Here is a 56,593-nt window from a genome sequence, read left to right as displayed (position 1 = left end):
GCTCGGTCATCGCCGCCGCCTATGAAAACCTCGCCGGCACCAACCAGGTGCACCGCGCCATCCTGCGCATGCTCGACCCGGTCGAGTTCGAGGATTTCCTCAAGGATCTCGGGGGCGACGTCGCCACCATCCTGCGGGTCGACTGCGTCAAGCTGGTGCTGGAATCCGTCCAGAATGACGACGACCCCGCCGTCAAGCGACTGGGCGACGTACTGTCCGTGGCCGAACCCGGCTTCATCGAACACTATCTCGGCGCCCGCCACTCCGGACCCGTGCGTCAGGTCACCCTGCGCCAGGTTCACGAGGGCGACGACCGCATTTATGGCCGCGAGGCCGAGTTCATGCGCTCCGAGGCGTGCCTGCTGCTCGATTTCGGCGAAAACCGCCTGCCCGGCCTGCTGGTCCTGGGCTCCGAGGACCCGCACCAGTTCAGCCCGCAACAGGGCACCGACCTCCTGTCCTTCTTCGCGGGTATCTTCGAACGGGCGATGCGCCGCTGGCTGTCATGATCTCGGCCGCGGCCCGCGACGCGCTTCAGGCCTGGCTCGATCATCACAAATCCCTGCGCGGCGCCTCCCCCCATACGCTCGACGCCTATTCCCGTGACGTCGCGGATTTCCTCGCCTTCATGACCGAGCACAAGGGCGCGTCCCAGGGCCTCGGCGCGCTGGCCAAGCTCACCGTGTCGGACATGCGCGCCTGGATGGCCTTCACACGGGGCCGCGACGTGGGCGCCCGCAGCCTCGCGCGCAAGCTTTCTGCGGTCAAAAGCTTCTTTCGCTGGCTGGCCGAGCGCGAAGGGGTTGACCCGGCGGCGGTCCTCGCCGCCCGCGCGCCCAAGTTCCAGCGCAAACTGCCCCGGCCCCTGTCGCCCGACGCCGCGCGCGACGTGATCGAGACCACCGAGACCCAGCACCCCACCACCTGGATCGGCGCCCGCGACCAGGCGGTCGTGACCCTGCTCTACGGCTGCGGGCTGCGCATCTCCGAGGCGCTTGGCCTGACGGGCCGCGCCCTGCCCGTGGGCGACAGCCTGCGGATCGTCGGCAAGGGCGGCAAGGAACGCATCGTGCCGGTCATCGCCCCCGCTCGCACGGCCCTCGCCCGCTACCTCGACCTCTGCCCCTACCCAACCGAGCCCGACACGCCGCTTTTCCGTGGCGCGCGCGGCGGGGCGCTCTCGCCCCGTGCGGTGCAGAAACTCATGGCCAGCGTCCGGATGCAGCTTGGCCTGCCCGCCACCGCCACGCCCCACGCCATGCGCCACAGCTTTGCCACGCACCTGCTGAACGCCGGCGGCGACCTGCGCGCGATCCAGGAACTCCTGGGACACGCCTCCCTCTCGACCACCCAGGCCTACACGGCGGTCGACACCGCCCGCCTGATGGAAGTCTACAACCAGACCCACCCCAAGGCGCGCACGCCCGGCAAGGCCTGACCCTGTCAGCCCAAAGCCACAAAGCCTCCACCAGACGCCGCACGCATGTATTTGCAATTGCATCCCTGCGCCCGATCCCCCATCACGGGTGCCATGAGCCTGCGTATGAAAGCCCTTCTCGTGCACCTGCTGACCGCCACGGGTGCGGTCTTTGCCATGCTGGCGATGCTGGCCGCCATCCAGGAGAAATGGTCGCTGATGTTCCTCTGGCTGGTGGTGGCCTTCGCGGTGGACGGCATCGACGGGCCTCTGGCGCGCAAATACGATGTAAAGACCAACTTCCCGCTCTTCGACGGCGTGCTCCTGGATCTCATCATCGACTACCTGACCTACGTGTTCATCCCCGCCTTCGCGCTCTTTGAATTCGGCCTGCTGCCCGGCTGGACCGGCTGGGTCGCGATCATCATCATCACCTACTCCTCGGCGCTCTATTTCGCCGACACGCGGATGAAGACCAAGGACAACTCGTTTTCGGGCTTCCCCGGCTGCTGGAACATGCTGGCGCTCGTGCTCTTCGCGATCGAGCCCAACTTCTGGGTCTCTCTCACCATCGTGACGCTGCTGGCGGTCTCGATGTTCCTGCCGCTCAAATTCGTCCACCCGGTGCGCACCAAGCGCTGGCGCTGGATTTCCCTGCCGATGATCGTCGCCTGGACCTTCTTCGCCGGATGGGCCGCCTGGGTCGATTTCCATCCCGAAAGCTGGGCGCATTGGGGTCTCGTGGTGACCTCGGTCTACCTGACACTCGCAGGCGTCGCGCAACAGCTGATCCCCGAGCGCAACGGCTAGAGCAACAGCCCCGCCGCCCCCTCATGGCGCAGCAGCCAGACCTTGGTCTCGATCCCGCCCGCCCCGGAATAGCCGCCCAGCCCTCCGGCGCCCAAGACCCTGTGGCAGGGAATGATCACCGGGATCGAATTGCCCCCGCACGCCCCGCCCACCGCTTGCGCCGGCACGCCCAGCACCTTGGCGATATCGCCGTACTCGCGGGTCTCGCCCCACGGGATCGCCAGCATCGCCGCGCAGACCTCGCGCTGGAAGTCCGACCCTGCGGGGGCCAGCGGCAAATCGAACGTCTTCAAGCGGCCCTCGAAATAGGCCTCCAGCTGCGCGCAGGCCGCTTCCAGTTCAGGCCGCGCCTCCGACGCCCCGGCCTGCCCCCAGCCCAAACCGACAATCGACTCCCCGTCGCTCGTCACCCGTAAAGGTCCCACCGGGCTCTCCATCCCGGCCTCGAAGACCGCTCCCGGCTTTTTCTTGCCAAAAATACTCAAATCCCGCCCTCTCGGCCCCTTGCCTCACTCGGTATTGAGCAGCACCGCCTCCACCCGCCGGTTGGCCTCACGCCCCGCATCCGTCAGGTTCGAGGCGACGGGCGCAAGATATCCCATCCCCTCTGCCTCCAGCTGGATACGCGGGATGTCATACTCCGACACCAGCCGCTCCAGCACCGCCGCCGCCCTTCGCCGCGACAACGCGGTATTGTTCTCCAGCGTGCCGACCGTGTCGGTATGGCCCACCAGCGCCACGCGCCGCTCGGGGTCTTCTCGCAGAAACGCCGCCAGCGCCTGCAAGGACGGGTGCGGGCCGGGCCCCAAGGACACCGTGCCGGTCTCGAAATCGAGGTCCGACAAAACCGCGTGCCCGGCCTGCGTCAGCCGCTCCGCCAGGGGCCCTGTGGCCGCGTCCGGCACGGCGCCGGTTGTCACCGTCTCCGGCCCTGCCGCACCGTCCTCGGCAGACAGGTTCCCGGTCGCGGCCTCGGACTGCGCCAGCCGGATCACCTGGATATAGCCGCTGCCCGACACCTGGCTGACCACCACGGTCACGTAGTCCGACACGCCGTCATCGCCCTCCTTGCGGGCCGACAGGAAGCGATAGTCGCGCAGGTCCACGAACATGTCCGGCGCGGGCAGAACAGGCGTGTTGAACCGGAAATCGAAGCCGCCGCATTCCCGCGCGGCACAGTCCAGCATGATGGAATATCCCGCCTCGACGATCTGACGCCGCAAGGGCCGCTGCAATTGCAGGCTGGTCAGCCCCGGCGCATCCAGCCGCCACGCCTGCTGCAGGAAAAACCCTTCGGCGTCGATCGCCGGGATCTGCCCGTCGGCATAGACATCCGTCGGCACAAGATAGGCTTCGGCGGCGCGGCGCACCTCCCGGGTCATCGTGGCGCCCTGCGGCAAGGTCAGCTCCAGCGCCCCGGCGCCACCAGCAGCCCAAAGGCCCAGCGCAATTCCCAAAGTTGTCGCCCGCGGCCCCACTGTCTAGCGGGCCTGTCCGTGATAGTCGGGATTGGGCTTCATGCCCACCGCGCTGGCCATCCGGTTCGACATGCTGAAGAACCCCACGACGGCGGCAATGTCCCAGATATCGCGCTCGGAAAAGCCCGCATCGCGCAACGCCTGCCGGTCCGCCTCCACCGTCTCGGCACTGGCCTTGGTAACCTTCTCGGCGAACTCCAGCATCGCCGTCTGCCGCGCGTCCAGATCGGCAGCCCGCCAGTTCATCACCATCGCCTCGCCCAAGCTCGGGTCGCCGGAGAGCGCGCGCACCGCGGCCCCATGCGCCACCTGGCAATACCAGCAGCGGTTGATCGAACTGACCACCACCGCGATCATCTCCCGCTCCAGCTTGCTCAGGCCACTGTCACCCAGCATCAGCTCGTTATACATCGCCGTGAAGGCGTTCAGCTTCTCGATATCGAACGCATAGGCCCGCAGCACGTTCGGGATCATGCCCAGCTTGTCCTGGCAGACATCGAAATACTTCCGCGTGTCCTCGGGCAGCGGGTCCGCCATCGGCAGGTTCAGGGCGGTGGGCAGATCATCCTGGCTCATGTGGTGCGGGCATCCTTCTTGATACGGTAATGGTACTGTCCCACAAGCGTCATCCCTAGGGAAGAGTAGAGCGCGTTGGCCGCATCGTTGGCGATGGTGCACAGCACGCTCACATGCGTGGCCCCCTGCCCGGCGGCCCAATGCGCCGCATGATGCGTCAGGTGCCGCCCCAGCCCGCCACGCCGCTCGCCCTTGCGCACTTCCAGCGCGTGGATCATCGCCACCCCGTCCGAGATCGCGACAAACCCGGTGGCGGCGGGCCGGTTCTCGGTCCGCCCGAAAAGCGAGGTCTTGGGCCCCTCCACCCGGCGCATCACGTCAACCCGCGCCGGCCCGATGCCGCCTTCCTTCCAGATATCCTTCTGGATCGCCATCGGCTCCCACAGGTCAAAGGTCGTCACCGGCGGCGGGTCCTCGGCGGTCAGCGTGGCGACCGGGCAGACATACATGTTCACCGGGTCGATCACGTCGTACCCGGCGGCCCGCAGCATCGCATCCAGCGACTCGTCGCCATGCCGGATCATGAACAGCAGGTCCTGCCCCATCTCGCGCATCTTCGCCTCGGCCTCGGGCAGCGCGTCGCGCGTCACTGGCGTGCCCGGCTCGCGCAACGTCGATGCCGAGACACGTTTGCCGCCGCCCCTGCCCTCGCGCAGGGTCCACGGCCCCGCGTCAAACATCTCGGCGGCGGGCCAGGTGGCCTCCGTCACGGCATACAGCGTCCTGGCATCGGGCAGCCCGCTCATGCCGGAAACGCCTTTTCCAACTCTTGCATCGCGCGTGTCACCTCCGCCTCGTCCTGTCCCCGGATCACCACGTTCACCCCGAACCTGCCGTTCACGATAAACGGGTACGACCCGAAGGACAGTGCGTCATACCGCTCCGCCAATGCGCCCAGCGGCCCCGCGATGTCGCCTTCGCCGCGTTCGACGCGCAAGGTCTGCGACACCACCGGCTGCCCGCCCGTCAGCGTCGGCAACAGCCCCTCGACCATCGCCTCGAAGATCTTGGGCACGCCTGCCATCACATGCACGTTCTCGAGGGTGAATCCCGGCGCCCCGCTCACCGGGTTGTCGATCAGCGTGGCACCCTCCGGCACCCGCGCCATGCGCAGCCGCGCCTCGTTGATCTCCAGCCCCTGCTTCTCGTAATGCGTCTCCAGGATGGCCCGCGCATCGTCACGCACCCCGATGGGCAGGCCAAAGGCCGCCGCCACGTTCTCGGCGGTGATGTCGTCATGGGTGGGCCCGATCCCGCCCGAGGTGAACAGGTGGTCATACGCCCCCGCCAACGCCTTGACCGCCGCCTGGATGGCGCCCGGGTCATCCGCCACCACGCGCACCTCCAACAGGTCGATCCCATGCTCGGTCAGACGGCCCGCGAGGTGATGCATGTTGGCATCGCGCGTGCGGCCCGACAGGATCTCGTCACCGATCACCAGCATCGCGGCGGTTGGGTTGGGCATGGCGGCTCTCCTTGCGGCAGGTCTTGCTCCGGTATAGGCATGGCCGATGCGCTTTCAAACCCCTCTTGAACCGGCCACGCTGATCCGCCGCTACAAACGCTTCCTCGCCGATATCCGGCTGGCGGACGGGCGCGAGGTCACGGCCCATTGCGCCAATCCCGGCTCGATGATGGGACTGGCGGACGAAGGAATGCGCATCTGGGTCGAACCCAACGACGACCCGAAGAAGAAGCTGAATTACGGCTGGCGGCTGGTCGATCATGGGCACGGGCATTTCACCGGCGTCGACACCAGCCTGCCGAACAAGGCCCTCAAGGCCGCGTTGATGGCCGGCGACATCCCCGAACTGGCGGCCTACGACACCGTCCTGCCCGAGCAGAAATACGGGGAAAACAGCCGGATCGACTTCCTTTTGCGCGGCGCGGACCTGCCCGACGCCTATGTCGAGGTCAAATCCGTCACCCTGTCGCGCGAACAGGGGCTTGCCGAGTTTCCCGACAGCGTCACCGCCCGCGGCGCCAAGCACCTGCACGAACTGGCGGAAATGGCCCGCGCAGGCCACCGCGCCATGCTCTTCTACCTCGTCCAGCGCACCGACTGCACGCGCCTGACCGTGGCCGCCGACATAGACCCCACCTATGCCGAGGCGCTGGTCATGGCCCGCCTCGCCGGGGTCGAGGTTCTGGCCTATGATTGTGCAATCACGCCCGAAGAGGTCGAAATTCGGCGCACATTGCCCCTGCGATGACCTGCCCCTCTGGTTCTCGGGCCGAATTCAGCCTACATACACCTCAAAGAATCGACTCGCATGGACCCAGACGTGAACGAACAACACCGAGGCAGACTGACCCGCGACGGCATCCGCATCCACGAGAGGGCGGATTTCGCTGGCATGCACAAGGCCGGTGCGCTGGCCGCCGAGATATTGGACCAGGTCGCCGACCTTGTCGAAGTGGGCCAGACCACCGCCGTTCTGGACAAGTTCATCGAGGACAAGGTGACCGAGGCCGGCGCGAAATCCGCCACCATCGGCTACAAGGGGTATCAGCACGCCAGTTGCATCAGCGTCAACCACGTGGTCTGCCACGGCATCCCCGGCGACAAGAAGCTGAAGGATGGCGATATCCTGAACATCGACGTCACCGTCATCGTCGACGGCTGGTACGGCGATACCTCGCGGATGTATGTCGCGGGAAAACGCAACCGCAAGATCGAACGCCTGATCCAGATCACCCATGACAGCCTGTTGAAGGGGATCGAGGCGGTGAAGCCCGGCAACACCTTCGGCGATATCGGCCACGCCATCCAGAACTTCGTCGAAGGCCAACGCATGAGCGTGGTGCGCGACTTCTGCGGCCACGGCCTGGGCCGGGTGTTCCACGCGCCCCCCAACGTCCTGCACTATGGTCGCGCCGGGACAGGTCCCACGCTCGAGGAAGGCATGTTCTTCACGATCGAGCCGATGGTGAACCTCGGCCGCCCCGAAACCAAAGTACTGTCCGACGACTGGACCGCCGTCACCCGCGACCGCTCACTCTCGGCCCAGTTCGAGCATTCCATCGGCGTAACTGCCGACGGGTGCGAGATCTTTACCCTGTCCCCCGGCAACCGCTTCCACCCGACCTGGAAGGACTAGGCGAGGCCGACGCCGCGACGGCGGGAATGGACTTCCGCGGCAAGTGCCGCGGCTACCTATCTTGAATCGTGCTTGTGCACCCGGACTTCCCCGAGAAGGTGCACCGCTTGTTTCGCGAGATCGGCCCGATCCTGTATGCGCAGGACCGGCAATACTGAACTCTTTGCACCATTCCAAAAGGCGGGCTGGCCTACTTATCAATGTAAGTTTCGCAAAACAGGCTTGTGATCTTCTCTACCAGCGCCAGCTTCACATGGCGCCTGTCGTTTTGCCAGGCGGTTTTGGGATGGGACAGCGTCACGAACTCGTAGGAAGGGAAATAGTCGACATCGTCGTGTGCGTCTGAAAACTTCGACGCCGCCACTCGAAGCTGCGCCTTCGACAACGTGTTCGCCACGACGACATCCTGTCCGGTAAAGCTGCGTTGCAGCCCCACGGGTGAGACAGTGACAATAATCTTGAGCTGATCCCCGGCAGTCGCCTTTGCTTTGGTACGGATGGCCTCCAGCCCTTCAAGCGCTTCTTCCATGGACACCCAGACGCCCGAGAACCTGTTTGACTTCCGGGCGTACCGCGCAGGTGGAGCGCTGTTCAGCGGAAGCGATGTCTCGTTGTCAAACAAGGCTTCTGAGAGGCCAAGGGTGATGATCATGCAACCCGCTTGCGACAAAGATTCACGCATCAAATGCCGCAGATGCGCCCGATCCTCGACGATTTTTTCAAAAGGCCGCGGCATCTGGTTGTTGGCATAGTTGCTGTCCCAGAACATGCCTTCCTCCGGCAGAGGAAAAATCAGATGCTCACCAAGCCTTTCATCCCCACCCGAGTAGTTGTCGATCTCCAGCTTCATTGACGGCACGTTGAAGCGGTGAAGTAACGCGGCATCTCCATATTTGTTTTCACGCTGCGCAAAATCCTTGGAATTGTAGAGCGCATTGTTGACCTGCAACCCACGATCGATCAGCGCCATCTCGATATTGCGCGCAAAACAGGATCCGATTGTGAAAAAGCTGGTGTCCGACGGCACGGTGAATTTCGGGCGCACGGTAATCTTCGCTTCGCCGTCGAAAATGCGGTTGCATGCGAAGGCAGGGTTCTCGTCCTGCTTGCTCTTGTTCCATATTGCATGAGGCAACCTGAAGTTCTTGGCGACTTCATCCCAGCTAAACAATTGGTGGTTTCCTTTTTCGTTTGATATCCGAGCGTTTCGGGCGCGATATCGAGTGGCATGCCGACGCGCAAGAATCCAGCGGACAGACTTGAACACAGCCATAAAAAGATACTGGTTGCGAAAAACTCCTATCGGCGGTTCTCAATCCGGAACGTCTTGTTTTCTGACGTCAGGTTTGATCGTGCCTGCATCAGGCTACTTTGACACTCCGCGATTGCCATTGCTCGCGTGCCTGACCACCTGCACCAACCCCCCGGCCAAAAGCCCCCAGACGGCGCCCCCCAGCCCGAACACCGTCACGCCCGAGGCCGTGACGACAAAGGTGATCACCGCCGCCTCGCGATAGTCCGCATCGCCCAGCGCGGCAGCCGTCGAATTGGCAAACACGCTCAACAGCGCCACACCGGCCACGCTGGCCATCACCATTGGCGGCGCCAGCCCCGCAAACGCCGTGATGACCCCGGCAAACACCCCGAGCACGCAGTAAAAGATCCCCGCCATCACCGCCGACCAATAGCGCATCCCGGCATCCGGGTGGCTGTCCTCGTCCGCGCACATCGCCGCCGTGATCGCCGCGAGGCAGGTCTGCGGCGCGCCGCCCGGGGCCGACAGCACGCTGAAGCCGCCGACCACACTCAACAGCGGCCCCGGCTCCGGCGCATACCCATGCGCCCGCATCACTGCCAGCCCCGGCACGTTCTGCGTCGCCATCGTCACCACGTAAAGCGGCAGGCCGATCCCCACCACGGTGGCCAGCGAGAACTCCGGCATCACGAAGACCGGAGCCGTCACCCAGCCCCCGGCGTCGAATGCGCCAAGATCGCCATAGGCCAGCACCGTGATCCCCGCCGCCACGACCGCCCCCGGCACCGCCAACAGCTTGTTGATCCGGCCCAGCACGAACCACGCCGCCAGGATCGGGCCAATCACCACCGGCGTCTCGGCCACCGCCAGAACCGGCCTGATCACCAGCGGCAAAAGCACCCCGCCCAGCATCGCCTGCGCCAGCGGTGCCGGTATCGCCGCCGCCAGCCGTCCAAGGGGTCGCCAAAGGCCCGAAATCACCGTCAAGGCCCCCGCCACCAGGAACCCGGCCACCGCACCGGCGAAGCCGGCCTCCACGGGCGCTGTCACCGCCAACAGCGCCGCCCCCGGCGTCGACCACGCGACCGAGGCGGGCATCTTCGTCCACAGGCTCAGCACGATCCCCGCCAGCCCCATCGCCAGCGCCGCCGCCATCAGGCCCGACGCGGCCTGCGCGTCGCTCGCCCCCACGGCGGCCAGCCCTTGCAACACGATGGGAAAGGAACTGAAAAACCCGACCATGGCCACCACGAACCCGGTCGAAATTGTCTGCATGGGCGGCATCACGTCTCTCCTTCGGCCAAACCCAACCGGATCGGTCCCTTGGCCGCAACCGGATCGACCGCCACGCCTTTCTGTGTCGCCACCAGCGGCAGCCCTGCCGCCACCTCGCGCACACGCGGCATCAAATCCCGCCAATCTTCGGACAACGCCCGCGCCGCCTCGGACGGGCAAAAGGTCCTGCCCGCCCCCCGCGCCCGCGCCAGCCGCATCAGCCCATCGGAAATCTCGTCATCCGTCATGTCGTAGGGTGGAGTTTCACCCCACCGTCACCCCAACGCCGCATCACACCGCGCACAGGTCCCCGGATGCTTGTGCGTGCCCACGTCCGGCAGGATCTTCCAGCACCGCTGGCACTTCTCGCCCGCCGCACGCTCGAAGACCACGGTTACACCGTCCACCTCGGGCAGCCGGTACGCCTCCGCCGGGCTGGGATCGTCGGTCAGCCGGATATCGGACGTGATGCAGATATCGTCGAAATTGACCGATTTCAGCACCTCCAGCGCCTCGGCATCGCGCACATGCACCACCGGCGCGGCTTCCAGGCTCGCCCCGATCACCTTGTCGGTCCGCTGCACCTCCAGCGCCGCCGTCACCACGCGCCGCGCCTGCCGCACCGTGGCCCATTTCGCCGCCAGGGGCTCGTTCAGCCATTCCTTCGGCGTCTCCGGGATATCCGTCAGATGCACCGAACTGTCGTCCCCCGGGAACCGCTCCAGCCAGACCTCTTCCATGGTGAACACCAGCACGGGCGCAAGCCACGTGGTCAGGCGATGGAACAGGATATCCATCACCGTCCGCGCCGCCCGCCGCCGGGGCGTGTCGCCGTCGCAATACAGTGCATCCTTGCGGATATCGAAGTAGAACGCGGAGAGCTCCACCGTGGCGAAGTTGAAGAGCGCCTGGAAAACCCCCTGGAAATCATAGGCGGCATAGCCCGTCCGCACCCGGTGATCCAGCTCCGCCAGCCGGTGCAGCACCCAGCGCTCCAGCTCCGGCATATCCTCCGGCTCAACCCGGTCGTCCTCGCTGAAATGGCTCAGCGCGCCCAGCAGGAACCGCATCGTGTTGCGCAGCCGGCGATAGCTGTCGGCGGTCCCTTTCAGGATCTCCGGCCCGATCCGCTGATCGTTGGTGTAATCCGTCTGCGCCACCCAAAGCCGCAGGATATCCGCGCCATACTGCTTGACCACTTCCTCGGGCACGATCGTGTTGCCGAGCGACTTGGACATCTTGTTGCCCTTCTCGTCCAGCGTGAACCCGTGGGTCAGCACGCCCCGGTACGGCGCATGCCCCGTGGTGCCGCAGGATTGCAGCATCGAGGAATGGAACCACCCCCGGTGCTGGTCCGTGCCTTCCAGGTACAGATCCGCCATCCCGTCCTCGGACCCGTCCTCGCGGTCGCGCAGAACGAACGCATGGGTCGAGCCACTGTCAAACCAGACGTCGAGAATGTCGTCGACCTTCTCCCACTCGTTCGGGTCATAGTCGTTCCCCAGGAACCGCTCCTTGGCACCATCCTTGTACCACGCATCCGCGCCTTCGGCCTCGAACGCCTCAAGGATCCGCGCATTGACCTTTTCATCCCGCAGCAGAAAGCCCTCATCCGTGGGCATCGCCCCCGTCTTGACGAAACAGGTCAGCGGCACGCCCCACGCCCTCTGCCGCGACAGAACCCAGTCCGGCCGCGATTCCATCATGGAATACAGACGGTTGCGCCCGGTCTTCGGCGTCCACTGCACCTTGTCGATCTCGGTCAGCGCCCGCTGGCGGATCGTGGTGCCGCTCTCGTCCTGCCCGTCGCCGACCTCGCGATCGATCGCGGCGAACCACTGCGGCGTGTTGCGATAGATCACCGGCGCTTTCGAGCGCCAGCTATGGGGATAGCTGTGCTTGATCTTGCCCCGCGCCAGCAACCCGCCGACCTCGACCAGCTTGTCGATGATCGTCTTGTTGGCGTTGCCCTCCTTGCCCTTGCGATCAAGGATATAGGTCCCGCCAAAGAACGGCAGGTCGGCGCGGAAACCGCCATCGTCCATCACGTTATAGGTGATGACCTGGTCCAGCATCCCGAGGCCACGATAAAGCTCGTATTCCTCCATCCCGTGGGACGGCGCGCAATGCACGAACCCGGTGCCTTCCTCGTCGGTCACGAAATCGGCCGCCCGGAAATCCCGCAGATCGTCCCACTCGCCGTTCGACCCTTCCGCGCCATGCAGCGGGTGCTTGAGGCTCAGGCCAGCCAACTCGTCGGCGGTCACGTCCCGCACACGGCTCCATTGGTCGTCATTCAGCCGCGCCCGGCCCATCACATCTCCGGCCAGCTTGTCTGCCAGGAGGAACCTGTCGCCCACATTGGCCCAGCACTCGTCCGGCGTGCCCGTGACCTCGTAAAGGCCATAGGCAATGTCCTCGCCGTAAACGACCGCCTTGTTCGACGGCATGGTCCAAGGCGTGGTGGTCCAGATCACCACATGCGCACCTTCCAGGTCGCCTTCGGCAACCTCGAACTTCACCCACACGGTAAAGCTCTCCTTGTCGTGGTACTCCACCTCCGCCTCGGCCAGCGCCGTCTTCTCCACCGGCGACCACATCACAGGCTTGGAACCCTGATAGAGCGTCCCGTTCATCAGGAACTTCTGGAATTCCTCCGCGATGATCCGCTCTGCGCGGAAATCCATCGTCAGATAGGGCTTCTCCCACTTGCCGGTCACGCCCAGCCGCTTGAACTCGTCGCGCTGGATGTCGATCCAGCCTTCCGCGAACTTGCGGCACTCGGCGCGGAAATCGACGATATCCACCGCGTCCTTGTTCTGGCCCTTCTTGCGGTACTGCTCCTCGATCTTCCACTCGATCGGCAGGCCATGACAGTCCCAGCCGGGGATGTACCGCGCATCGCGCCCCATCATCTGCTGGCTGCGAACAACCATGTCCTTCAGGATCTTATTCAGCGCGTGGCCGATATGCAGGTGCCCGTTGGCATAGGGCGGTCCGTCATGCAGCGTAAACGGCTGCCGCGTCTCGGCTGTCGCCTTCTCGCGCAGGCGGTCATAGACCTTCAGTCCGTTCCACCGTTCCAGCCACTCGGGCTCGCGCTTGGGCAGGCCCGCGCGCATCGGGAAATCGGTCTGGGGCAGGTTCAGCGTGTCTTTGTAATCGGGTGTGTCAGAACACATCTGTGACGTCCTTTGTCACTGGCATTTCAATCTCTGGGTGGGGGCGGCGCGGTGGTCCATACGCCTTTTCCCGGCGGCTCGTCTGTTTCAGAGCGCCGGGCATGTAATTCGAATGATGATCGCAAAGCGGGTCATGATGGGGGGCGTTATAGGTGCGCGCGTTCCAAGGAGCAAGCCGTAGAACCCGGGCTCACCGCCAGCGCCCAAGACTTTTCAGAAAAGTCTTGGCAAAAGCCTTCTCAAGGCTTTTGCAACGCCCGCCCTGTTAACGCGCCTGATCGCGAAATTTTGCACCGTCGGCGCACCACCCGGATACCGACGCAATACCGACGTTCCGATTTCCCACGATCCGACGGCGTTAACCATGTTTCCCGAATCGCGTTTCCCATTGCATCCGGCCCATCCAACGGCCAGATTCGAGGCCATGACACCGGCCCTGCCCCCCCGTTTCGACATCACCCGCGCCGAGATCGAGCGCGTCGTGGCAGCCTTCTATGCATCCTGCCGCGCGCATCCCGGCCTGGCGCCGGTCTTTGCCGCGCATGTCACCGACTGGCCCGCGCACGAGGCCCGCGTCAGCGATTTCTGGGCCAACACGATCCTGCACGAGCGGTGTTACGTGGGCAATGCCATGCAGGCCCATGTGCAGGCGGGCAATGTCAAACCGGGCATGTTCTCGATGTGGCTCGACCTCTTCGACAGCACCCTTCAGTCCGAGCTTCCCCCGGCCAAGGCGGCCGCCTGGTCCGCCCTTGCCCACCGCATCGGCCAGACCCTGCGCGCGGGCGTCGTGAACCGCGAGACACATCCCGGCGGCGTGCCGAAACTGGGCAACCCGTTCTGACGCACGCAAGGGCGACCGGACGTTAAGGTTTTGCTGTCAGGTTGGGCAAAGTCGCGGGGCCGAACTGGCCTTGCGGCAAAAATACCGACCCACCGACCGAAAAACGTTGGTCGTTTACGCTTTGTTAACCCCGCCAAAGAGGCCGGTCAGCGCGCGCTGGACCATCCGCGTCACCGAGGGGCGCTTGCCCGCCCGGAACGGCAAGGGCCGACACACTTCCATCGCCGCCACGCCCACCCGCGCGGTCAGCGCGCCATTGACGATCCCCTCGCCGAACCGGCGGGAAACCTTGGACAAAAGGCTCCCCCCGGCGACCGAGCCAATCAGGTCGTCACCCACCGCCACGGCCCCCGTGGCGACCAGATGCGTCATCACCGCCCGCGCCAGCCGCCAGCTGCCCAGCGTACCCGACCGACCGCCATAGATCTCCGCGATGCGGCGGATCATCCGCAGGTTCGACGTCAGCGCCGCGATCACGTCGGCAAAGGCCAGCGGCACCACCGCCGTCACCGTCGCCACCTGCCGTGCGGCCGCCTCGATCTCCTTCGCCGCAACCCGGTCCAGCGGCGTCAGCAGCTCGGTTTCCGCCAGCCCCAGCAGGCTGCCCGCATCCATCTGCTCGGGGCCATAGTCCCGCAAACGATCCCGCCCCCAGCTCGTATCCTCGCGCCCCGCATACAGCTGCGTCAGATCCTGCACCACACCCCGCGCCTGTTTCAGGTCCGCCCCCGCCAAAGCCGCATCCGCTGCCCGGTGCAGCTTGTCGATCCGCGCCAGCCGGGAAAACGCCGCCATCTCGCGGATGACAATGATCAGGCAAACAAGGGCAAACGCCGCGATCAACGCGGTGACGGCGTAACCCAACACCACGTTGCGGGCCAGCAGCGCCATCACGAAATCCCACGCGGCAAAGGAAATCACCGCCCCCAGGATCGACAGCAGCAACCCCCAGAACCACCGCGCCAGGCGCGACGGTTTCTTCGCCGCCAACGTCGCCACGGTCTGCATCGCCCTGCCCTCTGGGTGCCCCTCCACCACGGGATCCGGCACCGGCGGCGCCGTGTCCGGGCGGGGGCTGTCATCGCCCTCTTCGATGTCGATCAGAACCGGTCGCTTGCTCATGAGTCTACCCTGGGCTCCACCCTGCGTTCCGGCGGCCAGACCATCAGGATCTCGGGCCGCCCCTCGTCATTTTCCGCACCGTCAGCACGTGTCTTTTCGGCAAAGCCATGCCGGTAATAGAACCGCCGTCCTCCGGTGTTTTCCTCGGCAACCCAGAGGTTTAGCCGATCCCGCTCTCGCTTGGCATCCTGCAACAACAGGCGGCCCACCCCTTGGCCCTGCGCCCTTGGGTGCACGTAAAGCGCGTGCAGTTCGGGCCCGGTGCAAAGGATGAAACCGGCCAGTCGCGTATCGTCACACACCGCCCGGACACAGCCGCGCCGAGTCATCCGGACCATGATTTTCAGGTCATCCCACCAATGCCCGCTTCGATGCTGCCACAAGACGCCCAAAAGGCCCGGCACATGCTTCAGACGTGCGTCAAAAGGGGTCATAACCGATCCCCGATCAGAAACTGCGCCGCCCGATCCAGCCGGATATGCGGCGGCCCCTCCCCGCGCTTCAGCGTCAAACGCGCGGGGGCGAAATTCATCACCTCGTACTCGGCGTCCAGCCACGCCTCGGCCCCGTCCCGTGCAGGCCCCAGCAGGTGCGCCGGGTCCTCCGGCAACGCCCCGGGATAGAACGCCGCCTGCTTGCCGCGCCCGCCCTCTGGCCCCATCAGCGTGCCGCGCACACAGTCCAGGGTTTGCCCGCCATGCTCACGCGTTTCCTCGGTCGTGGCCCTTAACGCGGCAATCGCCATCCCCGCCGTCTCGGCCCCGGCGAAATCCGCCCGGTTTCGCGCATCCCGCATCAGCGCCTCGATGATGCCGGTCAGACGTCCATGCTGCGTATGGTGCAAATGGTCCGCCTTGGTGGCCGCGAACAGGATTTTCTCCACCCGCTGCCCGATCAGAAGCCTGGACAGAAAGGCGTTCCGTCCCGGCCGGAACGCCCCGAGGATATCGGCCATCGCGCGGCGCATGTCCTCGACCGCCTGCGGGCCGTTGTGAATGGCACCCAACGCATCGACCAGAACGACCTGCCGGTCGATCCTCGAGAAGTGATCGCGGAAGAAGGGTTTGACGACCTTGGATTTATACGCCTCGAACCGCCGCTCCATCTCGCGCCACAGCGACCGGCGCGGCGGGCTGTCGGGCGCAGGCAGTGGCGCGAATGTCAGCACCGGAGAGCCGGCCAGATCCCCCGGCAGAAGGAACCGCCCCGGCGTGCAATCCGACAACCCCGCCGCGCGCGCCGCGTTCAGGTACGCGGTGAACGCCTCGGCCAGCGACTGCGCCACAGGCTCCTCCAGCTTGGCCGTCGCATCGACCTCGCGGGCCTTTGCCAGAAAATCCTGCGCCTGCTCACGCGGCGCCAACCGGCCCAACGTTTCCGCGGACCATTCGGCATAGCTCTTGTCCATCAGGCCCAAGTCCAACAACCATTCGCCGGGGTAATCCACGATATCCAGATGCACGGTCCGCGGCCCCTGCAACCCCGCCAGCAACCCCGACGGGCGCACCCTCAGCGACAGGCGCAGCTCCGAAACCGAGCGCGTGCTTTCGGGCCAATTCGGCGTCTCGGCGGTCAGCGCCCCAAGGTGTTTTTCATACTCGAACCGGGGCAGCGTATCGTCTGGCTGCGGCTGCAAGTAGGCGGCCGAAATGCGCCCCTCGGCGGCGGCGACCAGCCCCGGCATCCGCCCGCGATCCATCAGGTTGGCGACCAGTGACGTGATGAACACCGTCTTGCCCGCGCGGCTCAGCCCCGTGACGCCCAGCCGGATCACCGGCTCCATGAACGCGCCCGACAGCGTGTCGCCCACGCGCTCCACGCCGCGTGTCAGCCCATCTGCGATATCCGAAAGCACCAAACTGCCCCTTCTCTTTGCCCTCAAGATAGGCCGCACACCCGGCATGTGCCAGAGGGGAGCGTTGGGGGATTGTTCCCCGCCGCCGGTCACGCTAAGGGCTTTTCATGCCCCGCTATGCATTGAAAGTCGAATATCACGGCGCGCCCTTCGCCGGCTGGCAGCGACAGGCCGATCAGCCTTCGGTTCAAGGCGCGATCGAGGACGCGCTGGCGCGGCTGGAACCGGGCCCGCACACGATTGCGGCGGCGGGCCGGACGGATGCGGGCGTGCACGGGTTGGCGCAGGTCGCCCAGTGCGACATGGTCAAGGACTGGGACCCCTTTCGCCTGTCAGAGGCATTGAATTATCACCTGAAACCCCTGCCCGTCGCGATCCTCGATTGCGCGCAGGTCACCGACGACTGGCACGCCCGGTTCTCGGCGGTCGAGCGCCGCTACCTCTTTCGTCTGCTGATCCGCCGCGCCCCGGCCACCCATGACAAGGGGCTGGTCTGGCGGGTGCAGAACCCTCTGGATGTCGAGGCCATGCGCGAAGGCGCGGCGCATCTTGTGGGGCATCACGACTTCACCACCTTCCGCTCGACCATCTGCCAGGCGAAAAGCCCGGTGAAAACACTGGATGACATCGTCATTTCGCAGGTCGACGGCCTCTCCGGTCCGGAAATCCAGTTCCGCCTGCGCGCCCGGTCATTCCTGCACAATCAAGTGCGCAGCATCGTCGGTACTTTGGAACGCGTCGGCGCCGGAGCCTGGCCACCGCATCAGGTCAAAACCGCGCTCGACTCCCGCGACCGCACCGCCTGCGGCCCGGTATGTCCGCCGCAGGGGCTATATCTTGCCGGCGTGGGGTATCCCGACGACCCTTTCGCGTCATTTCGCCTTTGAATTCGCATGCGCGCTTGGGTAAGGCTTTTTGCCAAGCGGTCCCGTAGCTCAACTGGATAGAGCAGCTGACTTCTAATCAGCAGGTTCGGGGTTCGAGTCCTCGCGGGATCGCCACTTAGACCAAATGTCAGTGAATGGGCAAAACGCGCTCGATACTGCGCGCACCCTCATCCGGTTTGCCGCACAGTGGATGGAACTCATGAAGTTCCGGGCACACGCCTCGGCTCCGACTTTGTCGCCAAGCATGTCACACTACCACGATAAGCTCGATCCTGCGGCAACCGACCCGGCTCGAGTGGCCGCATGCAGGATAATGCGCAAGTGCGTTCTGCGTCAGGCCCATATTGAGGACCTTGATGCGGTAGCCTAACACGTCGGCTGTCGTCCCATGGATCCATATAGGCTTCGTTGGCGTACCACGTACAAAAGCGCCACTCTCTGGATAATCGGGCAACTTCTCATAACAGCGGTCAAGTCCCTCTAAACCATACAAGGCAATCGGGGCCGCAACATGGGGCCCGATACGCATTTCAAAGGCACAGGCCATCATAAGCTGTGCACCTAAATCTGATCACCTTTCAGCGTTTCTGGTTTCGGCAAAAATGCCTCTCAATCAGTGTCTGCTTCGTCCTGACAAAGCGTTTTGAGTTCTGAAGGGCGGAAAGAGGTCGTTCGCTGGGGACATTTCGAATGACCGCTTTTTGCTCTGAACGACGATTCGAGCCATGACCAAGCATTCAACCCCTTGTGTTTCCCGAAATGCTATAAGATAACATTGTTATGTTATATAGTATCATTCTAGATATTACTCCAGAAACGAGTTGGTCGATTGGCGCTGGCCGGGTCGCCGGAGCGCGGGTTTCTCCGCCTGGGTCTGTCCGGGTGCCAGCACAGCATTCCCAACCGACCAGCAATTCCAATCCCAAACAGGAGCCTACATGAACGCAGATCCACACCCCCGCCTCCCCGTCACCGTGCTTTCCGGCTTTCTTGGCGCCGGGAAGACGACGCTCCTGAACCGCGTCCTCAACAATCGCGAGGGCCGACGTGTTGCGGTCATCGTCAACGACATGTCCGAGGTGAACATCGACGCCGACCTTGTGCGCGAAGGCGGCGCCAACCTCAGCCACATCGACGAGACGCTGGTCGAGATGTCCAACGGTTGCATCTGCTGCACTCTGCGCGACGACCTTCTGGACGAGGTTCGCAGGCTCGCCGGCGAAGGACGCTTCGACTATCTGCTGATCGAATCGACCGGCATTTCAGAGCCGCTGCCCGTGGCCGCGACCTTTGACTTCCGCGACGAGGCGGGCGAAAGCCTGTCGGACGTCTCGCGCCTCGATACGATGGTCACGGTGGTCGACGCGGTAAACCTGCTGAACGACTATTCCAGCCACGATTTCCTCAGCGACCGTGGCGAGACGATGGGCGAGGAGGACGAGCGCACGCTGGTCCACCTGCTGACCGACCAGATCGAGTTCGCCGATGTCGTGGTGCTCAACAAAGTCTCCGACGCAGGGCCCGAGCGCACCGATGCAGCACGCAAGATCATCCGCAGCCTGAACGCCGACGCCCGGATCATCGAGACCGATCATTCCGACGTTGCCGCGGACGCCATCCTCGACACCGGACTTTTCGATTTCGAGAAAGCGCATGAGCACCCGATGTGGGCCAAGGAGCTTTACGGCTTTGCCGACCACGTGCCGGAGACCGAGGAATACGGCGTCGCCTCCTTCGTCTATCGCGCGCGGCAGCCCTTCCACCCCGAAAAGGTTCTTGAAATCCTCAATGGCAATTTGCCCGGCGTGATTCGGGCCAAGGGGCATTTCTGGATCGCCACCCGGCCCGACTGGGTGGCGGAGTTCTCACTCGCCGGGGCGCTGTCATCGGTCACGCCGCTGGGCCAATGGTGGGCTACGGTCCCGAAGGAGCGGCACCCCGATCACGCCGGCGCGCAGGAGTACCTGCGGGCGCACTGGCAAGCGCCATGGGGCGACCGCCGGCAGGAAATCGTGTTCATCGGCGCAGGTATCGACTGGCCCGCGCTGAAGGCACGGCTGGATTCGGCACTGGTGCCCGCGAACGTGGCACCGGGGCCGGACAGCCTGCCCGATCTGCCTGATCCGTTCCCCGCGTGGCGGAGGGCGTCATGACCCTGCATCCGATTGTTCCAAAAGGCGCCGGGTCGGGCGTGCTGAGCGTCAACGGCCCCGAGGACATGGGCGCGATCAGGCTGCCGGGTGTCGGTGGCGTGATCTGCCAGCGCAGGCTTCCCGAAACCGTGCTGCATTGGCTGGAGACCCTTCCCGCCGAAATGCTTCCCGCAGCCCGCGTCCTCGTGCGACCGGGCGAAATTGCCTCGGCCGTCACTCTGGCCTGCGACGAGACGGGGCTGCCCGACGCGCCCGAGCGCCGGATCCTTATCGACGATATCGCGGCGCTGGCGGCCACCTTTGGTGAGATGACTCGTGCCAAGTGGCTGAGGCTGCGGCTGGACGTGGTGACGACCAATGCCTGCCGCCGGTTCCACATCGACAGGGTCACGGCCCGGCTGGTCTGCACCTATCGCGGCACCGGCACGCAATACGGTGTGGCGCGCAACGATGTGCCGGCCACCATCCATACGGTTCCGACCGGATCGCCCTTCGTCATGCGCGGCACGCTCTGGCCGGCGCAACCCGATCCGCATCTAATGCACCGATCTCCGCCGATAGAGGGCACCGGCGAAACCCGCCTGATGCTGGCGCTGGACCCGGTCACCGATCCGGACGCCGAGTCATGAGCCGCAACATCGCCACAAGCCTGCGCCGTCGCCGTCGCAGCGACCCGATGCGCGATTTCGACGCTTTGCCGCCGCCGCTGCGCAACTGGATGAGACAAGCGGCGCTGGCGTGGTCGCCCGCCTCATGCCGCCGCATCTGGCAAAAGGCGCGGGCCGAGGGCGCGCCGCCCGACGCCATCCTGGCCCGGCTCGACCGGGCCGAGCGGATCACGCTTGCCCGCGACAGGCTGACCTGCCCGGTCAGCACCATAGAAACGCCACAAGGCCACGAGGACCGAGATACATGAAACGCCCGGTATTTCCGGCCCCGCTGGCGCGTGGCACGCTTGATGTCGACGCGAAGATCGATATCCGCTCGCTGAAATCTTCGAAAAACCACGCGGATTTGTACGGCGATACCGCTTTGATGACGTTGCAACGACGCGCATCTGACTTCATCAATGAAACCTGAAAGGTCCTGTCATGAAACCGATCTACCTGGCCTTGGCCGCCACCACCGCCCTCGCCGCGCCCGCACTGGCGCAGGATACGCGCGAATTGGACGCGCATGTGCACGGCGTCTCGACCGTCGAAATCGCGGTCGAACACGGTGCGATCGAGATCAACATCCTGTCGCCGGGCATGGACATCGTCGGCTTCGAGCACGAGGCGAGTTCTGCCGAGGACAAGGAGGCGGTAGCAACTGCGATCCGGCAATTCCTGACACCGGAAGAGATCGTGACGCTGCCCGAGGACGCGGGATGTCGCCTGACCGAGGTTCTGGCCCACTTGCACACCGGTGATCATGATGACGAGCACATGCACGAGGGGGATGACCACGCGCATGATGACGACCACGCCGAAGGCGAAGGGCATGATCACTACCACGAAGAGCACGCAGACGAAGTGCGGCACAGCGCGTTCCACGTGACCTACGGCTTTGCCTGCGACGACGAGGACGCGCTGACCAGCGTGGGCTTCCCGTTCTTCGAGCGGTTCGCCAATGCCGAGGAAATCGAGGTGCAATACGTGACCGAGACCGGCGCGGGCACGGCGGAACTGACTCCCGGTGCCGCCGAAGTCTCGTTCGAGTAGCGATGGCGGACCCGGCCCTGACCCTGCAAGACGTCCGGTTCCGCTGGCCGGGGCGGGCGTCCTTCGGGGTGTCGGTGCCGGAGTTCCGGCTGGACCGCGGGGAAAGCGTTCTTCTGCTGGGCGAAAGCGGATCTGGGAAGTCCACGCTCCTGTCGCTGGTCTGCGGGATCGTGACTGCCGATGCAGGCCGGGTGGATCTGGCCGGCACCGACCTTGCCAGCCTGCGGGCCGGCGCGCGCGACAGGTTCCGGGCCGAGCGGGTCGGCATCATCTTCCAGCAGTTCAACCTGCTGCCCTATGCCAGCGTGTCGGACAACATCCTGTTGCCTTTGAAGTTCGCGCCGGAGCGGCGCAAGCGATCCGAGGCAGGCGATGCGGCAAAGCTTTGCGCGGCGCTTGGTCTGTCTTCGGATATTGTCGAGGCCAAGGCGGGGCGCCTTTCCGTCGGTCAGCAACAGCGGGTCGCCGTGGCCCGCGCCCTGATCGGCCAGCCGCCCCTGATCGTCGCGGACGAGCCGACCTCGGCGCTGGATGCGGCGACACAGGATGCGTTTCTGGGCATTTTGTTCGATCAGATCGCGGCGGCCGGATCGTCGCTGTTGATGGTCAGCCATGACGAACGGCTGGGCGCGCGGTTCGACCGGGTGGTACGCCTCGCTGACATCGCCTCTGTCGAAAGGCTGGCCGCATGATCCTGCGCCTTGCCTTCGGCTCCCTCATGGCGCGCGCCCTGACCGTCGGCATGACGGTGCTGGCCATCGCCCTGTCGGTCGCGCTGTTTCTCGGGGTTGAGAAGGTGCGCACGGGTGCCAAGGCCAGTTTCGCCGACACGATCTCGGGCACCGACCTGATCGTCGGGGCGCGCTCGGGCCCGGTTCAGCTGTTGCTGTATTCGGTCTTCCGGATCGGCAACGCCACCAACAACGTGACCTGGGAAAGCTACCAGGATATCGCCAACCGGCCCGAGGTGGACTGGATCGTGCCCATATCGCTTGGTGACAGCCACCGCCAGTTCCGGGTGATGGGCACCACGCAGGCGTTTTTCGAGCACTACAAGTATCGCGGTGGCCGGTCTTTGGAGATCGGCAATGGCCACGGTTTGGATGATCTTTACGACGCGGTCATCGGTGCCGAGGTCGCGGCAACTTTGGACTATGCGGTGGGCGACCCGATCGTCGTGTCACACGGGCTCGCGTCCTTTACCCATCACGACGATCAGCCCTTTCGCGTGGCCGGCATCATCGACCGCACCGGCACCCCGGTGGACCGCACCGTCATCGTCAGCCTGGAGGCCATCGAGGCGATCCATGTCGACTGGCAATCCGGTGCACAAATTCCCGGCCAAAGCACACCGGTCGAGCAGATACGTCAGATGGACCTGTCGCCGTCGGCGGTCACGGCCGCGCTGGTCGGGGTCAAGTCGCGGCTGCAGATCTTCGGCCTGCAACGCTGGATCAACACCTACCCCGAAGAGCCGCTGCTGGCGGTCCTGCCCGGTGTCGCGTTGCAAGAACTGTGGCAGATCGTCGGAGTGGCCGAGACCGCGCTGATCGGCGTGTCGGCGATGGTGGTGGTGACGGCCCTCTTGGGGATGATGGCAATGATCTTCTCCTCGCTCAACGAACGCCGTCGGGAAATGGCGATCTGGCGGGCCATGGGCGCGCGCCCGTCTACCATCCTCGGCCTGCTCGTGTTGGAAGCGGCGCTGATGGCCGCCCTGGGCGCACTGCTGGGCCTGGCACTGCTTTACGCCGGGCTGGCGCTGGCGCAGCCGGTGGTGGACAGCGCCTTTGGCCTCTGGCTGCCGATCGCGCCGCCGACCGGGCGGGAGCTGGCCACTCTCGCAGGTGTGATTGTCGCGGCGGCGCTTGTCAGCCTGTTTCCGGCCCTCAGGGCCTACCGCCTGTCGCTGTCTGATGGCATGATGGTCAGGATATGAGACACGCGCATCCCTCTCGCCGGGCCGTCCTGGCCATGCTCTCGGCAACCCTGCTTCCGGGCCGGGCCATGGCCAACCCGTTCCGAGAAATCATGTGGGAAGACCTGATCCCCAAGGGCGTGCCCTATGGCGAGATCATCGGCCCCGGCAAGATCGACGAGGCCAATGACACCTGGGTGCCTGAATACGACCGCAACGCGTGGCGGATGAACACCCGTCTGAACGGCAAGGCGGTCAAGCTGCCCGGCTACATCATCCCGTTCGACGTCACTGCGCAAGGCGTGACCAGTTTCATGCTCGTGCCTTACGTGGGCGCCTGCATCCACACGCCCCCGCCGCCGCCCAACCAGCTGATTTTTGTCACCACCAAGACTCCTTGGCCCAGCGACTCCTTGTGGGATCCGGTCTGGGTTTCGGGGCGTCTGTCGGCCAAGTCCATGAAGACGCAGATCGCGGATGTCGGATACCAGATGACCGCCGAACAGATCGAAGTCTACGAATGGCAGTGAAAGGCCCGACTCGTCGGGCGCTGCTTCTGTCCCTCGCGGCGTCAGGAATTGCCGGACAGGCGCTGGCCGACACGGTGATCGCGTTGGAATGGCGCGACCTTCTGCCCGAGAATGACACGTCTCTGCCCGGCAACCTGCAAGGCATCCTGCCGCACGACGAAAGCAGCATGGCCGCACGCCAGCCGCCATCGAAGGGCATCCGCACCGACTGGACCGGCAAGATCGTTCAACTTTCAGGCTTTATCGTGCCGCTCGACCACGACGGTACCGGCGTCACCGCGTTCATATTGGTGCCGTATGTCGGCGCCTGCATCCACGTGCCTCCGCCTCCAGCGAACCAGCTTGTCTTCGTGACCACCGGCACACCTTATGAAAGCTCCGGAATGTTCGAGCCCGTGACGGTCACCGGCATGTTCGGCACGGCGTCGCGATCCACCCAACTGGCCGAGATCGGCTATGCCCTTTCGGCGGACGATATCCGTAGCTTCAGGCGTTAGGTGAGCCTGTAGAACAAACAGACGGCACGAGGTGTTCGTCCCAACCGCCCAAACGCCGAAGTCCGTCGCATCAAAGCTAAAGAACCACACTTCGGTACCGGCACTGTTAGATCGACCACTTCAGTTGTTCACTTAGCTATTGCACTTCCGCGTTCACGTTGGCGCTTTTGCCAAACATCAAATATGTCACCGCCCGGTTTTCGATCAATCAATCAGGCGGTTACAAAGTCGATCAATCCTGCCCCTAACGTAGGTCTCCTGGCCTTAGAATGCCTCGGGCGAAAGCCTGCGCAATCACCTGACGGCGGAAGGCCATGGTCGGTTCAGCCATGCGCCATTGTACGAGGTCGTATTCAAAACCCAGTCCCAAGGGATGGAGCGGTGTGCCAGGCGGAACGCGGCCCTCGAACAATTGTCCACGGGCCATGTTCGGGGTGAACAAATCAGCCATTTCGCCGTAAAGGCCGTCGCTGGTGTCAGGTTCGGCAGGTGGGAGGTGCTGTCACCGGATGCCTGCCCAGTATTGGCTTAATTCGAAACGGATCGACCGCGGATGACACAAACCTCATGATAGACTTCTACCTTGGGATCGGCATCGATGCGCGCCTGGACCTCCCTGGCGCTTAAGCGGGTCCTGCCTTCGGGGTCGGCGTAGAACTCGCATGTGAATTCGCGTTCCAGACCGGTCTTCGCCAGTGCATTCTCCAAGGCGACAAAGAACGAAATATCCGTACCGGCGTGCTGCAAGACGATCTGAGAATGAAGTTTCTCGGGCTCATAGCCATTGGCCTCGAAAAGTTCGAACAACACGGAGCATCCGACCCGCGCCCCGAAATTCAAGATCACATCGGCCGTGGGCGCCGCCGCCTTGACGCGGCGCAAGAGCGCTTCGTTCAGACCAAGCCCGACGGAGTTGAAGGGAAAGGAATCGAACTCCCCCCAAGGATAATAATGCGCAATGTGATCTTCATCGCGCGTGTTGGCTCCGTCTGCCAGTTTTGCCTTCTGGGCCTTGCGAAATGCCTCGAGTCGCACATCGTCGGGAGTGCCCACTTGCGGCAGACAGCCGACGACAATATCGGTTTTCGCGATCTGCTCTTGGGCCTCCGGGCTGTCAATAAGGCTGACCGCACCGGGAACGGCATGGAACCGGTCCGCCTTTTTTGGCGCAAGATCCCGAACGTTGCGCGCCGCGAGATCGGCAAGCCGGGGGTCCAGGTCGCTGCCCGCCACGGAAATTGCGTCACAGATCTGAAGCATGAATGCGACGTTGATCCCCGTTCCGATGCCCACCTCGTAGACCCGCTTGCCAGCCAACCCGGCCTTTTCGATCCCCCTTTGAAAAGTTTCGGTCCAGGGGTCGGTCGGATCAAACGCGAACCCCGGAGCGTGCGGCGTCACGGCCGTTTCTCGAGTGGTGGCAAAGCTATCGGGCGTTTTGAAGTCGGTCATTTGTTCTGTCCCTCGTATCGGCGGTATTCTTTTGGCTCTCGTGCAAGTGCAGTCAGTCGAGCAGCAACACTTCTTGCGCAGTACCGCGCATACAGTGATCCGACCGCATTGCAGCGGCATATCCTCCAGCATTGATCAACGCGACGACGTCCCCCGGCTCCGGTGCAGGCATGGCATGGTTCTCTGCCCATTTGTCCAAAGCCTCATTGACGTTGCCGACCACGGTGTAACGGACCATTGGCGCATTGCGCTGCGTGACCGGGACCGGTTCGCAAGGAAGGCCGTAAAAGGCGGGCTCCATAGCGAGGTTGAAACCTGCATCGAGACCCAGAAACTCCACCTCTCGGCGGCGTTCGGCATAGGTCACGCGTGTCAGAAGCACGCCCGCATCCTTGACCAGGTAGTCCCCCGGCTCAACCGCTACTGTGAGGCCGGTCCCGGCGAATGCGTCCGCGATCGTGGATGCCCACCTTTCGAGGTCAAGCGGCTTGTCGTCAGACTTGTGTGGCACCCCCAGGCCACCGCCAATGTTGACCTCTGTCACGTCGGACAGTCTGGACAGAAACTCTCGGCTGGCCGCCAGCACCTCGGATAATTGCGACAACTCGCGGTCAAGGTATCCGGACCCGGCATGGAAATGCACGCGCGTGATACGGAGGTCGTGTTTGCGAGCGATGTCAATCGCCTCAGGCAGCCGGTCTATGTAGATGCCGAACTTGGTCGCCTCGACTCCGCTGTATTGCAGCATGTCATTGCCACCGTAGCCTATGCCCCGGTCCGGATTGATCCTGATCCCAATGTCGCGACCGGGACAGCGTTCTCCGAAGCTTTGCAGCGCCGAGAGCGAGTCCAGGTTGATGTTCAGGCGATCAAATCGTGAGATGGTTTCCAGATCGGACGGGGCCAAGGACGTGGCCGTGAAAGATATGTGTTCTTCCTCGAAACCGCAGGCCAAAGCATGAAGAAGCTCCGCCGGCGAACAGATATCTGCGCCGATCGCTCGTTGCGCGGCAAGGTAGGACAGCAATTGCGGTGTCCGGTTGGCTTTGATCGCGTAATAAAGCCTGTGCCGCACGCCGACCGCATCAAGCGCCTTTGTTAGTCGTTGGGCATTCTCCAGAACTCTCGGAGCTCGAATGACATAGGCAGGCGTTCCCACTTTCTCCGCGACCGTTTCCAGGTCAGAACGTCCCAGATGCAGGCGTCCCGTCCGGTAGCAAAGATCTTCGCGCGTCCACCAAGCAGTTGAAATTTCCGGCGGTTCGCCATCACCCTTTTCTTCCTTCGGGGTATCGGATTGCGGGACGGTCGCGGCTTCAGACATGCGCCGCAACGCCTCCGTTCCTGGTCTCACCCTGCACCACTTCAGGATTGCTTTCGGCACAATACAAAAGCTGCACATCGGTGCTTTCGCCAGTCAGGCTCGCGGAGACCCGCTCAGCATCGCAGCAGGATCCGTCTACCAGAACATCAATCGGCAACCCGCAATCTGCTCTGCCGATCATTGCCTGTTTGATCCGCAGAACGGTCAATGCGTTTGAGAGGCCTCGGCAATCGAGAAAAGTGGTCGGTTGGGGCATGGTCTGTCCTTTTTTGTTTATGAAAGAATGCGAACGAGTGTTGATGGTGAGGGAAACCTCATATCTTTCCGGCAGCCAGATCTTCGGCTGCGCGCGTCAGAGCGTTCTCCAGAATGGCGACGATCTCATCGATTTCGCTGCGCGAAATGACAAGCGGTGGCGACAGGATGCAGAGGTTCTCGTAGGGCCGCACAAGAAGCCCGGCTTCCTGGCAATAGGCATCGACGCGCGCAGCGAGCGCCATATTCTGCGCATTCGGACCCGCTTCTTCTCCGGTCCAGCATTCTACGCAAGCCATGAGGTGATCGCCGCGCACGGTGTAGACGATGGACGACGAAAGCAACTCTCGCAGCCGACTTATGAAGTAGGGACCGACATCCTGAACGTGGCCACAGATATCGTCGCGCTTCATGATTTTGATGTTCGTCAGTGCCGCAGCGCATGCGACCGGATGCCCGGAATAGGTGAAACCATTGGAGAACACGGGCTTATCTGCCGGGGCGGCATCAGAAACGGATTCGGCGATCCGATCAGACACAAGCAGTGCACCAAGCGGCTGATATCCCGAGGTTATGCCTTTTGCCGTCACGATCATGTCCGGGATTATTCCAAACCGCGTCTCGGACGCGAAGAAATGGCCCAAGCGACCGAAACCGGTGACGACCTCGTCTGAAACGTAAAGAATATCGTACTTGCGGCACAGATCGAAAGTGGCCTTCTGGTATCCGTCAGGCGGCGTCAGCACGCCGCCCGAGGCGAGGATCGGCTCAGCAACGAAGCAGGCCACGTTTTCCGGCCCGAGCCGCCGGATCTCGGCTTCCATCTCTTCCAGCAGTTCCTTCAGGCGACCTTCGGCACTTATTGAATCCCGGTCCGGGTCGTGACCGGGGCTGGACAGATGGTGTACAAATTCCGTTTCGTAGTGGAAATGCGTTCTGTCCGCCGCCTTGCCCGACAGCGACTGGGTCAGGTAGGTGCCGCCGTGATAGGCGTTGACGCGAGACAAGACATGCCGCTTCTCGGGCCTGCCCTGAGCTGAGAAATAGTAATGCGCGGTCCGCACAGCCGATTCCACGGCCGTGGATCCGCCGGTCGTGAAATGCACCCTGTTCAGGTCCCCGGGCGACAGCTCCGCCAAGGTCTCTGCCAGCATCGCGGCCGGTTCGCTCGATACGTCTCCAAAGGCGGTGTAATAGGCCATCTTTCGCGCCTGCTCGCCTATGGCATCTGCCAGTTCCTCGCAGCCATAGCCCACCGTCATGCACCACATGCCACCGATCGCATCAAGATAGCTCTTGCCTTCGGTATCGCGCACGCGCACGCCCTTGGCGGAATTCATGACAAGAGCCTGTTGCTTGCCGAGCGCCTGCAAATCCGCCCAGGGATGCAGCACGTGTCGGGCATCTTTCTCCGGCAAGTCCAGCTCGTTTCGCAGCTCCGCGGTCTCCAAGAGTGTGTCCATAGATCGTCTTGCTCCTTTGCCCTACACGGGTGAGACGGAAACGAATAACGCGTTCCGACATGCTCCCCTCATAGGGGCAGGTGGATTTCTGTCTTTGGGGCGGCGACTATCCGACCCGAACACGTGCTCGGGCGTATCGCTCCTTTTTAGAACCCCGGTCTTTGTCTTTGGCGCGTCGACGGCGATCTTCCGTTTCGCCACGACCGCTCTTAGGTCAGCGCCGGTCAAGTCTTCGTCGACGGTGCTGGGGTCAGGCTACCCGAGCGCTGCGCAGACTGCAGCAGAGCGCGGCGTAAAAACGTCTCAAACGGCAATTGATCGGACTTTGACCGATGCGTAAGCGCTTTGGAACGGTCAACGCCAAGTATTTAGGCAGATACTAAAGCAAGCAAGACGTCTCTCGCCCCATGAACCTGCCCCATCCTGGTGAAGGAGCGCCTGAGCTGACCAACAATGAAGTCGCTCGGGGCGAAGTCATCGGAGTTTCTGTAGCGGTCGCGCCCTCGGGCCAACGCGGTCCAGTGTGCAGCTCGCGAGGAGAATTGGTGCGCGAACGTGACAAGGCCGCGCGGAAACCGGACTATCTGTGCAGAGTCACGCTGATCGAGATGATGGCGGGAACGCTGGTTTCATGCGTCGAGGGCATTGCCCCATCGAAGGATCTCTTGAAGACCTGTCATGGCTCTTACTGAATATTCCATGCACCCAGGGTCAGTATTTGCGGCGGGCTTGTCCACGCCGACACCGCAAGGCGCCACAAGCCTTGTCATCCGAATCTTCGGCCTTTCGAGCCTTCGCTCAGTCGGCGGATGATGCAGCTGGCCACATGAGCCGCGTCTTCGCCCACGCTGAGGAACCGGCCAGAACCCCAAGTGTGCAACCAACCCAACCCGAGAAAATAGACGCCATCCAGGTCACAGACCCCGCGCTGATGGATGGGCCGACCGGTGTCATCCAAGCAGTCGACCTGCAACCAGCCATAATCCGGGCGGAACCCGATACACCACAGGATCGACGTGATGCCCTCCTCCGCGGCATCTATCCGGGTGATCTCTGTCTCCGGGCGCCAGACTTTTTCGAACGGCGGTTCTTCGGGGGCGTCGATCCCGGTCTCGTCGATATACGCGTCGATCATCTTGCGGATGCCGACATAGCTTTCGTCCGCATCATCGAGGTTCTTTTCCAGGTTGGAGGCAAACGTGATCGACGTGCCCTCCATGCCTGTCACAGACCCATAAAGCTGCAATCCATCCAACGCGAATTGGCGCAGGTCGATCTCGTGGCCGCCATCGCGGCCGGACATGTAATGGTTGGTCTTGGCCTCGGTCGCCCTTGGGTCGGGCTGCTGGTCGATAGTTCGCTCATAATAACCCATCTCATGCAGCCAGTCCGTGGCATCGCGCCCCCGGTACATGCGGGGGCTGCGCGGGGCCGGCCCCACGGCCAGCGCCACATCGCGCCCGGCGATGCGCAAATCCTCCATCAGTTGCACACCCGACTGACCGGTGCCAACCACAAGGCACTTGCCCTCGGGAATATTCTCGGGGCGCTGATAGTCGCGTGTATGCAATTGCGTGATGGATCGGTCGAGATCAGCGGCAAAGGGTGGCGTTATCGGTCGGTCATACCCGCCGGAGGCCACGATCACATGCTCGGCCAGCCAAAGCCCGTCGTCGGTGTCCACCTCGAACCGTCCCTCGTCGGTCTGTGCGACGCGGGTGACGGCGACGCCCTCTTGCAGCGGGGCGTCGAAGCTGTCGGCGAAGGCTTCGACATAGTCGACGATTTCGTCCTTGAGCATGAAGCCTTCCGGGTCGTCGCCCTTGTAGGGGAATCCCGGCAGACGACATTGCCAGTTGGGCGTGACAAGACAGAAGCTGTCCCAGCGCTGGTTCTTCCAGGCGTGAAAGCGGGTGTTGCGCTCCAGCACGACGTGCTCGACGCCATCGCGGCAAAGGTACCACGAGGCCGAAAGCCCCGCCTGGCCTGCACCGATGATGACCACCGGGATCTGTGTGCGAGATTGGGGGATGGGTCTTACGTTATCGACAGGCATGTGACGGTCTCCTCGGGGGAAAAATCGGCGGCGCGGGCCTTGATCGAGGCGGCCTGTGCGTCTGCCGACGAGCAGCGGAAGCCGAACTTGGCCTCGACGCGGCGCGCGGCGTGTTCGAGCCCGGTCTCACTGCGCTTCAGGAACTCGGACAGCGGATAGCTCTTTCCGGCTGTCAGATGCTCGTGGATCGTGGTGGACGGGGAATAACAGGTGTCTTCCCTGCCATCGGGCCAGCGGATGCGAAAAGTGACTTCAGGCATGAGCGGGCTCCTTTTCTGGTGCAAGGCCGAGATAGGGATCTACGGCGTGATCCCAGAGCGTCGCACGTTCGGTGTCATCGTGCAGAGTGACCTTGCTGCCTTCGGTGATGCGCCCGATGGCGGCGGCGGCGATGTCGCGCGCGCCGAACCGATCCAAGATTGTCGGCACATCGGCCGGCTTGGCCGCGAGCAAAAAGCCGAAGCTGGGAAATGTGGTCATCCAGCGCGACAGATCTGTGTCTGCGGGTCTGGGGATTGCGTTGATGTCGATCTCGATGCCCACGCCCGAACATTCGGCCAGCATCACGGACGTGCCGGCGATGCCGCCCTGGCTGATGTCCTTTCCAGCGCGCACCAGACCGGCCTCGGCGAGGTCAGGCAGCAGGGTCAGATCGCCGCGCAGCCGCTCTGGCTCGACGCCTAGGAACGCCGGGAAGTTGTCACTCTCTCCCGCGTATGCGCCGCGCAGGTCGATGGCCGCGATCAGCAGGTCTCCGGGTTCAGCATCAAAGCTGGTGATCAGAGCCTTGGCGTGGCCGAACATGCTGGCGGCAAGCTGGGGCCGGTCGGTGCGCAGGTTGGAATGTCCGCCGACGATCGGAATGCCATAGGCGGCGCTGGCCTCGGCCATGCCTTTCAGAATCTCGGCGGCGGCCTCGGCATCAGGCGCCCAAAGCGCATTGGTCAGCGCCGTAGCGCGTCCGCCCATGGCGGCGATATCCGAGGCATTGACCATGACCGCGCACCAGCCCGCGAACCACGGCGCGTCGGCCACGAACTCGTTCATGAAACCTTCGGTCGCCAAAAGCTGCCAGCCGTCGCCAGCGCGCAGGGCGGCAGCGTCGTCGCCGGGGCGTCCGGGGCTCTCCTGCCCGAGGCAGAGCGCGCGGCAGACCATTTCGATATCGCGCTTGCCCGTCACGTGCGGATGCGCGGCCAGAGTGGCGGTGAGGGTCGCCAGATCCGTCACGCCGCCCGCCGTTTCGTAAGCGCCATCCAGCCGCGGGCCGGATCCTCGATCGGCGGATAGGCGGCCAGATCCGCGCGCATCTTCATATGCGGGTGGCCATGCAGGTCTCGTTCACCGAGTGAGGTCCAGTTAAGCTTCTCAAATAACGGCACGTTCTGCATCTGCACATAGGCGAGGAAGAGCTTGCACCCGCGCCCATGCGCCGTGCCGACCGCCAACCGGATAAGTTCCGCGCCCAAGCGCCCGACCCGGCGATAGCCCGGCGCCACGGCAAGGCGCGAGCCCCACCAGACCCGGGGATCGGTCTCGTGAATGCGAACCGTGCCCACGACCTCGTCCGCCTCGGACGCCATGGTCGAGATCGCCACCAGCGGCAAGGCGACCTTGTCGACCTCGTCGCGGTCGTGGTCCGGAAAAATGCCCTGCTCGGTCACGAAGGTGCGATGCCGCAGCGACGCCGCACCGCCGATCTCCCACGGCAACGTGGCCTGACGGATCAGGAATTCCGGTGTGACAAAGACCTCGGGCTTTTCGATGATCATGCCGGAACCCTCTCGCGCGGTGCAAACTTTTCGAAGGCCGACAGGGCCGAGCACGCGCCGCAGCGTCCGCAGCCGGCCTTGATATCCTCCGCCCGCATCCCGTTCTCGTGGATCATCCGGGCCAGCGGCGGCAGGACGCTGTGCATGAACTCGGCCGTGGGCGACGGATGGCTTTCAAGCGGCGTGCCCGAAACCGGCACGAAGGGCACCACGAACGGATAGACCCCCATTGCCGTCAGACGCTCGGACATGTCCAAAATGGCCTCGCTCGTATCGCCCAGCCCCGCAAGGATATAGGTCGAAACCTGCCCCCAGCCGAACACCTCCACAGCGGCTTCGAAACTGTCGAAATACTTCTCCAGCGGCACCGTCGCCTTGCCCGGCATGATCTCCGCGCGCAGCTCTGGCGTGACGACCTCCAGATGCATGCCCAGGCTGTCGATGCCCGCATCCTTCATCCGGCGGTGCCACGCGTCGTCGTCTGGCGGCTCGCATTGCCCTTGCAGCGGCAGGTCGACGGCGGCGCGGATGGCCTCTGCGCTCTCGGCCAGAACCTTGGCGCCACGATCCTTGCCCGCCGGCGTGCCGGTGGTCATGACCATGTGCCTGACACCGTCCAGCCGGACGGCGGCGGCTGCCACCTCGGCCAGTTGCGCCGGCGTCTTGTGCGCGACGGTGCGCCCGGCGGCGAGGCTTTGGCCGATGGCGCAGAACTTGCAGGTCTTCTTGCGGCTTTCATAGCGGATGCAGGTCTGCAGCACGGTCGTGGCCAGCACATCCTTGGAATGCAGCTGCGCGATGTGACCGTAGGGAATGCCGTCGGCCGTCTCCAGATCGAGGAAACTGGCCCGCTTGGGAAAGCTGACCTCGGCAAAGAACGCGCCGTCCTTGGTGACCCTGGCCTGTCCATCGGCGTCGGGCGCATCGACCACATAGGGGCTATCGAAAGCGGAGTGCGTATGGACCGGGATCATGACGGTCATCCCGTCGATGGTGACCGCCTTGTGATCGGTCGGACCCGCCCCGCCACGGCGGCTGTCGGCGCCGGCATGCGGGTCGACCATCCGCATGCCGCGGGTCTGAAGATCGGTGATCAGGGAACCTGTCTGTGCCATGGGGTCAATCCTCCAGCGGTATGGGCTCAAATGGCGTTTCGGGCGCGGCCAGATGGCGTGTGGCGACCGGCGTCGGGTCGTGGCGCAGTGACAAAAGCTCGGGCCGGGCATAGTGCCCGACGCTGTCCATCATGCGTTTGCGTTTGGTCACGAGCGCCATGTCGAGATCGGCATATAGGATGCCTTCCCCCTCGGTCAGGGGCGGCACCGCGTGGCGGCCTTCGGGCGTGATGATGCAGGTCATGCATCCACCGCGCAGGCCCTTTTGCAGGGCTTCATCGGGCGTGACGGACGCGATCTGCTCCTCGGTCAGCCAGCCGGTGGCATTCACCACGAAACAGCCGGATTCCAGCGCGTGATGCCGCATCGTGACCTCGATCTGATCGGCGAAGATATCGCCGACAAGGCTGCCGGGGAACTGGGCGACATGGATGTCCTCGTGCTGGGTCATCAGTGCGTAGCGGGCGAGCGGATTGTAGTGTTCCCAACAGGCGAGCGCGCCGATGCGGCCCGCGCGCGTCTCCACGACCTGAAGACCAGAGCCGTCGCCCTGCCCCCAGACCATGCGCTCATGATAGGTCGGCGTGATCTTGCGCCGCTTGAGCACAAGGGTGCCGTTGGCGTCGAAGATCAGCTGCGCATTGTACAGCGAGCCGTGGTCGCGCTCGTTTATGCCCAGCACCACGACGACGCCATGATGCGCACAGCGTTCGGCCACGCGGCGCGTGTCATCCGAGGGCACCGCGACGGCCTGCTCATAGAGATGCAGGTGCGGTTTGCCCTGCTGCACCGGCGGCAGGACAAAGGAAAAGTAGGGATAGAACGGCACAAAGGTTTCTGGAAACACCACCAGATCGGCCCCGTGTCCGGCGGCTTCATCAATGGCGTCCAGCACGCGCGCCAGTGTCTTTTCCCGGCTGGTCAGGTCAGCGGCGATCTGGACGGCGGCGGCTTTGACGTGGCGGGGCATGACGGCTCCGATACTCTTGTGAATTGCGCCGGGACCAGCGTCGGCCCCGGCTGACGGCGTTCACACCGTCCAGGTGTCGACGATCACGGCATTGTCGCGGACATGGAGCAGCTTCAGGTCCAGCACGTCCTGCGGTGCGATCGGGATGATTCCCTCCAGCAGCGACGGCTCGCCGTGGCCGTAAAGCGCCTGAAGCGCGAAGCGGCAGGCATAGACCTTGCCGCCCTCGCCCATGAACTTCTTGAGGTTGTCGGCGAAATTCTGATGCCCGGGAAAGGCCGCGTCCCCAAGGGTGGGAAAGCCGCGCTGGATGCCCAAGGTCACGCCGGGCCCATAAAGCAGGATCGACGTCTCGAAGCCTTTCCGGTTGAGCCGGATGGCGTTGAGGATGTTGACCAGACCGATCGAACCCTCGAAGGCGACGGTATGAAAGGTGACCAGCGCCTTCTGGCCTTCCTCCGCCTGAACATCCTCGAAAACCTTGTCTTCATAGTCGACGAAGAAATCTCCGTCCTTGTGCTTGTCCATTGTGACTGCGGGCATGCGTATCCTCCGATTGGCCGTTTGCCGGTTGCGTTGAATGCCCTCAACCTGCCCAGCGAAACAGAATGCAATCAATAGGAAATACAATTTTCCATACAATAAAGCTCACAATGGCCCTACTGGCAGCGCAATACGTTGAGTTCTGAGGCTCATATGCTCAATTAAAAAGCTAATTCCGCACACCTCCAATTCGCGGCGCATTTTTTTCCATACAAAGGGCTTCAATTCACAACGAATCAATGTATGGATATTGTATGCAATCTTGGACCCCGACATTACGCCCTGACGGCGCCGCCCGGTATATTCAGCTTGCCGATGCCATAGCGGAGGGCGTTGCGAACGGCACGCTCAGCCTGGGCGACCGGTTGCCGCCGCAGCGGCGGCTGGCGGATCGGCTTGGCATCGACTTTACCACCGTGTCCCGTGGCTATGCCGAGGCGCGCAGACGGGGCCTGATCAACAGCCATGTCGGACGCGGCACCTTTGTCGCCCGCGCCCCGGCAGAGGCCGAGCGGCCGGAGTTGCGGAGACAGTCCGACGCGGACCTGACCATGAACCTGCCGCCCGAACCTCAGGACGCCGACTTGCTCGAGCGGATGCAGGAGGGCTTGCAGACGGTCTCGGCAAACCTGATCGACCTGCTGCGCTATCAGTCCGCAACCGGCGGACAGGTCGACAAGGATGCCGCCTCGACGTGGTTGTCTCTGCGCGGGCTGGTGCCGTCGCTGGATCGGATCGCCGTCACACCGGGTGCGCATCCGACGATGCTGGCGATTCTGATGAGCATCGCGCGCCCCGGCGATACGGTCCTGTGCGAGGATGTTACCTATCCGGGCCTGCGCAGCATCGCCGGACGACTTGGCCTGCACCTCGTCGGCCTGCCCGGAGACGCGGAGGGGATCGACCCTGACGCGCTCGATACCGCGATCAGGCAGCACGCTCCGAAGGCGCTCTATCTGAATCCGACCTTGCAGAATCCGACAACGCGGACGATTTCCCTGGCCCGCCGCGAACGGATTGCCGAAGTCATAACCTCCTGCAAACTGCCCCTGATAGAGGATGACGCCTATGGCTTTATCCCGCCCAACCCGCCAGCGCCGCTGGCGAGTTTCGCGCCCGATCTGGTCTGGCATATCGGCGGTTTGGCGAAATGCATCGGTGCCGGACTGCGGTTGGCCTATACGGTCGCGCCCAACAGTCACGCGTCGCGCGAACTGGCCCATAACTTGAAGCTCATCTCGGTAATGCCCTCGCCCCTCATGATGGCGCTGGCGACACGGTGGATCACCGACGGCACCGCCGACCGGATACGACGTTTCATCCGGGAAGAAACCGTGGCCCGTCAGGCCATCGCGGCGCAGGTTCTTTCAGCCTCGAATTACGAGTCCCTTCCACACGCGTTCAATATCTGGCTACGCTTGCCCATGGGCCTCGGTCGCGCCGAGGTGATTGGACGCATGGCCGGGACCGGCCTTGGAATAATGCCGTCGGATGCTTTTACAGTGTCAGGCGAGCCGTCCGAGAGCCTTCGCGTGTGCCTTGGCGGCCAAATATCACGCAAAGAGTTGAGAGACACTTTGGGCCTCCTTGCATATATAACGTCCAGCCAGTTTTGATCTACGGTCGCCTTCCGCGACATTCTGGGCCGTACATCCAATCGCATATGTCCCACACCGGCGCACCTCGGTTCGCCCAAAGCGCGCACGTGCGGCGCATGTCTTAAGGTGCCAGCCAATGCGGCTCAGCGCCACACACGTGCGCACGGCCGCTTCGGGCCCTTCGCGACGGTCCGACAGTCAGGGCGGGAAGCCGACCTACGCTGCGCGTGCGCGGAATGATCGACAGACCGAATGAACCGGACATTCATCCGCAAACTTTGGGGTCTACGCGGAGATGTGGAACCAAATATCGAACGTATTTCTTCGTAATGCCAAGTCTTTGGACGACTACCGCCATGTTTTCATCACAATGTCCGCTCAACTTCGGCGGGTCTGTCCGAGTGTTTTGAGTTTCTTCAAAGTCTTCGAAAGCCCCGGGAAAGCCCTGACGTGCAAAGCAACGCGACCAATCTGAGTCACTGCGAATCCGATGATCTTTCGCCGGGTCAGACCTTGCTTCACGGCCAATACAAGATAGAGCGGCACCTGATCGGCGGCGGATTCGGAATGACTTATCTTGCCCGCGACAGCCTCGATCGGGTGGTCGTGGTCAAGGAGTGTTTTCCCAGCACGATCTGTCGCCGTGTGAACGGCGAGGTGCGACCTCACAAGCCCGAGTTTCAGCAACAGTTCCAGAAGGTCATTCGCAGCTTCCTGCGTGAGGCACTGCGCATGGCCAAGTTCGAACATCCCAATATCGTGAAGATTCATCAGGTCTTCCAGGAGAACAACACCGCCTACATCGCGATGGATTTCGTCGACGGCATGGACCTTCTGACGATGCTCGAAATCGAGCCCGAACGCATGACCGACGAGCTTATCGAGAGCCTTCTTCGCGAAACGCTCAGTGCGCTGGAATACCTGCATGGGACGGGTATGCTGCATCGCGACATATCACCGGACAACCTGTTGGTCGACACGAGCAACAAGTTGACCATGATTGATTTCGGCGCCGCAAGCGAAGAGAAAGCACGACAAACCCGGGCCCTGTCACACATGATGGCCGTGAAGGACGGGTACTCGCCGCACGAGTTCTATTACACGGACGGAGACCAGAAACCGTCAAGCGACATCTACTCTGTCGGCGCCACATTCTATCACCTGATCACCGGAAACGCGCCGCCCGATTGTCAAAAGCGGATCGCCGCGCTGACATCGGACTTGCCGGATCCCTACACACCCCTCGCGACTGGAAACTGGGCGTTCGACAGGGGCTTTCTGTCGGCGATCGACAAGGCGCTTTCCGTGGCGCAGAAGGATCGTTTTCAGTCTGCGAAGGAATGGCTGGACAGCCTGGAAAGAGGCACGGCTACCGAGCCACAGCCGGACCTCTCCACCAACATCAATGCCGGCTTGCAGCCAACCGAGGCGCCCGCACGGCCTGTCACGATGGCCGCACCACCCTGTCAGGACGCATTGGAAGATGACCACGAACTGGCTTCGACGATCTCGTCGCTGGTTCAAGACACCAACACCAAGGTCAAACCGAAGACCTCGAAGAAAGACGTGGAACCGGTGGAAGAAGCCACTGAAGAAGCCTCGCAGCTGGTCGATATATTCGGCCAGCCGATCGAAGATCTGGAAGGTTGGCTTGAAGAAAACGACGGCAGGAAAAACCGCAAGCAGGCTCGTGCCGAGTCAGGCGAGGATTCGCTACTCGCTCAATCGGCCTTACCCGAGGATACGGACACGCGACGGAAAACAGGCAGCGGGCTTCTGCGCGCATTGAGACGACTCGCCAAAAAACGCAACGGCAGGTTGGCGTGAGTAGATAAAAGAAAGGATAAAACATGAAATTCATTCGCGACATCATTGGCGAGAAACGGCAGGCGGACGGCTCGACTTCCGCAATGCCGATGGCAACCACAGCTGCACCCGAGGCGCGCGTCCCAGATATGTCTTCCGCCGCTGTTTTGGGTCGCCACACTGATACCGGCTACGACGCATCCGGGTCCGACACCCAGATTGAAACTCCGGCGCAGCTGCAAGACGAGACGGATGCGGATCCAGGCATGAGCGAGGAGGTCGCAAAGTTCTTCGCCAACTCCGATGAGCCGAACCTCTTTCTCGACGAATACGACGACTCCTTCGAGACCTATGAGGACGTCGAGGATGACGTTTTCGGTTCCGGGGTCACTACACCTGCCGCAGAGGCGCGTTCCGGCCAAACGGCCGCACAGGACCATGGTGCAGACGCGGACCCGACGATGTCCGTTCAGGTAGAAGAGACGGCAGACGCGCCTTCCATGCAGGCCACGTCGGATCAACTCGATGAGTTGTTGAAGGAAGATCTGGACCCGTGGGACGTCATCGGCACGAATGACGGTACGAAAACTCAAGCGTCATCTCCTGCCGGACCCAGTGCCGGCGCGGGGCAATTCACGGAAGAACCCGGCCCCATGGAGACCAGTGACGCGGCACCGCATCAAAGGGCCGGGATGCCACAACAGTCCATGCGCCCTGCCGGTCCGTCCGAGCCGACGATGCAGGCCGGTCCCGCCCCGCAACCCGCCGCCGAGCCGCGCGCGGCCGTCGAGGTCCCGCAACCGGCCGTTGGTCGCGGTGCCAGCCGTCACGGACGCGTCAAGACAAGGCTACTCGGGTTCAACACGGCAATGGAGACGGAAACGGACCCAATGTCGGATAACGACAAGGCGAGTGAGGCGCCCTACACGTCATTCCCCGTCGGCTGGCTCATCGTCGTCGACGGGCCCGGGCGTGGATCGGCGTTCACATTGTTTCAGGGTGTCAGCACGATCGGCCGGGGCGAAGATCAGACCGTGCGTCTCGACTTTGGTGACAACAGCATTTCCCGCGCAGGCCATGCCTCGATTGCATACGACGCCCGGCACAAAGGCTTTTTCATCGGACACGGCGGCAAGGCGAACATCGTTCGCCGGAATGACAGACCTGTCTTGAGCACCGAGGAACTGGCGGCGGGTGACACGATCATGATCGGCGAAACGTCGCTGCGGTTTGTGCCTCTCTGCTGCCAGGGCTTTTCCTGGGATCAGGAAACAGACGCGGGCCGGGCCTATGCAAACCAAGGCTGATTTCACCTACGACTCCGCGATGGTCACCGAGCTTGGGCGCCGCGAGCGTCAAGAGGATGCACTCGCTTCGGATTTTCCATCGGGCCAACCATTCGGCTTTGTCGTTCTGGCGGATGGCATGGGCGGACACAAGGCTGGTGACATTGCCAGCAAGATCGTCGTAACCGAGGTCTTCAGCGGCCTGAAATTACAATCCGGCGATCCGGAGCTTCTCGAGTCGCGGGTATGCGACGCGCTCAAGGGGGCTGCCTTGAATGCCAATGAATGCGTGGGGCACTACGCGCGATCCCATCCCGAGGCTCATGGAATGGGGGCAACGCTGCTCGCGACCATCTTCATAGAGGATCGTTTGTACTGGGTGTCCGTCGGAGACTCTCCGTTGTTTCTTTTCCGCAACGGAACTCTGACGCGCCTGAACGACAACCACGCGCTATCATCGCAGGTCGAATATCTTGTCGGGTCCGGGCTCATGAACCGCGAGGACGCGCTGCAGCACCCTGACCAAAGCTGTCTGACGTCGGTTCTGATTGGCAAGGACATCAATCAGATAGACTGCCCCGACGTAGCTTTCACGCTCTTCGAGGATGATATCCTGATCTCGGCGAGTGATGGGCTCCAGTTCATCTCGGAAGAACAGATCGAAAGCTTGCTGAGGTTCCAGCACAAGAACTCTGCCGAAAGGATCAGCGCCGTATTGGCCGAAGAGATCAAGAACCTGGATGATCCCGCACAGGACAATCTGGCAATCTGCGTCGTGAAAGTGCTGAAGAAAGGTGCCTTCGCAGAACCTGCGGACGTGCATGAAACCGTCGAACGCCTCGATAACGGCAGAACGGAAACGCTTACGATCTTGGCTCGCGTAAGACGATCCAAGTCCGCGGCCGGGTAAGGCAGATCGGAGAAAAAATGAACACCGCCGAGCAGTTGGACCCCGTCATTGATCGTCTTGGACGCGTGCTTGACCGTGGCAATCTGCCACCACCCTATGCGCGGTGCGGTGCGCGGCTTCTGTCGCTCCTGACCAGGCCGGTGCAGGTTGTCGTAACCGGTTTCGCGGGAAGCGGAAAAACCAAGCTGCTTGAAATGATGTCGGCACATCCCGATGTCGGACACGATCAAACGGTCCCGGTCTTCGAACTTTCGTACGGCGACACAGAACAGGCCCTGATCGAACGCGCGGACGGCTCGGTGTCGATGGTGCGGGGGTTCCTGAAGCAGTGCGAGATACCCACGGACGCCTTGCGCGTCCGCCAGGAACTGCCCGATCCGAACCTTATTCAGCAGGACTACATTGAAATCGGTCTGGACGGCACGGAGGAGGAACGTCAGAGCGCGCTTGAAGCCGTGATTTCGCGCGCTGACCTCGTTATCTGGTGCAGTCAGGATTTCACCCAGGAAGAACAGAGGCTCTGGTCCGCGGTTCCGGATCACATCAAGGATCACAGTGTTCTTGCCCTGACACAGGCGGATCAGCTGCTGATGCGCGATGTGTTGAACGACAACATCGCGCGGCTGGAGCCCATCGTCAGCAACGAGTTCCTCGGGATGTTCCCGGTTGCAACCATTCAGGGCGTCACCGCGCAGACCGGCGCAGAACACGTCAATGACCCGTTGTGGGCGGCCAGTGGGGGCAAGAGCCTGATGCAACTGGTCTCTCGGCACATCCGACACGGCAGGACCGCCGACATCGACCAGGCGCGGGTCTTCCTCGATCGTCTCGCGCTCAAAATGCCGCCGGACGCAGAACAACGTCCCGCGGCCCCTAAAGCAACGCCAACGCCTGTGGGCGAGACCGAGACAGACGTTTCGCAGGATCTCCGGAGTGAAGCACCTCGTGATGACGAGGCGCGTGATGAAACAACGATCGGTCTTTTGTCCGAGGCCGTGGATGTGCTGCAGCGCCACGCGGGCAAGATGTTCGATGCGCTCGATGAAAGCGAAGATGTTGACAGCACGAAAATAATCGACTGCTGCAGCGACGCGATCCGTTCCGTAAGCAACCTCATGGGATCGGGAACAGGTAACGCCGCGACGGATGCGCTGCAGGGTGATCTGCAGGATGGCGAGGAAATGCTGATGCTCTTTCAACTTGAACGGGGCGAAGACGCAGCCGTCGATGCCGTCGCGCTGGTGCTTCAACTGCGCAAGGAACTGGCGGGAAAGATGGCTGCCGGAAGTTAGCGAGAGCCAATGTTTTCTCGCACACACGTCCAACTATGACCACAATTCTTGGGCAGTTTTTACCCAAGCGCGAGCGCCGAGCAGGACAACACATAGACCACGCCGCGACTGCGCGAACAACAGGTGCCTTTATGAACATCGAAGCGAAGTTTGATACTGCGACAGAAATTCGGGCCTCGTCAGGCCCGTCCAACCTGCGGGCTGGCATGGAAAAACTCGCGGATTTCGCCCAGGACACCGAGGCACTTGAAGACGCCATCGACGCGCTTGGCGAACTCGTGGGCGAGGAAAGCCGGAAACCGATTGATCGCCTGAAGAACGAACTGGCCACGTTCGAGCCTCGCGTGACCGTTCTCGGACAGGTCAAGGCCGGCAAGACAGCATTGATCAACGCGATTGCCGGTTGGTCCGACCTCTTGCCATCCGACGTCAACCCGTGGACGTCCGTGGTGACATCCCTGCATCTGACCCCGGCAAAAGAACGCGCCGAGAAAGGTGCCCGGTTCCGCTTTATGACCGAAGACGAATGGGCACGACTGACCACCAAGGGCGGGCGCATCGGTGAATTGGCAGACCGTGCCGGAGCAGACAGCGAACTCGCAAAGATTCAGGAGCAAATCGAGCGGATGCGCGCGATGTCGAAGGCGCGTCTTGGTCGGAATTTCGAGCTGCTCATGGGGCAGGAGCACGAATACAGCTATTTCGACAAGAATTTGCTCGAACGCTACATCTGCCTCGGCGACGATTTCGACGTGGATGCGCAAGACGCGATTTCTGACGACCAAGGGCGATTTGCCGATATCACGCGTTCTGCCGAGCTCTTTCTGAATTGTCAGAGCGTTCCGTTCCGCATGTGTCTTCGGGACACGCCCGGCGTGAACGATACATTCATGGTCCGCGAGCTGGTCACGATCCAGGCGTTGCGCGACAGCCGTGTCTGCATCGTTGTCCTGTCGGCCACGCAAGCCCTGACGTCGGTGGACATGGCGCTTCTGCGCATGATCTCGAACCTGAAATCGCGCGACGTGATAATTTTCGTCAACCGGATCGACGAGCTTTCGGATCCGGCGAACCAGATGTCCGAGATCGAGGACAGTATCCGCGCAACGCTCAAGCTCAATGGCGGTCCTGAGGACGCGCAGCTTGTGTTCGGAAGCGCCTACTGGGCAAACATGGTTCTTACGGGCGAGTTGCAGTCCATGCACAAGGCCAGTGCAGATGCTCTCGTCTCGTTCTGCAGGGCTGTGCTGGGCGAAAAGTTCACCCGCAACACACCCGTGGGCGTGATCTGGGAAATGTCGGGCCTGCCGCAACTGATGGAAGCGGTGTCCGACCAGATCGTAACCAGTCTCGGCGCGCCGTTCCTCAAACGCGTTGCCTCCTCCGCAACCACGATCGCAACGTCGCAACAGGCGGTCCGGACGGTCCGGGTCGAAGGTGAGCGCGTCGCCAGCGACCTGAGCTCGGAACAGATACTGGCAGCGTTCGAGCGCATGGCAGAAGACACTGTCGCAACGCTTGAGTCGCAGCTGTCACGCATCTTCGACGATTACAGGATCCGCGCCGATCGTGCCCATGCGAATTTCGTTGAACGCGCAACACACTCCTTGCTTGGCCACCTTGAAAATTACGGCGACGAACATGTCTGGGAATACGATCCAACCGGACTTCGCGTGCTGCTGCGATCGGCCTATTCCGCCATGGGCAACCAGGCACGCAAATCCGCAAAGGCAATTTACGAACAAGCCGTGACCGAGACCGCGGAGCTCTTGTTCCGTGGCTTTGGCCCGGCCGTGGAAGGCATCCAGCTTGCCGTGCCGGACGTCCCCCAGGTGCCCGCACCCGTCTCGCTCAGCCAGACGATCGCGCTGGATTTCAACGATAGCTGGTGGTCGCTTTGGTGGCGCAGGATGCGTGGTTACAAGGCCTTCGCAAAGAAGTTCGGCGATCTCATCAGCGCCGAAACCGAAGACTTCATGGTCCAGATGAAGGACGTGCAAACCGCTGATATTCAGGCGGAATTGCTCGGAGAGTTGGAGCATTTCCTGGAAGAGCAGAGAAGCATCCTGATCAGCCTGACCTCTGACGCAGAACGCCAAGGCAATGCCAAAAGCCTGTTCGACGCATCCGAAAATGAAAACCGCGAACGACAGCTCGAGGACACGCTCGAGACGTTCCGGCGCTACGCGACATGACGAAGGAGACACCGGTGACCCATGATGCATCTGGCGGGACGCCCCGCAAAACCCGTCTGGCCCTGATGGGCGAGTTCAGCGCCGGCAAGAGCACCTTGATCAAGCTCTTTCTCGGCGAGAACCCCCTGCCGATCAAGATCACGGCGACGCGTCTGCCCCCCGTTCTTATCAGCCATGGCGAAGAGGCCGCCTATGCGGTGGGGCACGATGGGGTCGAGACGCGTATCGACATCGACGAGATCGAACAGGTTAGACTGGAAGAGACGCGCCTGATCCGGCTCTACAAGCCCTGCGATACGCTGGAAATCTGCGACCTGATCGACATGCCCGGGATCTCGGATCCGAGCATGTCGTCGGATGTCTGGATGTCTGTCATGGACGAGGTTGATAGTGTCGTGTGGTGCACGCAAGCGACGCAAGCCTGGCGGCAATCGGAAGCCGCCACGTGGCAACAGATTTCGGAACGCACCAACGGAGAGAACTATCTTCTGGTGACCCAGGTCGACAAGTTCCATTCCGAAAGGGACCTCAATCGCGTGATGACCCGCGTGCGCAAGGAAACGCAGGGGCTGTTCCGCGGAACGTTCCCCATCTCAATCACCGAGGCTATTGCCGCCGGAGAGGACGAGGCGAAGTGGCGCGCCAGCGGGGCCGCGGATTTCATCAATGATCTGGTCGAAAACCTGATGAAGACCTCCGCGGTGTCATTTGCCGAACCGGCGTCACTTCACTCGGACGACATGCCTGCTGAAGCTTTCGCATCCGATGAAAAAGCTGCAGAGACACCGTCTGATGACGATGGCAAAGAAGCAGCCGCTTTCCCGGCCGCCGCAGACCAGACGGCAAGTATTGTTCCCAAGCGTGTGCGTGTCCTGACCCAGATGCGCGGTCGGACCGAAAGGCCGGTCAAGGCCCGGATGGCAAACGGCTAGCAGACCTGCGTCCCATGGATCCCTCGATGTCCCTTTCGGAGCGCCTCGATGAACTGAGGCAGACGGTGCCAAGCTGCACCCTTGCCTCGTTCGGCGACATCTCGACGGGACTCGCCCTGCGCACAAGTGCGTCCGACCTGTACAAGCAAGAGTACCTGGACGAAGTGCTGCGCCAGGCATCGGCGAATTTCGAAATGTCTGACCTTATGTCAGGCGACAATGATCTCGTGGTTCTGGCCATGCCGGATGAACTCCGGGTATTCGTGCGATACCAAGCGGGCAATCCGGATGTTGTGTGTTGCATTTGCGATGACCTGTCGGATGTTCCGCTTGCCACTCGGTCAGCTCAGAAAATCCTGGCTGACATGGCGGGGGCGACGTGAAAAGACATTCGAAAACCGCGTCTACGATGAATGACAATGCGACCGCGCACCTACTGCGCGGCATGCTTGACCGTGTGATGGCACCGAGCGAAGCATTAAGCGGAAGCGAAGATATGCCTGCGAGGGACTTTGCCGGGTTGATCAGCCGTCTTACGCAGGAAATCGATGAAACGGTGTTGCCGCGCACGTTTGCCCTGTGTTCCGATAAGGGGACGGAAGCAACAATCGTGGTCTCCAATCGACGCTTGATCGAATTGAAAATCGGCGAGAATAAGTTCGAACCCGACAATGAGCGATATCGCGACGCGGACGCCGTCGCGCGAGAATACGCAAAGGCGATCAAAGCCTTGTTCCTTCGATCCGGCCCGATGCGCTTGCGCCTTGCCGGACGGGCGCCAGCCATAATGACACAAGGCACGACCTGTACCGCAACGCACATGAGCCAATTCGGCCATCAACCAGGTTTCGAAAACCGGCTGAAGACCTTTCTCAAGTTGTCACACTCGCAGTGCTTGGGGTGGATCTACCAGGAAAGCAATGGTCGGATATTGACACATGGGTCTGACGGCGAGCTCACGAAACGGCTGCAGTCTCTTCGAGACATCGTCTTGTCGAAAGCCGAAAGTCGAAAAATTGCCTGCCGCATTGATACGGCGTGCCCATCCTGCTCGGCTTTCGCGATCACGCAGGACGTCCAGGTCTTGGTTGCAGAGGACGGCAACGACCGGGTTTTCGCAGCGTTTTCGAACTCCGGCGTTTTCAAGGCCATCAGCGCATGGCGTCAGGTTTTCCAAGCGTCAGAACGCTAAGCATCCGTTGCAATCCGCCGCAAGGAAACCTGAGGTTGCGCAAGCCAGATCCCAAGCTTGCTGCGTAAAGATCAAAGCTTTAAAATATCAGCCACAAATACGCCACACACATCCTCTGCAAAAGGTCCCGCGGTATAGGCGCGTTGGGCACCACGCCTTGTCATAATTGCCGACCCAACATCAGATACGGGCCAGTCTGGCATCATAATTCTGGCACAATAGTCTATATTTTTTGGTGTTTATGCCTCAAATTGATCAAATTGATTGAGGAAGGTGTTCGTGCAGATCCCAACCCAGCGAGCATGGAACATGTCAATCTCAGATCACGACAAAGACGCTTTTCAGCGACGGCTGCACAAGATGGCCGATGAAGAGCCAGCATTTCGCGTCCTCGTCGTCGACGACGAACCCAGCATTCTGGAATTGGTCAAAACCGCGCTCGAGACGCTGGAAGACTATGACGTTCTGACCGCAAGCTCTGCCGCGGACGCATTCGAGATCATCCTGGATGAAGACGTGCCCTTCGATTGCGTGCTTCTGGACATCCAAATGCCCGACATCGACGGCATCGAACTGCTCGCCGATTTGCGTGCCTTGCCGGAATACGCGGAAACGCCCGTGTTAATGCTGACGGCCATGAGGGATCGAGAATACATTGACGCCGCATTTCGCGCTGGCGCATCCGATTTCATCAATAAGCCATTCGATTTCCATGAACTGCGCAGCCGCATCAAATGCGCGCACGAGCTTGTCCAGGCGCGACGAGCGGCTGAGAAAAGCACGGAAACCCTGAGTAAGCTGAAGCTCAAGACCGCCAAGGTTCATCAGTTCAGTTTCGATGACCCTATTTCGATTGGCGACGTGGACTCCTTCTTGCGATACATCGAGTTTGAAAATTACGTGTCCCATTTGGCGCGCGCGAAGATCTTCGGATCCTACGCCGTTTCGGTGATGTTGCACGACGCGAGACTGTTCTACGATCTTGCTGGCAGCACAAAGTTTCGTGAAGCGATCCAAAGCATGGCCTATTCCATCCATCGCGCCACAGAGGAATTTGAATGCGTCTTTTCCTATCGTGGCAGCGGGATATTCGTGATCCTGGTCCATAGCACCAAATCTTCCGCCAACTTGTTGAGAGCAAAGAACCTCGGAGAACTATTCGGGGCCCGGATCCGTAGCTACATCGACGACGATCGCATAGAGGTGCTGCTCAGCAACCCTGTATCGACGCGTCTGTTGTCTCGGACGGGAACCAAAGGCGCAATTGAAAAATCCGTGACGGCAGTTCAGCAACTCGAAGAGGAACTTCAAAGCTGCGACGAACGTCCCGGCAAAGCAAGCGTCGGGCAGTCACAAGGCGCGCACCAGCCGTCAGAGAAACGCTTTTACGAGCGGGTCTTGCATGAGCTGTTCAGTGAAGAAAACCGTCTTCGCTAAAGGTGCATTGGAGCATTGTCGCCTCAACAGCTTGCTGAAAAGGCAAGTCGATGATTCTGCCCACACTGCGTTGCCCTTTACTGGCCGCGCATCCGCCTCGAGTTGCCGTATCCGACCAACACGAACATCTCGTATCCGAACCATTTCCGCGTGGTGGCGCGTGTCCAGTCCGAGCTTAATCTCGATCCCGAACGGCGTCCCGGTTCATGGGTTCTCGGTCCCGACAAGGACACTCGGCGTAGGCATACGGAGCGAGTAGCCCTTATCTCTCGGCTTGAAGAGGTACTGCATGCCAGACGCCTCGCTGCCTGACACGTTGGCCGATTGCTCCTTGTGGTACGACATGCACCACGCGGTAGGGTGTGCCACATGCGGGTACACCCTTACTCTTCAATGGCTTATGGCAAATGGCGGAGACGAAGGGATTCGAACCCTCGAGACCCTTCCGGGCCTACTCCCTTAGCAGGGGAGCGCCTTCGACCACTCGGCCACGTCTCCGCCGACCCGTTTAGAGGGACAGGAACCGAGAAACAAGGCGAAAAACGCCAATTCTTGATTGCCAACAAAACATGCCGGAAGCTGAATATGTTTCCCGGCGTCGCCATAAAATTCCCCGCCGCTCGACAACGATTTGTCAACGGACATCGGACCGGCCTCAAACATCCCACGGCCATCGAAGAATTTAGGTGCCCACCATCTCAAGCGGAAATTCCTACGCAGGCGTAAGGCTCTGTTAGCTTGAACGAAGTGACGACCGGTCAATTCGTGCGGGCGCGAATTTCCGGGCTGGCTCGCAGGGAACCAGTTCCTTGCGATGAAACACTCGCTCCCCTCATCCCAAACACTTTCATCAGCAGACGGCGGTCTATCAGCTGTTGACTACGTCCGACTGCCGCACCTCTCCGGCAGTGCAGGCAAGGTTTCCTTCACCATTGTCCGAAGTCGAGATGACGCGATCACGCGCACGTATTCTGTCGAAACCGCCTTCTCCAACATGGATGGAACTTCCGCGAAGATGTTGGCGAGCCGGTAAAATTCGGCGCATTGGTCACCGTCCGGAAATAAAGCATGCCCGGGAGAGATATGTCCCGGGCATGCTTTGAATTTTATGTGGAACAGCCACTGCTATCCGATGCATTCCGGCGAGGACACCGAACCGGGACAAGTGAAAGATAAAATCTTGCTCGGATCAATTCTTTTTGAGGACTGGATGTTCCGGCCAGACGGATACCCCAAACATACCAGAGGCATTTGAACAATCTCGCACGAACCCCGCCAATCAGGCTACAATGGTCTCGATTTCAACATCGATCGTTTGGCGGATCGAGTTCGAGTAAGGGCAGGTCCGATGCGCTTCCTCAACAAGTTCCTCCGCCTCATTCTGTGATATGCCGGCCAATATCACCTGAAGCTTTGCAGACAGAACAAAACCTCCCTCGGTTCGTTTCACCAATCCAATTTCGGCCTTCACCTCATTGCGGCTGGGGGACAGTTTGCGAGGTCGGGAGAGCGCTTGCAAAGTGGCACCGAAGCAGGCCGCGTAACCGCAGGCAAAGAGCTGTTCAGGGTTGGTGCCGGCGTCGCCCTTGCCTCCAAGTTCCGGAGGACGCACCAGCGCCAGGTCGACAGCGCCATCTTCAGTCGTAACTCGGCCGTCACGTCCGTTAAACGCAGTTGCCTTGGTGGTGTAGAGAGTGGACATCTTAACTCCTTCCTAAGTTCAGATCAGATCATTCGGGCGGCCGCTTGCGCATCGTGCATCGCTTCGAAAAGCGAATGCGGCGCAAGCGCATCGCCCACCACCGAGAGCGGCAATTCGAGCGCCTCGATGTTGGATTGCAGTGTGAAGGCGGATTTCCCCCGAGAAGCGAAAAGCGCCTCGTCGTAAGGATAAGTCTCCGTTTCCCCGGTAAACTTGTTGGTAAAGACAAGGCTCTGGTTGTCGTGCCCCTTCAGAGAAAGCCCTGGACGCAGGCGGACGCCCAGTTCGGACAACCGCTCCATCGCGATCATGCGCGAGTAAATATTCACGTCCCAGAAAGGGCTGTCTGGCGAGCATGACACCATGACCTCGGCGCCACGTGCGGCAAGTGTCTCGGCCGCCGATAGCGAGGCCCAGGAACCCGAGACATCGACAATCAAGATCTTGCGTCCGGTCCAGTTCCCGGCTTCGTCTTCCATCGCATCCTCGATACTCCGGTCCAGCCCAGGGGGGTGGGTCGACGGCACCGCTCCGGAGGCCAGAACGACATGGTCCGGTCCGAAAGCCGCAACATCCTTGGCCGTGGCAGTCCGGCCAGTTTCGATGTGGACTCCGGCTGCTTCAACCTGGTTCAAAAGATAAGTCCGCATCTCGTTCAGGTCGCCCCTGCGATGACCCTTTGCGCCAAGCAGGAGCTTCCCGCCCAGCTTGTCCGATGCCTCCCATAGTGTCGTGTCATGACCGCGCGAGGCCGCCACCCGGGCAGCCTCCATGCCACCCGGCCCTCCCCCGATGACAAGGACACGCCGGGGGTCGCGCGAAGGCTCGATGGTTTCGTGCCATTGGCCTTCCTTGCCCACGCGCGGGTTCATCATGCAAGAGATGGGACGATGCAGAGCGATCTGCCCGATACAATGATTGGAGGAAATACAAGGCCGTACCGAGGCTTCATCCCCCGCTGCCGTCTTGGAGATAAGATACGGATCCGCCATGTGTGCACGGTTCATGCCCACCATATGGATTGCGCCGGTCTGAAGGGCCGTTTCCGCATGCGACAATGTGCGATAGCGATTGACCGCAAGCAAAGGAACATCACCGGTGAACTGAGCGATCTCCAGTGTGCGCGCCAAGAACGGGTGGGGCGGATAGCTCATGTCGGCCACGTGGTGGCCGATACTTGGCCAATGATATGCCGCGACAGAGGCATGAATGAAGGCCACACCCGGCGTTCTCGCAACGCGCTCGATGATCCGCGTCACCTCTTCGTTGCTGCAGCCCCCCGCCATCAGATCCTCGACGGAGACTCGAACACCAACAGGCACTTGGCCGTCCACCGCCTTCAGCACGTGGTCGAGCACCTCGAAGGGATACCGGCAGCGGTTCTCGAAGCTGCCACCATAACCGTCGTAGCGCGAATTGCAGGCGGGAGATAGGAACTGGTGCAGGAGGTGGCCGTGTCCGAAGTGGATTTCCATTCCCTCGAACCCGGCATCGATCGAAAACAGCGCAGTCGTGGCGTAGCAATCCCTGACCTCGGCCATTTCGCGTTCAGTCATTTGGTGAGGCAGTTCACCCGAAGTGGTCCAGGGCGTGGGTGACGGCCCCCATGCAGGCAAACGGTCGGTGAAATTGTCGCTGTGACGCCCGGTATGGGTGATCTGGGTAAACATGCGGGCCCCGAGACCCCGGATTATCGCGGTGATGTCCCGGAGCTTGGGTAGGCTTTCCTGCGAAGCCCCGGCGAGCCCGGCGGCCCTGCCAAGTGCGGTAGGGTGTACTCGCAGCGGGTCCATGAACAGCAGCCCGACACCGCCTTCCGCCCGTTCGCGCAAGTAGTTTATATGGCGGTCGGTCGGCAGGAAGTTCTCGGCGAAATTGGTCGTATGCGCAGGCAGGAAGATCCGATTGCGAATTTCGACGCCGCCGATTGCGATCGGCTGAAACACGTTCGGGTATCGGTTTTCGAGTGCCATGGCTCAGCTTTCCTGGGTCAGGTCAGAATTCCCCCGCCATCAGCAAGCACCGTGGTGCCGACCACGGCGGTCATGTCGGGGTGTGAGAGTTGTACGATCAAATCCGCGATTTCCCCGCTTTCAAGGAACCGCGCGATCGGCATCCGCGAAATCACGGCATCGCGATAGCTGGCGCTTTCCCGCGCTTGTGCGGTCATCGCATTGGCAACCGGCCCCGGCGCGATGGCGAAGACGCGAATACCCTCAAGCGCGAGTTCTGCTCCGGCCGCTTTCGTGAATTGAACGATGCCAGCTTTCGAGGTGGCGTAAATGCCGCGCCCGCCTCCGCCAGCAAACGCATGCTGCGTGGCGAGGTTGCAGATAACTCCCCCGCGGCGGCCCTTGTTTGAGCGCATCTGCCGGGCCATGCCAAGCGCCATAAGGATCGACCCGCGAAGATTGACGTTGAGAACGGCATCGATCTCGTCATCGGTGTGATCGAGAAGGTTTTTCCGCACCATTATGCCCGCGTTGTTCACGAAAACATCAACCGCTCCGATGGCCTCACAGGTTCGAGCCACGGCAGACCGGTCCGACTGGTCGCACACGTGATGAACCGCTCCGAACCTCTCTGCCGTCGCCTTGAGGCGACGCGGATCCCGGTCAACGAGCACAAGTTCAGCCCCGGCCGCGGCAAACGCTTCCGCCGATGCCTGACCGAGATCGCCTCCGGCCCCGCTGATCGCGACACGCATGCCTGAATAGTTCGCCTCCATCTCAGTGCCCCAAGTAGGCGGCAAGCACCGATTTATCGCGCAACAGTTCGGCCGCCGGCCGGTGCATGGCGATCTTGCCAGCCTGCAGGACGATGGCCTCGGCCGCCACATTCACCGCAACGCCCACATTCTGTTCGACCAACAGAACGGTCAGCCCCTGATCTCCGAGGCGGCGGATCGTGTCGATCAAAGTGTCGACCATGGAAGGCGACAATCCGGCCGAGGGTTCGTCCATCATTATCACTTTGGGATCGGTCATCAGGGCGCGGCCAATCGCGACCTGCTGCTGCTCTCCGCCAGACAGCGAGGAAGCCGCGACATGAAGCTTGTCGCGCAGCATTGGATAGGTCTCCATCACGCGATCCATCCGTTCAGCCCGGAGCTTGCGGCTCTTGACCGTCGCGGCACCGGCCAAAAGGTTGTCTCGTACGCTCATGGTGGGAAAAACCTCGCGGCCCTGGGGCACATGGGCAATGCCGGCAGCAACGGCGCGGCGCGGGCCAACGCCCGTAAGTTGCGTGTCACCCGACCAGATCCGCCCCGACTTCAGCGGTACAAGCCCCGACAAAGCGTAAAGGGTTGTGGATTTCCCCGATCCGTTGCCGCCCAGAAGCGCGGTAATGGCGCCGGATGTCAATTCCAGGCTCAGGTCTTTGAGAACTTGAGTCTGACCACGCCAGACTTCTATGGATTCAGCTTTCAACATAGTACCCTCGCCCCAAGTAACTTTCGATGACTGCCGGATCACGCGTCACCTCTTCCGGTGGGCCGTCGGCGATTACCGTACCGGTCGCCATGACGACCACCCTGTCGCAGGCGGAGAGCACCAGTTGCATCACGTGCTCAATCAGCAGGATGGAGGTGCCGAAATTGTCCCGAATGCTCTTTATTTTTTCGGCCAGTTCCTCGACCCGCGGAGCAGTAAGGCCGACGGCGGGTTCGTCAAGCAGCAGGACATCCGGATGACTCACCATGGCACGCGAGATTTCGACCAGACGCTGTTGGCCGAAAGACAAGCTCTGGCCGGGTCGGTCCGCGAACCGTGCCATCCCCATCCACTCCAGCATCTCCATCGACCGTTCGCGCGCCTCGTTTTCCCAAGCCCGGGCCGTCTTTCCGGCGACCAAGGCCGACCATATATTGTAAGAATTCTGCGGCTCGAGCCCCAGCATGACGTTCTCGACAACACTCAGACCATTGCAAAGCAGACTGGTCTGGAAAGTCCGCCGCAAGCCCATGGAAGCGATCTGGTGGGGCGGCAGGCGGGAAATGCTGGTATCTCCGAACCGGACCCCACCTTCCTTGGGCCGGTGAATGCCGGTTATGACATTCATGATCGACGTTTTGCCAGCGCCGTTCGGGCCGATCAGGCCAAGAACCTCACCGCTCTGAACAGAGAAGTCCACTCCATTGAGCACCTGATTGCCCGCGAAACTAAGTGATACATCCTTAACATCGAGCATGTCAGACCGCCTCCTCGTCTTTTCGATTTTCACTGGGCGCCGCGTTGAGCGACTGACCCGTCTGGGGCGCGTCGTCCACACTCTGTGAGCGGAACTTGCCGGTGATCGCGTTCAGGATTAGCGGTGCAAGCCCGCGCGGCAGGAAAAGCACGAAAGCCACAAGCATTCCCCCGAATATTATTTCGAGCCAGCCCTCACTGTCCCGCAGCCATTCCTGAAGCGTCAGCACAACGATCGGGCCGATGACAGAACCAAGCATCGTGCCGATGCCGCCGACCACCACCATGATCTTCATCAGGATCATTTGTTCGAGATTGAAACTCTCCGGCGCCACGAACCCGAGCAACGACGAATAGAGCCCGCCCGAAAGCCCTGCGATAGCCGCGCTGATCGCGAACGCCTGGGCCTTGACGCGCGTGACGTGCACGCCGTTGGCTGCCGCAGCGACTTGGTTATCCCGGATCGCAATGAACCGGCGGCCGAAACTGGTGGTCAAAAGCTGGCGGACCAGCAGGTACACGGCCGTCGTCAGGACAAGCGAGACGACAAAGATGGTTTGCGTCTTGTCCATTCCGAACATGCGAAGCGAAGGGGCCCGGAAACCGCCAGCGCCGAAGGTGACGTCGGTCCAGTTGACGAGCACCCAGGTAACGGCCTGTGCCACGGCGAGTGTCGCGATAGCCAAGTGAATGCCCGAGATCCGCAGCGCAGGTAGAGCCAGCAGCGTCCCCGCCGCGGTTACCAGCACCACAGCGAACATGATCGACGGCACGAAGGGCAGGCCAAGGTGAACCTGGAGAAGGCCTGTGGTATAGGCGCCGACCCCGAAGAGCGCCGCATGGGCGAAGGTGAACTGGCCGGAGTAACCCAGCATGATGTTCAGACCGACAATGAGCATCACGAATATGACGATCCGTGTCAGCAGGAACAGCGTGTAGGGGTTCAATGTGAGACCGAACGCCCCCACCAGCACCGCGATCAGGATTGGCAGGACTGGCGAGTTCAGCCAGCCCTTGGCGTGTTTCATTATTTTTTCCGGCATTATACGCTCCGCGTCTTGCGCGCGCCGAAGATACCGCGCGGGAAGAAGATGAGTGCGACGAAAATCAGGACGAAAGCCGACAGCTCTTGCGCGCTCGACGACACGTAACCGGACACCATCACCTCGCAAACGCCCAGAAGGATGCCTCCAACGATTGCGCCCGGCAGGCTGTTGATCCCGCCAATGATGGCAGCTGCGAACCCTTTCAGGAACAGCGCAAAGCCCATATCCGGGAAGATAAGTGTGGCCGGTGCGAGAAGGAAGCCCGCGATTGCGGTCACCGTGATGCTCAGCACCATTGCGGAACATAGCACCAACTGCGTGGGGATACCGACTATCTGCGCGGCACGCGGATTATCCGCAACGGACCGCATGAACAAGCCAAGGCGGGTAAAGCGGAAGAAAGCTGCGAACAACAGAATGATGACTGCGGCACCGGCCATCATCACGAGATACTGCAGCGGAATGATCACATTCCCACCGAAAAGGATGAGCGGCGGCCCCTGCACCAGGGGTGGCACGGCGAGATAGTCACCCTGCCCGCCCCAGATCAGGCGGATCAGCCCCTTGACCAGAAAAGACAGGCCGATGGTAGCGATCAGCAGGCTCATCACGTGCTCGGTCTTCATCAAGGGACGCAGAATTAGGAAGCTCGCAATCCCGGCGACCACGGATACCACGAGCACGGCGACGATTGCAGCGGCGGGGCCAAGACCCGCCGCGCTTATTACGGAATAGGAGACAAAGCCGCCTACAGCCATAAGGTCTCCCTGCGAAAAGTTGACGGCATTGGCTGCCTTTGACAGCACGACTACGCCGAGTGCGATCAAACCGTAGAGCAGACCGTTTGCGATTCCGCTGGTGAGTAGGACGGACAGCATTGGAGTTCCTTTTCCTTATTGTTCGGGTCGCACCGCGGGTCAGTCCAGTTCGGACGTACCTACGACCTCAGCGACGCCATCACTGTTGCGCTTGATCCAGGCTGCTGATTGCAGGCACTGGTGCGTGGAGCAGTCAAGCGTCCCCGGCCCAAATGTTGTTTCAAGCGCGTTCACTTGGTCGAGCGCCGCGATAAAGCTTTCGCGGGTCAGGTCTTCGCCGGCGGCCTCCAGCGCGGCCACGGTCAGTTCACCGGCGGTAATTCCGTAAAGGTTATAGGAATGCGGAGTGTCGTCCGGGAAAGCCGAAACGAGCTTTTCACGCCACTCTGCGGCCTCCTCGCTGTCTACCGGATGGCGGCTCGGGGAGATGGTTACGAAGTTGTCCGTGGCGCCAGGCACTGCAACTTGCTCGTAGAAGGCGACCGGGTCGGGAATCACCGAGGTTCCAATGAATGTGCTACTGAACCCAAGGCGCGCCGAATCCCGAAGGAAGATCGATGCCGGTTTGGGATAGCTGAGGAGCACGACCGCATCGGGCTGGGCACTCTGAATGCGCAGGACCTGAGCTGTTGCGTC

At 62.0% G+C, this 56,593-nt stretch carries 58 protein-coding genes and 2 tRNA genes (2 of these 60 only partly in view); 28 read left to right on the top strand and 32 right to left on the bottom strand.

Annotation, left to right across the window (positions count from 1 at the left end):
* The 3 genes from C2I35_RS12710 to C2I35_RS12700 form a co-directional block, all read left to right on the top strand.
* Positions 1-509, top strand: the 3' portion of a protein-coding gene (locus C2I35_RS12710) for a DUF484 family protein (protein ID WP_103763397.1). Its footprint begins 199 nt before the window's first position; 509 of the gene's 708 nt are visible here — the last part of the coding sequence; the start codon falls outside the window, past its left edge; it ends in the stop codon at positions 507-509.
* Positions 506-1,438 (top strand): tyrosine recombinase XerC, encoded by a 933-nt coding sequence (locus C2I35_RS12705; protein ID WP_103763396.1) that lies wholly within the window; start codon positions 506-508, stop codon positions 1,436-1,438. Before C2I35_RS12710 ends, C2I35_RS12705 begins: the two co-directional genes overlap by 4 nt.
* 93 nt (positions 1,439-1,531) lie before the next feature.
* Complete coding sequence (locus C2I35_RS12700) at positions 1,532-2,227, top strand: CDP-alcohol phosphatidyltransferase family protein (RefSeq protein WP_103763395.1); 696 nt, start codon at positions 1,532-1,534, stop codon at positions 2,225-2,227.
* On the opposite strand, the gene C2I35_RS12695 is transcribed toward C2I35_RS12700, so the two are convergent.
* The 5 genes from C2I35_RS12695 to C2I35_RS12675 form a co-directional block, all read right to left on the bottom strand.
* Positions 2,224-2,664: a methylated-DNA--[protein]-cysteine S-methyltransferase gene (locus C2I35_RS12695; RefSeq protein ID WP_103763394.1), complete on the bottom strand. Its 441-nt coding sequence runs from the start codon at positions 2,662-2,664 to the stop codon at positions 2,224-2,226. The two genes, C2I35_RS12700 and C2I35_RS12695, sit on opposite strands and share 4 nt — an antisense overlap.
* A gap of 72 nt (positions 2,665-2,736) precedes the next feature.
* Complete coding sequence (locus tag C2I35_RS12690) at positions 2,737-3,684, bottom strand: OmpA family protein (RefSeq protein WP_245890483.1); 948 nt, start codon at positions 3,682-3,684, stop codon at positions 2,737-2,739.
* A 24-nt stretch (positions 3,685-3,708) separates the two neighbouring features.
* Entirely contained in the window at positions 3,709-4,281 is a 573-nt protein-coding gene (locus C2I35_RS12685) for a peroxidase-related enzyme (protein WP_103763393.1), read from the bottom strand.
* Complete coding sequence (locus C2I35_RS12680; protein ID WP_103763392.1) at positions 4,278-5,027, bottom strand: GNAT family N-acetyltransferase; 750 nt, start codon at positions 5,025-5,027, stop codon at positions 4,278-4,280. Before C2I35_RS12680 ends, C2I35_RS12685 begins: the two co-directional genes overlap by 4 nt.
* Positions 5,024-5,746, bottom strand: a complete 723-nt coding sequence (locus C2I35_RS12675) for a competence/damage-inducible protein A (RefSeq protein ID WP_103763391.1) — start codon at positions 5,744-5,746, stop codon at positions 5,024-5,026. The genes C2I35_RS12680 and C2I35_RS12675 overlap by 4 nt, the downstream gene beginning before the upstream one ends.
* 46 nt (positions 5,747-5,792) lie before the next feature.
* On the opposite strand from C2I35_RS12675, the gene sfsA reads away from it, so the two are divergent.
* On the top strand, positions 5,793-6,494 hold the full coding sequence (sfsA, locus tag C2I35_RS12670; protein ID WP_103763390.1) for a DNA/RNA nuclease SfsA: 702 nt from the start codon (positions 5,793-5,795) through the stop codon (positions 6,492-6,494).
* Positions 6,495-6,554: 60 nt separating this feature from the next.
* Complete coding sequence (gene map, locus C2I35_RS12665; RefSeq protein ID WP_103763389.1) at positions 6,555-7,382, top strand: type I methionyl aminopeptidase; 828 nt, start codon at positions 6,555-6,557, stop codon at positions 7,380-7,382.
* 190 nt (positions 7,383-7,572) lie between these two features.
* Here the strand turns inward: map and C2I35_RS12660 are convergent, their stop codons facing one another.
* The 4 genes from C2I35_RS12660 to ileS all read right to left on the bottom strand — a co-directional run bounded on the left by C2I35_RS12660 (position 7,573) and on the right by ileS (position 13,094).
* Complete coding sequence (locus C2I35_RS12660; protein ID WP_170067204.1) at positions 7,573-8,553, bottom strand: GSCFA domain-containing protein; 981 nt, start codon at positions 8,551-8,553, stop codon at positions 7,573-7,575.
* Between the two features lie 195 nt (positions 8,554-8,748).
* Positions 8,749-9,921, bottom strand: coding sequence for a benzoate/H(+) symporter BenE family transporter (locus tag C2I35_RS12655; protein WP_245890482.1), 1,173 nt, complete (start codon positions 9,919-9,921; stop codon positions 8,749-8,751).
* Positions 9,921-10,160, bottom strand: a complete 240-nt coding sequence (locus C2I35_RS12650; RefSeq protein WP_103763387.1) for a DUF3253 domain-containing protein — start codon at positions 10,158-10,160, stop codon at positions 9,921-9,923. Before C2I35_RS12650 ends, C2I35_RS12655 begins: the two co-directional genes overlap by 1 nt.
* 27 nt (positions 10,161-10,187) lie before the next feature.
* Positions 10,188-13,094: an isoleucine--tRNA ligase gene (ileS, locus tag C2I35_RS12645; RefSeq protein ID WP_103763386.1), complete on the bottom strand. Its 2,907-nt coding sequence runs from the start codon at positions 13,092-13,094 to the stop codon at positions 10,188-10,190.
* A 424-nt stretch (positions 13,095-13,518) separates the two neighbouring features.
* Here ileS and C2I35_RS12640 point away from each other — a divergent pair, with 424 nt between their 5' ends.
* On the top strand, positions 13,519-13,938 hold the full coding sequence (locus tag C2I35_RS12640) for a group III truncated hemoglobin (protein WP_103763463.1): 420 nt from the start codon (positions 13,519-13,521) through the stop codon (positions 13,936-13,938).
* 114 nt (positions 13,939-14,052) lie between these two features.
* Here C2I35_RS12640 and C2I35_RS12635 read toward each other — a convergent pair whose 3' ends face one another.
* From C2I35_RS12635 to C2I35_RS12625, 3 genes are read right to left on the bottom strand one after another with little or no spacing between them, the layout of a single operon-like run.
* Positions 14,053-15,060: a YcjF family protein gene (locus C2I35_RS12635; RefSeq protein WP_103763385.1), complete on the bottom strand. Its 1,008-nt coding sequence runs from the start codon at positions 15,058-15,060 to the stop codon at positions 14,053-14,055.
* A complete protein-coding gene (locus C2I35_RS12630; protein WP_103763384.1) occupies positions 15,057-15,494 on the bottom strand; it encodes a GNAT family N-acetyltransferase in 438 nt (145 codons plus the stop codon). The genes C2I35_RS12635 and C2I35_RS12630 overlap by 4 nt, the downstream gene beginning before the upstream one ends.
* Entirely contained in the window at positions 15,491-16,918 is a 1,428-nt protein-coding gene (locus C2I35_RS12625) for a YcjX family GTP-binding protein (protein WP_103763383.1), read from the bottom strand. Before C2I35_RS12625 ends, C2I35_RS12630 begins: the two co-directional genes overlap by 4 nt.
* Positions 16,919-17,022: 104 nt before the next feature.
* Between C2I35_RS12625 and truA the strand changes: the two genes are divergently transcribed.
* From truA to C2I35_RS12570, 11 genes are all read left to right on the top strand, one after another.
* Positions 17,023-17,802, top strand: coding sequence for a tRNA pseudouridine(38-40) synthase TruA (truA, locus tag C2I35_RS12620; RefSeq protein WP_103763382.1), 780 nt, complete (start codon positions 17,023-17,025; stop codon positions 17,800-17,802).
* Positions 17,803-17,839: 37 nt separating this feature from the next.
* Positions 17,840-17,916 (top strand) — tRNA-Arg (locus tag C2I35_RS12615).
* A gap of 824 nt (positions 17,917-18,740) precedes the next feature.
* Positions 18,741-19,955, top strand: a complete 1,215-nt coding sequence (locus C2I35_RS12605; protein WP_103763380.1) for a GTP-binding protein — start codon at positions 18,741-18,743, stop codon at positions 19,953-19,955.
* The gene (locus tag C2I35_RS12600; protein WP_103763462.1) at positions 19,952-20,584 is read left to right on the top strand and encodes a DUF1826 domain-containing protein; all 633 of its coding nucleotides are present in this window, start codon (positions 19,952-19,954) and stop codon (positions 20,582-20,584) included. Before C2I35_RS12605 ends, C2I35_RS12600 begins: the two co-directional genes overlap by 4 nt.
* A complete protein-coding gene (locus C2I35_RS12595) occupies positions 20,581-20,871 on the top strand; it encodes a DUF6525 family protein (RefSeq protein WP_103763379.1) in 291 nt (96 codons plus the stop codon). Before C2I35_RS12600 ends, C2I35_RS12595 begins: the two co-directional genes overlap by 4 nt.
* Positions 20,868-21,035: a hypothetical protein gene (locus C2I35_RS22170; protein WP_170067203.1), complete on the top strand. Its 168-nt coding sequence runs from the start codon at positions 20,868-20,870 to the stop codon at positions 21,033-21,035. The genes C2I35_RS12595 and C2I35_RS22170 overlap by 4 nt, the downstream gene beginning before the upstream one ends.
* Positions 21,036-21,046: 11 nt before the next feature.
* A complete protein-coding gene (gene zrgA / locus C2I35_RS12590) occupies positions 21,047-21,658 on the top strand; it encodes a zinc uptake protein ZrgA (RefSeq protein ID WP_103763378.1) in 612 nt (203 codons plus the stop codon).
* A 2-nt stretch (positions 21,659-21,660) separates the two neighbouring features.
* A complete protein-coding gene (locus C2I35_RS12585) occupies positions 21,661-22,350 on the top strand; it encodes an ABC transporter ATP-binding protein (RefSeq protein WP_103763377.1) in 690 nt (229 codons plus the stop codon).
* A complete protein-coding gene (locus C2I35_RS12580; protein WP_103763376.1) occupies positions 22,347-23,597 on the top strand; it encodes an ABC transporter permease in 1,251 nt (416 codons plus the stop codon). The genes C2I35_RS12585 and C2I35_RS12580 overlap by 4 nt, the downstream gene beginning before the upstream one ends.
* The gene (locus C2I35_RS12575; RefSeq protein WP_170067202.1) at positions 23,594-24,106 is read left to right on the top strand and encodes a DUF3299 domain-containing protein; all 513 of its coding nucleotides are present in this window, start codon (positions 23,594-23,596) and stop codon (positions 24,104-24,106) included. Before C2I35_RS12580 ends, C2I35_RS12575 begins: the two co-directional genes overlap by 4 nt.
* Positions 24,097-24,603, top strand: coding sequence for a DUF3299 domain-containing protein (locus tag C2I35_RS12570; RefSeq protein WP_103763375.1), 507 nt, complete (start codon positions 24,097-24,099; stop codon positions 24,601-24,603). Before C2I35_RS12575 ends, C2I35_RS12570 begins: the two co-directional genes overlap by 10 nt.
* A gap of 528 nt (positions 24,604-25,131) precedes the next feature.
* On the opposite strand, the gene C2I35_RS12565 is transcribed toward C2I35_RS12570, so the two are convergent.
* From C2I35_RS12565 to C2I35_RS12555, 4 genes are read right to left on the bottom strand one after another with little or no spacing between them, the layout of a single operon-like run.
* The gene (locus tag C2I35_RS12565; protein ID WP_211286139.1) at positions 25,132-26,055 is read right to left on the bottom strand and encodes a hypothetical protein; all 924 of its coding nucleotides are present in this window, start codon (positions 26,053-26,055) and stop codon (positions 25,132-25,134) included.
* A gap of 52 nt (positions 26,056-26,107) precedes the next feature.
* Positions 26,108-27,379, bottom strand: a complete 1,272-nt coding sequence (locus C2I35_RS12560) for a diaminopimelate decarboxylase (RefSeq protein ID WP_103763374.1) — start codon at positions 27,377-27,379, stop codon at positions 26,108-26,110.
* On the bottom strand, positions 27,372-27,635 hold the full coding sequence (locus tag C2I35_RS21900; RefSeq protein WP_146050032.1) for a hypothetical protein: 264 nt from the start codon (positions 27,633-27,635) through the stop codon (positions 27,372-27,374). Before C2I35_RS21900 ends, C2I35_RS12560 begins: the two co-directional genes overlap by 8 nt.
* Before the next feature lie 58 nt (positions 27,636-27,693).
* On the bottom strand, positions 27,694-29,097 hold the full coding sequence (locus tag C2I35_RS12555) for an aminotransferase (protein ID WP_103763373.1): 1,404 nt from the start codon (positions 29,095-29,097) through the stop codon (positions 27,694-27,696).
* A gap of 545 nt (positions 29,098-29,642) precedes the next feature.
* Between C2I35_RS12555 and C2I35_RS22165 the strand changes: the two genes are divergently transcribed.
* Positions 29,643-29,789, top strand: a complete 147-nt coding sequence (locus C2I35_RS22165) for a hypothetical protein (protein WP_170067201.1) — start codon at positions 29,643-29,645, stop codon at positions 29,787-29,789.
* Between the two features lie 74 nt (positions 29,790-29,863).
* Here C2I35_RS22165 and C2I35_RS12550 read toward each other — a convergent pair whose 3' ends face one another.
* The 7 genes from C2I35_RS12550 to C2I35_RS12520 are packed head-to-tail and all read right to left on the bottom strand — an operon-like array spanning position 29,864 to position 35,553.
* The gene (locus tag C2I35_RS12550; RefSeq protein ID WP_103763372.1) at positions 29,864-31,153 is read right to left on the bottom strand and encodes an MSMEG_0569 family flavin-dependent oxidoreductase; all 1,290 of its coding nucleotides are present in this window, start codon (positions 31,151-31,153) and stop codon (positions 29,864-29,866) included.
* On the bottom strand, positions 31,135-31,413 hold the full coding sequence (locus C2I35_RS12545) for an MSMEG_0570 family nitrogen starvation response protein (protein WP_103763459.1): 279 nt from the start codon (positions 31,411-31,413) through the stop codon (positions 31,135-31,137). The genes C2I35_RS12550 and C2I35_RS12545 overlap by 19 nt, the downstream gene beginning before the upstream one ends.
* Complete coding sequence (locus tag C2I35_RS12540) at positions 31,406-32,383, bottom strand: sll0787 family AIR synthase-like protein (protein ID WP_245890481.1); 978 nt, start codon at positions 32,381-32,383, stop codon at positions 31,406-31,408. The genes C2I35_RS12545 and C2I35_RS12540 overlap by 8 nt, the downstream gene beginning before the upstream one ends.
* Positions 32,380-32,925, bottom strand: coding sequence for an MSMEG_0567/Sll0786 family nitrogen starvation N-acetyltransferase (locus tag C2I35_RS12535; protein WP_103763370.1), 546 nt, complete (start codon positions 32,923-32,925; stop codon positions 32,380-32,382). Before C2I35_RS12535 ends, C2I35_RS12540 begins: the two co-directional genes overlap by 4 nt.
* On the bottom strand, positions 32,922-34,040 hold the full coding sequence (locus C2I35_RS12530; protein ID WP_103763369.1) for an MSMEG_0568 family radical SAM protein: 1,119 nt from the start codon (positions 34,038-34,040) through the stop codon (positions 32,922-32,924). The genes C2I35_RS12535 and C2I35_RS12530 overlap by 4 nt, the downstream gene beginning before the upstream one ends.
* A 4-nt stretch (positions 34,041-34,044) precedes the next feature.
* On the bottom strand, positions 34,045-35,010 hold the full coding sequence (locus C2I35_RS12525; protein ID WP_103763368.1) for a Nit6803 family nitrilase: 966 nt from the start codon (positions 35,008-35,010) through the stop codon (positions 34,045-34,047).
* A gap of 60 nt (positions 35,011-35,070) precedes the next feature.
* Positions 35,071-35,553, bottom strand: coding sequence for an MSMEG_0572/Sll0783 family nitrogen starvation response protein (locus C2I35_RS12520; protein WP_103763367.1), 483 nt, complete (start codon positions 35,551-35,553; stop codon positions 35,071-35,073).
* Between the two features lie 254 nt (positions 35,554-35,807).
* On the opposite strand from C2I35_RS12520, the gene C2I35_RS12515 reads away from it, so the two are divergent.
* From C2I35_RS12515 to C2I35_RS12470, 10 genes are all read left to right on the top strand, one after another.
* Positions 35,808-37,169, top strand: a complete 1,362-nt coding sequence (locus C2I35_RS12515; RefSeq protein ID WP_103763366.1) for an aminotransferase-like domain-containing protein — start codon at positions 35,808-35,810, stop codon at positions 37,167-37,169.
* 432 nt (positions 37,170-37,601) lie between these two features.
* Positions 37,602-38,978 (top strand): serine/threonine protein kinase, encoded by a 1,377-nt coding sequence (locus tag C2I35_RS12510; protein WP_103763365.1) that lies wholly within the window; start codon positions 37,602-37,604, stop codon positions 38,976-38,978.
* 23 nt (positions 38,979-39,001) lie between these two features.
* Positions 39,002-40,264 carry an FHA domain-containing protein gene (locus C2I35_RS12505; protein ID WP_103763364.1) on the top strand — a complete coding sequence of 421 codons (1,263 nt, stop codon included), beginning with the start codon at positions 39,002-39,004 and terminating at the stop codon, positions 40,262-40,264.
* The gene (locus C2I35_RS12500; protein ID WP_103763363.1) at positions 40,248-41,153 is read left to right on the top strand and encodes a PP2C family protein-serine/threonine phosphatase; all 906 of its coding nucleotides are present in this window, start codon (positions 40,248-40,250) and stop codon (positions 41,151-41,153) included. The genes C2I35_RS12505 and C2I35_RS12500 overlap by 17 nt, the downstream gene beginning before the upstream one ends.
* A 17-nt stretch (positions 41,154-41,170) precedes the next feature.
* Entirely contained in the window at positions 41,171-42,445 is a 1,275-nt protein-coding gene (locus C2I35_RS12495; protein WP_103763362.1) for a P-loop NTPase family protein, read from the top strand.
* Between the two features lie 206 nt (positions 42,446-42,651).
* A complete protein-coding gene (locus C2I35_RS12490) occupies positions 42,652-44,640 on the top strand; it encodes a dynamin family protein (protein ID WP_245890480.1) in 1,989 nt (662 codons plus the stop codon).
* Between the two features lie 14 nt (positions 44,641-44,654).
* Entirely contained in the window at positions 44,655-45,572 is a 918-nt protein-coding gene (locus C2I35_RS12485; RefSeq protein ID WP_245890479.1) for a dynamin family protein, read from the top strand.
* A 26-nt stretch (positions 45,573-45,598) separates the two neighbouring features.
* Complete coding sequence (locus C2I35_RS12480; RefSeq protein ID WP_146050031.1) at positions 45,599-45,955, top strand: hypothetical protein; 357 nt, start codon at positions 45,599-45,601, stop codon at positions 45,953-45,955.
* Between the two features lie 26 nt (positions 45,956-45,981).
* Entirely contained in the window at positions 45,982-46,764 is a 783-nt protein-coding gene (locus C2I35_RS12475) for a hypothetical protein (protein WP_103763358.1), read from the top strand.
* 279 nt (positions 46,765-47,043) lie between these two features.
* Positions 47,044-48,201 (top strand): response regulator, encoded by a 1,158-nt coding sequence (locus C2I35_RS12470; RefSeq protein ID WP_146050030.1) that lies wholly within the window; start codon positions 47,044-47,046, stop codon positions 48,199-48,201.
* Positions 48,202-48,609: 408 nt separating this feature from the next.
* Here C2I35_RS12470 and C2I35_RS12465 read toward each other — a convergent pair.
* The 9 genes from C2I35_RS12465 to C2I35_RS12420 all read right to left on the bottom strand — a co-directional run.
* A tRNA-Ser gene (locus C2I35_RS12465) sits at positions 48,610-48,699 on the bottom strand.
* A 781-nt stretch (positions 48,700-49,480) separates the two neighbouring features.
* Positions 49,481-49,903 carry an organic hydroperoxide resistance protein gene (locus C2I35_RS12455; RefSeq protein WP_103763355.1) on the bottom strand — a complete coding sequence of 141 codons (423 nt, stop codon included), beginning with the start codon at positions 49,901-49,903 and terminating at the stop codon, positions 49,481-49,483.
* A 23-nt stretch (positions 49,904-49,926) separates the two neighbouring features.
* The gene (locus tag C2I35_RS12450) at positions 49,927-51,876 is read right to left on the bottom strand and encodes an oxidoreductase (RefSeq protein ID WP_103763354.1); all 1,950 of its coding nucleotides are present in this window, start codon (positions 51,874-51,876) and stop codon (positions 49,927-49,929) included.
* Between the two features lie 17 nt (positions 51,877-51,893).
* A complete protein-coding gene (locus C2I35_RS12445) occupies positions 51,894-52,610 on the bottom strand; it encodes an SDR family NAD(P)-dependent oxidoreductase (RefSeq protein WP_170067200.1) in 717 nt (238 codons plus the stop codon).
* Positions 52,611-52,632: 22 nt separating this feature from the next.
* A complete protein-coding gene (locus C2I35_RS12440) occupies positions 52,633-53,379 on the bottom strand; it encodes an ABC transporter ATP-binding protein (protein WP_146050029.1) in 747 nt (248 codons plus the stop codon).
* Positions 53,324-54,094 (bottom strand): ABC transporter ATP-binding protein, encoded by a 771-nt coding sequence (locus tag C2I35_RS12435; RefSeq protein ID WP_103763351.1) that lies wholly within the window; start codon positions 54,092-54,094, stop codon positions 53,324-53,326. Before C2I35_RS12435 ends, C2I35_RS12440 begins: the two co-directional genes overlap by 56 nt.
* Before the next feature lies 1 nt (position 54,095).
* Complete coding sequence (locus C2I35_RS12430; RefSeq protein WP_170067199.1) at positions 54,096-55,121, bottom strand: branched-chain amino acid ABC transporter permease; 1,026 nt, start codon at positions 55,119-55,121, stop codon at positions 54,096-54,098.
* A gap of 14 nt (positions 55,122-55,135) precedes the next feature.
* A complete protein-coding gene (locus C2I35_RS12425; protein WP_103763349.1) occupies positions 55,136-56,017 on the bottom strand; it encodes a branched-chain amino acid ABC transporter permease in 882 nt (293 codons plus the stop codon).
* Positions 56,018-56,056: 39 nt separating this feature from the next.
* Positions 56,057-56,593, bottom strand: the final stretch of a protein-coding gene (locus C2I35_RS12420; protein ID WP_170067198.1) for an ABC transporter substrate-binding protein. Its footprint extends 549 nt past the window's final position; the window shows 537 of its 1,086 coding nt (coding positions 550-1,086); its start codon lies beyond the right edge, outside the window; the stop codon is at positions 56,057-56,059.

The organism is Roseovarius confluentis (assembly GCF_002917925.1).
GTDB lineage: Bacteria > Pseudomonadota > Alphaproteobacteria > Rhodobacterales > Rhodobacteraceae > Roseovarius > Roseovarius confluentis.
The sequence above is the reverse complement of the archived record's forward strand: the minus strand, read 5'-3'. Positions and strand labels throughout refer to the sequence as shown.

Coding starts and splice junctions, on each gene's coding strand:
- C2I35_RS12545 (WP_103763459.1), bottom strand. CDS start 31,413: ATGCCTGAAGTCACTTTTCGCATCCGCTGGCCCGATGGCAGGGAAGAC.
- C2I35_RS12560 (WP_103763374.1), bottom strand. CDS start 27,379: ATGTCTGAAGCCGCGACCGTCCCGCAATCCGATACCCCGAAGGAAGAA.
- C2I35_RS12600 (WP_103763462.1), top strand. CDS start 19,952: ATGACCCTGCATCCGATTGTTCCAAAAGGCGCCGGGTCGGGCGTGCTG.
- C2I35_RS12555 (WP_103763373.1), bottom strand. CDS start 29,097: ATGGACACACTCTTGGAGACCGCGGAGCTGCGAAACGAGCTGGACTTG.
- C2I35_RS12530 (WP_103763369.1), bottom strand. CDS start 34,040: ATGGCACAGACAGGTTCCCTGATCACCGATCTTCAGACCCGCGGCATG.
- C2I35_RS12565 (WP_211286139.1), bottom strand. CDS start 26,055: ATGACCGACTTCAAAACGCCCGATAGCTTTGCCACCACTCGAGAAACG.
- C2I35_RS12435 (WP_103763351.1), bottom strand. CDS start 54,094: ATGCTCGATGTTAAGGATGTATCACTTAGTTTCGCGGGCAATCAGGTG.
- C2I35_RS12595 (WP_103763379.1), top strand. CDS start 20,581: ATGAGCCGCAACATCGCCACAAGCCTGCGCCGTCGCCGTCGCAGCGAC.
- C2I35_RS12705 (WP_103763396.1), top strand. CDS start 506: ATGATCTCGGCCGCGGCCCGCGACGCGCTTCAGGCCTGGCTCGATCAT.
- C2I35_RS12450 (WP_103763354.1), bottom strand. CDS start 51,876: ATGGCACTCGAAAACCGATACCCGAACGTGTTTCAGCCGATCGCAATC.
- C2I35_RS12455 (WP_103763355.1), bottom strand. CDS start 49,903: ATGTCCACTCTCTACACCACCAAGGCAACTGCGTTTAACGGACGTGAC.
- C2I35_RS12535 (WP_103763370.1), bottom strand. CDS start 32,925: ATGATCATCGAAAAGCCCGAGGTCTTTGTCACACCGGAATTCCTGATC.
- C2I35_RS22170 (WP_170067203.1), top strand. CDS start 20,868: ATGAAACGCCCGGTATTTCCGGCCCCGCTGGCGCGTGGCACGCTTGAT.
- C2I35_RS12570 (WP_103763375.1), top strand. CDS start 24,097: ATGGCAGTGAAAGGCCCGACTCGTCGGGCGCTGCTTCTGTCCCTCGCG.
- C2I35_RS12700 (WP_103763395.1), top strand. CDS start 1,532: ATGAGCCTGCGTATGAAAGCCCTTCTCGTGCACCTGCTGACCGCCACG.
- C2I35_RS12495 (WP_103763362.1), top strand. CDS start 41,171: ATGAACACCGCCGAGCAGTTGGACCCCGTCATTGATCGTCTTGGACGC.
- C2I35_RS12575 (WP_170067202.1), top strand. CDS start 23,594: ATGAGACACGCGCATCCCTCTCGCCGGGCCGTCCTGGCCATGCTCTCG.
- C2I35_RS12520 (WP_103763367.1), bottom strand. CDS start 35,553: ATGCCCGCAGTCACAATGGACAAGCACAAGGACGGAGATTTCTTCGTC.
- C2I35_RS12500 (WP_103763363.1), top strand. CDS start 40,248: ATGCAAACCAAGGCTGATTTCACCTACGACTCCGCGATGGTCACCGAG.
- C2I35_RS12505 (WP_103763364.1), top strand. CDS start 39,002: ATGAAATTCATTCGCGACATCATTGGCGAGAAACGGCAGGCGGACGGC.
- C2I35_RS12655 (WP_245890482.1), bottom strand. CDS start 9,921: ATGCCGCCCATGCAGACAATTTCGACCGGGTTCGTGGTGGCCATGGTC.
- C2I35_RS12630 (WP_103763384.1), bottom strand. CDS start 15,494: ATGACCCCTTTTGACGCACGTCTGAAGCATGTGCCGGGCCTTTTGGGC.
- C2I35_RS12490 (WP_245890480.1), top strand. CDS start 42,652: ATGGAAAAACTCGCGGATTTCGCCCAGGACACCGAGGCACTTGAAGAC.
- C2I35_RS12525 (WP_103763368.1), bottom strand. CDS start 35,010: ATGCCCCGCCACGTCAAAGCCGCCGCCGTCCAGATCGCCGCTGACCTG.
- C2I35_RS12640 (WP_103763463.1), top strand. CDS start 13,519: ATGACACCGGCCCTGCCCCCCCGTTTCGACATCACCCGCGCCGAGATC.
- ileS (WP_103763386.1), bottom strand. CDS start 13,094: ATGTGTTCTGACACACCCGATTACAAAGACACGCTGAACCTGCCCCAG.
- C2I35_RS12480 (WP_146050031.1), top strand. CDS start 45,599: ATGTCCCTTTCGGAGCGCCTCGATGAACTGAGGCAGACGGTGCCAAGC.
- C2I35_RS12650 (WP_103763387.1), bottom strand. CDS start 10,160: ATGACGGATGACGAGATTTCCGATGGGCTGATGCGGCTGGCGCGGGCG.
- zrgA (WP_103763378.1), top strand. CDS start 21,047: ATGAAACCGATCTACCTGGCCTTGGCCGCCACCACCGCCCTCGCCGCG.
- C2I35_RS12550 (WP_103763372.1), bottom strand. CDS start 31,153: ATGCCTGTCGATAACGTAAGACCCATCCCCCAATCTCGCACACAGATC.
- C2I35_RS12680 (WP_103763392.1), bottom strand. CDS start 5,027: ATGAGCGGGCTGCCCGATGCCAGGACGCTGTATGCCGTGACGGAGGCC.
- C2I35_RS12685 (WP_103763393.1), bottom strand. CDS start 4,281: ATGAGCCAGGATGATCTGCCCACCGCCCTGAACCTGCCGATGGCGGAC.
- C2I35_RS12675 (WP_103763391.1), bottom strand. CDS start 5,746: ATGCCCAACCCAACCGCCGCGATGCTGGTGATCGGTGACGAGATCCTG.
- map (WP_103763389.1), top strand. CDS start 6,555: ATGGACCCAGACGTGAACGAACAACACCGAGGCAGACTGACCCGCGAC.
- C2I35_RS12695 (WP_103763394.1), bottom strand. CDS start 2,664: ATGGAGAGCCCGGTGGGACCTTTACGGGTGACGAGCGACGGGGAGTCG.
- C2I35_RS12515 (WP_103763366.1), top strand. CDS start 35,808: ATGCAATCTTGGACCCCGACATTACGCCCTGACGGCGCCGCCCGGTAT.
- C2I35_RS12425 (WP_103763349.1), bottom strand. CDS start 56,017: ATGCTGTCCGTCCTACTCACCAGCGGAATCGCAAACGGTCTGCTCTAC.
- sfsA (WP_103763390.1), top strand. CDS start 5,793: ATGCGCTTTCAAACCCCTCTTGAACCGGCCACGCTGATCCGCCGCTAC.
- C2I35_RS12635 (WP_103763385.1), bottom strand. CDS start 15,060: ATGAGCAAGCGACCGGTTCTGATCGACATCGAAGAGGGCGATGACAGC.
- C2I35_RS12445 (WP_170067200.1), bottom strand. CDS start 52,610: ATGCGTGTCGCGATCAGCGGGGCCGGAGGCGATCTCGGTCAGGCATCG.
- C2I35_RS12605 (WP_103763380.1), top strand. CDS start 18,741: ATGAACGCAGATCCACACCCCCGCCTCCCCGTCACCGTGCTTTCCGGC.
- truA (WP_103763382.1), top strand. CDS start 17,023: ATGCCCCGCTATGCATTGAAAGTCGAATATCACGGCGCGCCCTTCGCC.
- C2I35_RS12430 (WP_170067199.1), bottom strand. CDS start 55,121: ATGAAACACGCCAAGGGCTGGCTGAACTCGCCAGTCCTGCCAATCCTG.
- C2I35_RS12585 (WP_103763377.1), top strand. CDS start 21,661: ATGGCGGACCCGGCCCTGACCCTGCAAGACGTCCGGTTCCGCTGGCCG.
- C2I35_RS21900 (WP_146050032.1), bottom strand. CDS start 27,635: ATGCCCCAACCGACCACTTTTCTCGATTGCCGAGGCCTCTCAAACGCA.
- C2I35_RS12580 (WP_103763376.1), top strand. CDS start 22,347: ATGATCCTGCGCCTTGCCTTCGGCTCCCTCATGGCGCGCGCCCTGACC.
- C2I35_RS12475 (WP_103763358.1), top strand. CDS start 45,982: ATGAATGACAATGCGACCGCGCACCTACTGCGCGGCATGCTTGACCGT.